This is a genomic window from Saccharibacillus sp. O23, from assembly GCF_002205895.1.
Classification (GTDB): domain Bacteria; phylum Bacillota; class Bacilli; order Paenibacillales; family Paenibacillaceae; genus Saccharibacillus.
The window spans coordinates 1-56,683 of sequence record NZ_NJDE01000032.1; the positions used below are offsets into that span (position 1 = coordinate 1).

Below are 56,683 nucleotides of genomic sequence, written 5' to 3' on the forward strand. Positions count from 1 at the left end.
CTGCTGTTCTGAAATTTGTTTGTTGTGCTGCTCTTCTACCGCGATAGTCACGCCTTTTCTGTTTTTTGAATGCTGCGGTGACCGACGCCCTCCAGACTTCTCGAAGAGAAGTCACTTCGAAAGCATCTGCTTTGGTTGTGAGCTTCCTCGAAAGTCACTTCGATGACGCGAAGAGATCGTTTCGGATCCAGTTTTCAAGGTGCAAACCTTGTATCGGTTTACTTTGTAAACCTTGGTTTGGTAGTGATAGCAGAAGGGTTCCACACGTTCCCATCTCGAACACGACCGTTAAGCCTTCTAACGCCGATGGTACTTGGACCGCAGGGTCCTGGGAGAGTAGGAAGCTGCCAAGCTAAAAAGAAAAAGCCTTTTCCGCGCATAACGGAGAAGGCTTTTTTGTTATTTTCGCTATGATTTAACGATTAAGCGTGCGCATCCCGTTTTCTTCGTATCGATCTCCGGCAGCTGCGCCTTTCGGCGCTGCGGCATCGATTTGTTTCAATTCTTCGGCAGTCAAACGAACATCCGCCGCGCCTACGTTCTCGATCAGATATTTTGCTTTTTTCGTGCCGGGAATCGGAACGATATCTTCGCCTTGAGCGAGCAGCCAAGCGAGAGCAAGCTGCGAAGGCATACAGCCTTTTCCTGCCGCGATTTCGCGAATACGATCGACGAGGTCCAGATTTTTCTGGAAATTCTCGCCTTGGAACCGCGGAGAGAAGCGCCGGAAATCGTCTTCCGCCAAGTCTTCGAACGAACGGATTTGTCCGGTCAAGAATCCTCTTCCCAACGGACTGTACGGTACGAAGCCGATACCGAGCTCTCGGCAGAGCGGCAAAATCTCGTCTTCCACGTCACGGCTCCATAGCGAATATTCCGTTTGCAGCGCCGAGATCGGGAAAACGGCATGAGCGCGGCGAATGGTCTCCGCGGAAGCTTCGGACATCCCGAGATAACGGACTTTGCCTTCGCGAACCAGATCCGCCATCGCGCCTATCGTTTCTTCGATCGGCACATCCGGGTCGACGCGATGCTGGTAATACAAATCGATGACGTCCACGCCTAAGCGTTTCAGGCTTTTTTCGCAGGCTTCGCGCACATATTCCGGTTTCCCGCTGATCCCCAGGTAAGAACCGTCTTCCCCGCGCACGTTTCCGAACTTTGTGGCAATTACGACCTCGTTTCGATGTTTTCGGATAAACGGCGAAATAAATTCTTCGTTTTTGCCGTTTGCGTACATGTCGGCGGTATCGTAAAAACGGATACCGTTTTCGAAAGCCGCATCCAGCGTGCGCAAAGATTCTGCATCATCTTGTCCGCCGTAAAATTCCGACATTCCCATGCAGCCGAGCCCCAATCTGGAAACCTTCAATCCTTGTTGACCAAGCTTTACTTGTTCCATTTGCGAAGCCTCCTCTTTTTACGTACATGATGCGAGAAAGGGAAGAACGATCTGACCTGTAGGCAGTCGTCCTTTATGTCTAAGTATACGTAAGAAGATCACGAGAAAGCAAAATGAAGAAGCCTCGCTCTAGCAAAGAGGACAATATAACGTTATAATGTTTGAAAAACGATTGACAGCAAAGGGGGCGAAAAAGAACGATGAGACGTCGAATACAAGCTTTGTACGGTTCCCGAATCGTTTTTCGGGAAAGATGGAACGTCTTCAAGTCCAAGCTCCTGTTCCGGTATGCCGTTTCTTATATTTTGGCTTTCTTGATTCCGCTGACGGCGTTGACGGTCTTCGTTTATGATAGCGCTGTCAAAAATTTGCGTTCGGAGATCGAACAGTCCAAAGTCAATCAATTGAATCAGGTGAAACTTACGATCGACGGTCGGGTGAGCGAATTGCATGCGCTTGCCAGCCGGATCTCTTACGACGAACACCTGACTCCTTATATGCTCCATCATCCTTTGTCGGCGCAGGAAGCGATTCGGACGTTGGCCAACTATAAAGCGAGCAACAGCATCGTGGAGGATCTGCTGCTGTACATGCACGGCGATTCCTTGATCTATTCGTACCGGGGTTTGGCCGATCTCAGCGTCGTGTTCAATAAAGAATATCGTTTCGAGAATTGGACGGAAGAAGAAGCCAGACGCAATCTGAACGAGATCGATCAGCCGATGATCCGGGCGGCCGAGCCGGTCAATATGTATTCGCGCCAAGAACGGCTGCTGACGCTGATCGTGCCGATCAAGACCAACGATCCTTTTCCGTACGGCGCCGTGGTGTATCTGATGAAAGAATCGAAATTGACCGGCGTGATGGATTCGATCCTGAACGACGTGAACGGCAGCAATTATATTTTTAACGAAAACGGGGAACTGCTTACGACGAACAGCCGCGGAAACGAGATGCCGAACGGAGAATGGAAGACGCTGTCGCAGCTCGAGCCGGGCATTCATAGCATGGAGTTGGCCGGCGAGAAACAATCCGTCGTATCCGTGAAGTCGGACGAGAACGGCTGGACATACGTGATGACGATGCCGAGCCATCAATTTTTCGGACGAGTTGCGCATGTGCAGACGTTGATCTTTATCGTGTTCGTATTGGTCGTGGTGACGGGAAGCATCGCGGCCATGCTGCTCGCCAGAAGACAGTATCATCCGGTCAAAGACCTGATGGAGTTCGTCGGCATTCAGAGCGGAGCCGCGCTCAAAGCTTCGAACGAATGGGATTCGATCCGGCAGACGATCCGCGATTACAACGCCAGAATCGATATGCAGCAGCCGTTCGTCCGCAATCAATATCTGCTGCTTCTGCTCAAACACGGGCGTCCGGAAGATCCGGAAATCAGACGCTCGATCGACGATATCGGACTCGGCTTTCCGTCGGGCAGCGGCGTATACCTGACTGCCGTGCTGTCTTGGAACGACAATCCGGAGCGGCGCAAAGATTCGGCCGAGCGTCATTATATCCGGGAGATGCTGGATTATTTCGTGGTAGAAGATGCGGGGGCGCGCGTGTACGGGGTGGAGTTCTCGGCGGTCGACCAGCTTGCGCTCGTCATCGCGCTGGAAGGCGAAGAAGACGCGAAATCGCTGCAAACGCGGATCGAACATACCATCGAAGCGGTTCAATTGATGGTGGTCGACGGTTTGCAGACGATTCCGCAGATCGGAGTAGGATCGATGTACCGAGAGTTGTATGCGTTGAACCAGTCGTTCGTGGAAGCGATCGCGGCGCTCGAACATCGGAAGATGAGCGGACGCGGTTACGTGACGTATTTCGATCAGTTGGCGGTTCACGATCACAGCGAAGAAGGCAGCTTCTGGATGTCGCGCAAGACGATTCTTAAGCTGGATCAGAGCCTGAAGCAGGGCAATACGATGCTTGCGGTCTGCATCATCTCGGATATCATGAATACGCTCAAAAAAGAAACGCTGTCCGCGCATCTGCTGCGCTGCATCTGCTTCGACGTGCTGAACTCGCTGCTGCGAACGGCTTCGGAACTGCGCATGAACGAAGCTTTTGCGGATATCTCCAAATTGGCTTCGTTCGAGACGTTGGAAGAACTGGAGAGCCGGTTGGTGACGCTCGCTTCGGAGATCTGCGAAGAAGTCGAGCGCCGAACCGAAGAGAAGCAGGACGATCTGATCGACGACATCGTCAAAGACGTCGACGCCCGGTTCGCCGATTATACGCTGAGCTTGGAGCATCTGGCGTTGAAGTTCTCGGTGTCCACGTCTTATCTGAGCCGCAGCTTCAAAGAGAAGACCGGCTTGAATTTCTCCCAGTATATCTGGCGCCGACGCGTCGAAGAAGTCACCCGCCAATTGGAGACGACCAGCGCGCCGCTCAAAGAAATCATCGAACGCGTCGGTTATCTGGATGCGCCGAATTTTATTCGCAAGTTCAAAAAAGAAACGGGATTCACGCCGGGCCAGTACCGGAAGCTGAAGACGTCGAAACGGGCTTGAGCAACTCTAGACGCTTATCGGATATTCGGATTTATTCGGTACCCGAATTCCGCACATGGTCGACCAGTTCGTCCAGCGGGACGGTCGCGAGCGCGATCGCCGTGTCCGTGACGCCGTAGTAGATGTAGAGCAAGCCGTCTTTGACCACGTTGCCGGTCGGGAACACGACATTGGGAATCTGGTAACCGAATCTCTCGTAATACGTTTCCGGCTCCATGATCGGTTCGCGGGTACGGGCAATCACTTTCTCCGGGTTATCGAGATCGAGCAGCAGCGCGCCGACCCGGTAAACGATCTGTTCGTCCACGCCGTGATAAAGGACCAGCCAGCCGTGTTCGGTGCGAATCGGAGGCGTCGACCCGCCGATCTTGCGCGATTCCCAAGAAGGGTTTTCCGCTTTCGCGAGCAGCTTGGGTTCGTCCCAATGAACGAGATCGTCGGAGTAGGTGATCCACATGGCGGCTTTGTCGGTGCCGTACGCTTCGCCGATATACTCTTCGGGGCGGCGCAGCAGCGCGTAACGGCCGTTGATCTTCTCGGGGAACAAAATATTGTCGCGGTCGTTGATCTCCAGCGGCGTCGTGTCGGCCACGAATTCCCAATCGATCAGATTGTCCGACTTGACGATCGAAGAACGGGTCAGCCAATGGCCTTCTTCTTCGCCCCAACCGTCCGGATACTTCGGAATCGACCGTTCCGGCACGCCGGTGTTGGTCGGGTAATAGTTCATCGCGCACGGACGGAGCGCGTAGTTCATGTAGAACGTGCCGTCGATCTTGACGACGCGCGGGTCCTGTACGCTGCCGTAAGGAAAGCCCAACTCGTCGGGCGTGAGAACGGGTTCGTCTTTGACATGCGCGAAATGCACGCCGTCTTCGCTCTCGAGCAGGCCGAGGAAGTTCTTGCACGGCGTCAGAGAACCGGCGGTGCGTTCGATCATATAAAATTTGCCGTTGTCGATAATGACGGCGGGATTGAATACGGTCGCTTTGCGCCAGTCGTACAGGCCGGGAACCACGATCGGGTTTTCGGGATGTCGGGTGATCTTCATGCGAATAACAAACCTCCTGATCCCGGGAGAAACCATTAGGTTTCTCTGCCCGGGTTAATGATGGATGATCCTAGCGGCGGCCCGAACGGTCGGGCCATGAACAGTACGGAAATAGAGCTTGAACAGAACCGGACGTGCGGGTACGCGTCCGGCTTTTTTACGTGGAGCGGACGGCCGCAGGCCGAACGACTTGCAGTTCGGTCGTCAGATAATCGACGGAATTGCGGCCGATCATCAGACGGAACGCGCCCGGTTCCACCTGCCACGACAGATCCCGGCCGACGAATCGAAGCTGCTCGCGTCCGACGGCGAAAGTAACCGAAGCCGTCTCGCCCGGTTCTAGCCGGATCTTGCGGAATCCTTTGAGCATCTTCTCCGGCCGTACCACGGTCGCGGCGAGGTCGGATATATAGAGCTGGACGACTTCGTCGCCCGCCCGGTCGCCGACGTTGCTCACGTCGACCGTGACTCGAACCTGTCCATCCGGCTCGATCTCGGTGCGGTCGAGCCGGATATTCCCGTATCGGAATTCGGTATAGCTCAATCCGAAGCCGAACGGATACTGCGCTTCGAAATCGTCTTCCAGATACCTTTTGCCGCGCGTGCGCCGCTTGTAATGGTAGACCGGCAGTTGGCCGACGTGTTTCGGGAAGCTGATCGTCAGCCGGCCCGAAGGGTTCACGTCGCCGAACAGGACGTCCGCGATCGCGTGCCCGCCTTCTTGGCCCGGATACCAAGCTTCCAGAATCGCCGAAGCCTGCTCCGCGATCCACGGTTCGGCGATGGGGCGGCCGTTGATATAGACGACGATGACGGGCTTGTTCAGCTTGAAGATCTCTTGGGCCAGTTCAAGCTGCACGCCGGCCAGATCGAGCGTGGAGCGGTCGATGCCTTCGCCGCATTCCATATCGTTCCACGCATGCTCCGTGACGACCGAAGCGCCGGTCTGAAGGTCGATCGTTCCTTCGCCGAAGTCCCGGGCGCTCGACCCGCCGAGCACCAGCACGATCGTGTCGGCCTGCGCCGCGCAGTCCAGCGCGGCGGGGAAGCCTTCGCGCGAATCGCCGCGAATCCGGCAGCCGGGCGCATGCAGCACCGGCCCGGAGTCTTCGCCGGGCCGTACCCCGAGCGCGGCGCGAATACCGCCGAGCACCGTGGCGATCGCGCCGGCCGGCTGCGGCGACGTGTAATCGCCGAGCTGGTTGTAAGGGGCATCGGCATTAGGGCCGATGACGGCGATCCTGCCGCCGGTCCGGCCGCGGCCTTCTCGGCTCGGCCCCGAAGCCGAATCGCTGCTGTCTTCGCCGCCGCTGCGGCGCGGTGTCGAAGCGCCGTCGGCGCCGAAAGCCGCCCGATCCAGCGGCAGCAGGCCGCCTTCGTTCTTGAGCAGCACGAGGCTCTCGGCGGCCACGCGGCGGGCCAGCCGCCGGTGCTCGTCGCGGCCGATCATCCGCTGCGCCCGATCGGGATCGGCGAACGGCCGGTCGAACAGGCCGAGATCGAACTTCGCTTCCAGCACCCGGCGCACCGCCCGGTCTAGATCCGCTTCGCTCAGGCGGCCGGCGCGCAGAGCCGAGAGCAGATGCCGGTCGAACATCTCGCCCGACATCTCCATATCCACGCCCGCGAGAATCGCCTGCGCGGAAGCATCTTCGCCGTCTTCGGCCGTATTCTGTCCGGCCGTCAGCAGCCCGAGCGCTCCGCAATCGGTAATGACGAAGCCGTCGAAACCCCATTCGTCCCTGAGAATGTCCTGCAAGAGATACTCGTTCGTCGTGCACGGAATGCCGTCGATCTCGTTATAGGCGGTCATGACCGAACGCGCGCCGGCGTCTACGGCATGACGGAACGGCAGCAGATCGATCTCGTGCAGTTCGCGCGGTCCCATATGGACCGGGGCGGAATTGCGGCCGCCTTCCGAGCTGCCGTAGGCGGCGAAATGCTTCAGCGTCGCCAGAATCGCGTCGTCCGCGCTCAGATCTTCGCCTTGCAGCCCTTCGATCGCGGCCCGGCCCAATACCGAGGTCAGATACGGGTCTTCGCCGTAACATTCTTCCGTGCGACCCCAACGGGGATCGCGCACGATATCGAGTACCGGCGAATAAGTCGCCGCTCCGCCTTGACTGCGCGTCTCGAGCGCTACCGCCCGGCACATCTCGCGGTACAGTTCCGGGTTCCATGTGCTGCCGACCGACAGCGGAACCGGGAAGACCGTCGCGCCGATCGCCATATGGCCGTGCGAACATTCTTCGCCGAACAGGATCGGAATGCCGTGCTTGCCGTGCCGGAGCGCGTATTCCTGAATCTGATTGAACAGCTCCGCGCCTTCGCGGGGAGACAGTCCCGTCGCAAGCGTCACGCCGGTCCACGGATCGGCGCGCAGCGTGCCGTATAGAGAACCGACGCCGCCGGTCGCCACACGGCGCTTGAAAGCTTCCGTCAGTTCGACGGAACCGTCTTCGTTCTTGGTATAACAGGTCCAGCCGAACGGCTGGGCAAGCTGTCCGATCTTCTCTTCCGGCGTCATGACGTCCAGCAGCTCGCGAATCCGAGCTTCGACGTCCGCCGATCGGGAGGTTGGTTTCTGCTTCATTCGAATCCCACGCCTTTCGGGGCTAAAAGTGAAAAGAGCGGACCGTTCGGCAAGAACGAGGAGGCGCCGGCCGTTCCGCCGATGCCCGCCAAGTCCTTGCCCGCTCCGGTCCGCTCGTGGTCATGCCGCGCGGCTGCGCGAACCGCGGAATACCGTTAACGCCTTAGTGAGTTGACCGCATTGAATCTAAGGTTCGAGTCCTTCGGAAACACGCACGGTTCAAGCGGGTTTTGGGAGGGCGAAACCTAACATCTTAAGCGGTCGGCGTACTAGTTCGCTTTCCAGCGGTCGTAAGCGCCTTGATTGATCTCGGCCACGCGCTCCGCGCCCATCTTCTTGAGCGTATCGACGTAAGCGTCCCAGCCGCCGTCGACCGATTCTGCGCCGGTAATGAACTTGGCTTCCATCTGCTTGACGTACGTGCTGAGGTCGGAGTTCAGGCTGTTGATCTCCGATTGTTCTTCGACCGTGAGGAACAAAGCCGGGAACGGCACGCGCGCCCCGTTATCGAGCAGCTTGGTCTGCGTTTCGTTGTTGACCCACTCGTCGAATTCCGTCGTCAGGCCTTTGTTCACTTCGTCCGTCAAGATCGTCGGAGCCGGGATGCCGTAGTTCGGCGTGAGCGTCGAACGGATTTCTTCCGAATCTTTGCCGTCCGGAGCGGGGATCGCTTTTTTGGTATGGTCTTCTTTGTTGGTGTACTCCCACAGCGTGCCTTCCGGTCCTTTGTTGAACAATACGGAGCCTTCGTAGGAATACAGATAATCCGCCCAGCGCATGGATGCCGCCGGATTCGGGTTCGTTTTCGTGATCGCGAAAGCGCCCGTTTTGATCCCGCCGTTTTTGGCGATCGCGGCTTTCTCCACGTTCTCCGCATGGACCGGCAGGAACATCGGATCTTTGTCCGAAGCTTCGGTGCCGAGCAGTTGATACGCGTGCCAAGCCGAGAACAGGCCCAATTGGTTGGATTCGCCTTTGGCCTGCTTCTGTTCGGCCGTCTGCGAGAAGCTCTCGTGGTCGAGCAGATCGTCGGTCCACAGGCGGTTCATGTACTTGAGGTATTCTTTGTAGCCTTCTTCGATCGGGCTGTAGCGCACTACGTCGTTGTCGTCCACGAACAGCGTTTCTTCGTAGATGCCGAACGCGCCCAGCATCCATGTGCGAATATCGCGGATATTGGCGGCCGGCGTCGTCACGGAGCTGATCGGAATTTCGTCCGCTTTGCCGTTGCCGTTCGGATCTTCTTCTTTGACGCGCTTGAGGTAGGTGTACAACTCTTCCGTCGTCTCCGGCAGTTTGTCGATGCCCAGCGCTTCCAGATAGCTGCCGTTATACCAGAGCGGGTTGCGGTACCAGTGTTGGCTGAACTCGATGACCGGCAGCGAGTAGATATGGCCGTCCGGCGCGGTGATCGATTTGCGCACGTCCGGATACTCGTCCATCAAGGCTTTGAAGTTCGGGGCGTATTCGTCGATCAAGTCTTCGAGCGGCAGCAACACGCCTTGTTCGCCGTACTTGAGCTGCTCGGAAGGCGTCAATCCCGCGGCATAAAATACGTCCGGATAGTCTTCGCTGGCGAATACCAGATTCTTTTTCGTTTCGAAGCTGTCTTTCGGCGCGTTTTTATATTCGAACGAGATATTCGTCAATTTCTCCATCTCTTTCAAGACGACCATGTCTTCCCAATTCTGCACGCCGGTATCCGGAGCCATCATGGTCATTTTGAGCGGCGCCTCGACGATCGGGAAACCTTCTTTTTTGACTTCGGCGTTCTTCGCGTCGGGCGACGCCGCTTCTTCTTTCGATCCGCAGCCGGCGAGCAGCGAAGCGCCCAGACCTCCGATCATCAGCAGTTTCCAAGCTTTGCTTCTGACGTTCATCGTAAATCCCCCTCTTTATTGGAATGAATGGAGTACGCAGCAGGTTATCCTTTGACCGAACCGATCATCACCCCCTGTACGAAATAGCGTTGGAGAAACGGATACACGGCGATGATCGGCAGCGTGGATACGACGATTACGCCGTATTTGATCAGCGAAGCGGTCTCGGCTTTGGAACTCATGAGAGCCGCCGTGTCCGCATTCATCGCCGCGCCGGTCGTTTCCGCCGACATTTCCTGAAGCACGAGAATTTGGCGCAGGACCATTTGCAGAGGATATTTCGATTCGCTGTTCAGGTAGATCAGCGAAGAGAAGTAGCTGTTCCAGTGGCCGACTCCGTAGAACAAAGCCATGACCGCGATGATCGGAGCCGAGAGCGGCAGCACGATTTTCCAGAACAATCGAAGATTCGTGCAGCCGTCGATATGCGCCGCTTCCTGAAGTTCTTTGGGAATGGTCGATTGGAAAAAGGTCCGGGCGACCACGATATTCCATACCGAAGCGGCGACCGGAAGGATCAGCGCGCCCATCGTGTTGACGAGGCCGAGATTTTTGACGACCAGATAAGTAGGGACCAACCCGCCGTTGAAGAACATCGTCAGCAGGATAAAGCCCATAAACCAACCCCGCCCGACGAAATCGGAACGGCTGAGCGCGTACGCGGCAGGCAGCGTAACCGCCAGATTGAGCGCCGTGCCGAGCACCGTGTAGATGATCGTGTTGAGGTAGCCGTTCCAGATCGCCGGATTGTTGAATACCAGCTCGTAACCGGCGAACGTGATTTCTTTGGGAAACAGCCACATCTCTCCGGTATTGACGGCCGTCGGATTGCTGATCGAAGCGCTGAGAATGTAGATAAGCGGATACAGCACGACGACCAGAGCGACGCATAAGTAAGCGTAGGTAAAACCGAGAAAGATCTTATCGCCCTTGGATTCTCGAATCGGGTTTGCGATCGCTTTGGCCATGACAAGGCCTCCTTTCGGGATAGTGGGAGATTACCATAGACTGTTCTCGCTGGTGCGGCGCGCGATCCAGTTGACGGCTACCAGCAGAATGACGTTGATGACGGAGTTGAACAGCCCGACCGCGGTCGAGAAACTGTACTGCGCATCGACCAGACCGGCGCGGTAGACGTAAGTGGAGATGACGTCGGACGATTCCAAGTTGAGCGAGTTTTGCAGCAGCAGGATTTTCTCGTAACCGACGCCCAAAATATTGCCCATGTTCAGAATGAGCATGATGGTGATCGTCGGTAGGATCGTCGGCAGATTGATATGCAGCATGCGTTTGAAGCGGCTGGCCCCGTCCATGATCGCCGCTTCGTGCTGCTGCGGATCGACGCCGGACAAAGCGGCCAAGTAGATGATCGTGCCCCAACCGGTGCTCTGCCAGACGCCCGACAGCACGTACATCGTTTTGAACCACGCGGGGTCGGTCAGAAACTGCGGAGCTTCGAAGCCCAGCGCGTTGATCAGCATGATGATAATCCCGCTGCTCGGCGACAGGAAGGTGATGATCATGCCCGCCATGACGACGATGGAGATGAAGTGCGGCGCGTAGGTGACAGTCTGGACCGTCTTCTTGAATTTGCCGTTGCGTACTTCATTAAAGGCGAGAGCCAGAATGATCGGCAGCGGGAATCCGAGCGCCAGCTCGTAGAAGCTGATGCTGAACGTGTTCCAGATCAGATCCCAGAAATAATAAGAATTGAAGAAGCGTTCGAAATGATCGAACCCGACCCAAGGACTTCCGAGAATGCCTTTGGACGGAACGAAGTTCTTGAAGGCGATCTGGATGCCGTACATCGGTGCGTAGTGAAAAATAAGGAAGTATAAAACCGCGGGAAGCATGAACAAGTACAGTTCCCAGTTGCCGAGAATTTGCGCGCGCCTCGAATTCTTTTTGAGATTCGGAAGCGCGGTCGCTGACGCTTTGGACGCCTTCATTGATGTTCCTCCCTTCATGAGCCGAAAAGGTAACGCTTACACCGCAAAGTGTATCGAAGGAAAGTTGACGCCGTAAATATGTCGATTGCGCATTGTCATTTACGAAATGCTCATAAATCCCGTAACGGCGGGCTTCGCAGAGGCGGAAAACGAATCGCGACAGTCTATTCCGAGGCTCGGATTGTGTCAAATATGTGCAGGCGAAACGGCGGAAAAACCCACATATTGCATTCCGAACAGGGGTATGCCAAGATGGGCTACTGTAAAGGAGGGGTTATTCATGACTCGGAAAACGGCCCACATTATCTCCCACACCCACTGGGACCGGGAATGGTATTTGCCTTACGAATCGCATCATCTTCGCCTCACGGCATTGATGAATCAATTGCTGAATACGCTGGAGCAGGATCGTCGCTATCGGTATTTCCACCTCGACGGTCAGACCATCATCCTCGACGATTATTTGCAGGTCTATCCGGACGAACGTCCGCGGCTCGAACGGCTGATTCACGAAGGACGGATCGTGATCGGACCGTGGTACGTGCTGCAGGACGAGTTTCTCACCAGTTCGGAAGCCAATGTCCGCAATCTGCTGATCGGACACCGCGAAGCGGCCCGCTGGGGTCCGGTATCGAAGCTGGGCTACTTCCCGGACTCGTTCGGCAATATGGGTCAGGCGCCGCAGCTCTTGAAGCAGGCGGACATCGAAGCGGCCGTGTTCGGTCGGGGCGTCAAGCCGACGGGCTTCGACAACCAAGTGAGCGACGCGCCGGGCGAATACGAATCGCCGTATTCGGAGATGCATTGGGAGTCGCCGGACGGCTCGAGCGTCGCCGGGATCTTGTTCGCGAACTGGTACAGCAACGGCAACGAGATTCCGGCGGAGCCTGAAGCGGCGAAGATCTATTGGGAGCGCAAACTGGCGGACGCGGAAAAATACGCGTCGACGCCGGAGCTGCTGTTCATGAACGGGTGCGACCATCAGCCGATTCAGACCGATCTCGGGGACGCGCTGGAAACGGCTTCGGCGCTGTATCCCGACGTGGACTTCGTCCATACGACGTTCGAAGATTATCTGACCGCCTTGAACAGGCACGATCATGCCGATTGGGTCACGGTCCGCGGCGAACTGCGCAGCACGCGCACGGACGGTTGGGGCACGCTGGTCAATACCGCTTCGGCCCGCGTTTATCTGAAGCAGATGAACCAAGCCGGCCAGACGCTGCTCGAGAAAGGCGCGGAGCCGCTGGCGGCGATCGCCGCTCTGACCGCCGGCGCGGCTTATCCGCACGAACCGCTGGCTTACGCATGGAAAACGCTGATGCAGAATCATCCGCACGACAGCATCTGCGGCTGCGGCGTCGACGAGATTCACCGGGAGATGGTGCACCGCTTCGACAAGAGCCGCCATATGGCGGAAGCCTTGATCGAAGAAAGCCTGTCGGCGATCGGCTCGAAGATCGGCACGGATTCGGTCGCGGCGTGGCCGGAGTGCGCCCGGCCCGTGGCGCTGTTCAACGCGACGGGCTGGAGACGCGGAGGCGTCGTCAGCGCGGAAGTGCAGGCGATTCGCGTCGATTTCCGCGAAGGGCCTTCGCCGCAGGCGATCGCGGAGCGGCTGGACGCGCTGCCGCTGGGTCTCGGCCGGGTGGTGGATGCGGACGGCCGCGAAGTGCCGGCCCGCATCGAAGACTTGGGCGCCCGGTTCGGTTACGATCTGCCAGGCGACGGCTTCCGCGTGCCGTATATGGCGCGGACTTTCCGCCTGACGTTCGAGGCGGAGGACGTTCCGGCATTGGGGTACAAGCTGTACGCTTGGGTGCCGGAGGAGGAAGCGGATAAGGAAGCAGGCATGGAAGCGGGCGCGAAATCGGCAGCGCACGCGGAATTCGAAGGCGTAGCCGACGTCGACAGGGAAGTCGGCACGATCGGCGAAGCGGCTTTCGGCAGTCGGCTTACAATACTGGAAGAAGCAGGGCGACCTGTCGGCATGGAAAACGAATTTCTCGCCGTCCGCTTCGCGGACGACGGTTCCTACTCCCTCACTGATAAAGTCGCGGGCCGGACTTATGACGGTCTGGGCAGCTATGAAGACTGCGGCGATATCGGCAACGAGTATGTGTTCCGGCAGCCGGAAGGCGATACGGCGCTGACGACTCGCGGGGGGCGGGCGGAGATCTCGCTCGTCGAAGACGAGCCGTACCGCGCGGCTTACGAGATTCTGCATCGCTGGGAAGTTCCGGCTTCGGCCGATGCGCGGTTGAAGGAAGAACGGCGCAAGTTGGTGCCGTTCCGGCAGCGGCAAGCGGGCCGTTCGGCGGATACGGTCGAGCTGATCGTGAAGACCCGCGTTTCGCTGGAACGCGCGGGCCGGGGCGTTCAGGTGTCGGTGTCGCTCGACAACCGGGCGCGCGACCATCGGCTGCGCGTGCTGCTGCCGACGGATCTGCTGACGGCGACCGTCTCGGCCGATTCGATCTTCGAAGTGGCCGAACGGGACATCGTGCCCGCTCCGGAATGGATCAATCCGAGCAACGCGCAGCATCAGCAGGCGTTCGTCGGTTTGTCCGACGGCGTGCACGGCTTGACCGTCGCGAACAAAGGCTTGAACGAATACGAAGTGCTGCGCGATGGACGCGGCACGATCGCGGTCACGCTGCTGCGCGCCGTGGCGGAGATGGGCGATTGGGGCGTATTCGATACGCCGGAAGCGCAATGTCTCGGCGAGCACGTTTTCGAATATGCGGTCTATCCGCATCAAGGCGACGCGGTCCGTTCCGGCGCTTATGCCTCGGCCTACCAATATCAGGCGCCTTGGTTCGCTCGCGCGCTCGAACGTCAGGCCGGATCGCTGCCGGCGGAGTATTCGGCGCTGCCGTGGAGCGGCGAATCGCTGGCGCTGTCCGCGTTCAAGCTGTCCGAAGAGAGCGGCGACGCGATCGCGCGCTGGTACAATCTCGCGCCTGAACCGCGCGAGCTGCGCTTCGCGCCGAACTTCGCCGCCGAAGCCGTCTGCGAGAGCGACATTCTGGAGCGCCGCGGAGCCCGGCTGGATGCCGCCGGAGAGAGCGGCACGCCCGAGGCGACGGTCGAAGTCGGCCCGGCGAAGATCGTGACCTTCGCGTTCTCGCCGAAAATCGGCGGCGAAGGCATATAGATCGGCTTTTATGCCGGCGCGTCGGCCCGCCTAACGCCCTGCGCGAACCGCAGGCGTCGCGGACCGACCTTGTCGGCGTCGCTGCTGCCGCTTCCGAGCCGAGGATCCATTCCGCTGCCGCGCCGCGCAACCGACGATTCTTTTTGCGAATACCGAAGACGTTCATCTGATTCCCGAGTCATTCCCGAGGAGGCCTTTCCATGACCACCACCTACAAACTGCCCGCAGCGGTCGAACGTTATCTCGAACAGACCGATCAGCGTTTGGCGCATCGCCCCAAGCTTCAGAAGATGTTCCGCAACTGCTACCCCAACACGCTGGAGACGACGACCAAGCTGCTGGACGACGGCACGACCTTCGTCTATACCGGCGATATTCCGGCCATGTGGCTGCGCGATTCGGTCGAGCAGGTCCGGCATTATATCCCGTTGGCCGGAGAAGATCCGGACTTGCAGCGGATCATCGAAGGGCTGATCAAACGCCAACTGTTCTATATCAATCTCGATCCTTACACCAACGCGTTCAACGAAACGGCCAACGGCCGGCATTACCGCGATTCCGACGACTGCGAGCTGAGTCCGTGGATGTGGGAGCGCAAATACGAGCTGGATTCGCTGTGTTTCCCGGTGCAATTGTTGGCGCAGTACTGGCAGGCAACCGGCCGGACGGCGATGTTCGACGACGACTGTTACCGCGCGCTGAACAGCATCGTGCGGGTCATCGCGACCGAGCAGCGGCATGACGAGAAATCGCCGTACTTTTTCCGCCGGGATACCCGGCAGGTTACCGAGACGCTGTACAACGACGGACGCGGCATGCCGACCAACTATACCGGCATGAGCTGGTCGGGATTCCGTTCCAGCGACGACGCTTGCGAGTTCGGCTACAATATCCCGGCGAACATGTTCGCCGTCGTGATCCTCGGCCATATCGAGCGCATCGCGTCCGAGATCTATCGGGACGAAGAACTCGCCGGACGCGCCGCGAAACTGATCAAAGAAATCGACTTCGGCATTCAGCGCTACGGGATCGTCGAACATCCCAAGCACGGCCGGATCTACGCGTTCGAGACCGACGGCTACGGCAATTATTCCTTGATGGACGACGCCGGCACGCCGGGATTGCTGTCGATTCCCTATATCGGCTACGTCGGCGCGGACGATCCGGTGTATCAGAACACCCGCCGTTTCGCGCTGAGTTTCGATAATCCGTTCTACTTCGAAGGCAAATACGCCAAAGGCATCGGCAGCCCGCACACGCCCGGCGGCTATGTCTGGCATATGGCGCTGTCCATGCAGGCGCTGACTTCGGGCGACGATGACGAGGTCCGCGGCCTGATCGAGACGCTGCTGGCGACCGACGCCGATACCGGCTATATGCACGAAGGATTCCACCCCGACGACCCGACCGATTTCTCCCGCGAATGGTTCGCTTGGTCGAACAGCCTGTTCGCTGCGTTGATTATGAAAGCGATGGACAAAGGGTTGGTCTAAAAAAGCTCTCTCGTTCAATCGAACACGCTGCATTTGTTTCTGGCTTGTTGTTTTGATAACGGATGATAAAATGTGCGCATCACGTCAACATTCACTAAGACTAAGCGTTACCTTTCCCGCGCGCCCTAAAACGTATCGGAACCGAAAAGACCACGCTTTCCGCCTATCCCGGAAAGCCGTGGTCTCTTTTTTGATCTTGATCTTGATATTAGAGGGAACCTTCCAGGCCGCTAAGTCTTAAAGGCTTGCACGACCTTCCCCCTCCGCCCAGAGCGGGACCGTTTCCGAACCGGAGCGCCTTTGGCTTGCCTCCCCCTACCTCCAGCAAAGTTCTTATTCCAATCAGGGGGGAGGCAAACAACGAAGCGCAGGTCGGAAACGGTCCCGCGGCCCCACAAACGAAACGGTCCCGCGGCCCTCACACCTCGTAATTCACCACATACGGATGCATCCCGTCCCGATAATACCCTTCGCTGCACTCCGCCGCGCGTCCCTGCGCGTCGTAGGCGAAGCGCAGCCGCTTGAGCAGAGGAGCGTCCGCGGCGACCCCGAGCGCCGACGCGATCCGCTCGCCCGGCGATCCGACCGAAAATTCGTCGCGCATCCGCGCGATCTCGATGCCCTGTTCTTCGAGCCAGCCGTAGAGCGACTGCCCTTGAAGACTCCGCGGTTCCGAATCTTCGTCTCCGGTCCGTGACGGCAGGTCGTGCGTATAGTGAATGAACGGCACGTCGTCCAGCAGATAGAGCCGTTCCACGCGGAGGCACGAAGCGCCGAACAGCTCGCGTTGGCGGCTGCCGTCTTCCGTCGCGACGACCTCGGCGCGCAGAATCTTTTTGTCGATCCGCAGGCCTTCTTCGACCAGAATCTCCGTGAATCTTTTCCATGTGGAGAGCTTCGACGTGGAGGTGTTGCGCACGACGCGCGTGCCTTTGCCGCTGCTGGTCTCCAGATAGCCTTCCTGCACCAATAATTTCACGGCATTGCGCACGGTGATCTTGCTAACCGCGAATTCTTCTTCCAGTTTCGGTTCGGGAGGAAGATACGAGTCGAGCGGGTATTGACCGTGCAGAATCCGGTCTTTGAGGATGCTGTGGATCTTGAGATACAGCGATTGTTTGGTGCGGCTTGTCGCCATGTTCGTATGCCTACCTTTCTATATCGCCGAAGCCTTCGGTCATGGCGCGGACGATCTGTGCTTCCGACGAGAACGGCGTATCGCCGGGTACGGTGTGCGCCAGCATCGAAGCGGCCGCGGCGAAGCGCACCGTCCGGTCCGGCGTCCATCCCGACAGCTCGCCGTGCAGGATGCCGCTCGTATACGCGTCGCCCGCGCCGATGCGGTCATAGACGGGGAAGGTCAGCGGTTCGGCCCAGTAGAATCGCCGGTCCGGCTCGCCCCGGTACAGAAACGCCGCCAGCGAGTGCCGCCCGTCCGCTTCGATCCCGCGATGCGTGCCGGCAATGGTCCCGATCGCGTAATGCCCGGCTGTTTCCGGGATCAGCTCCGCGAGACGCTCCGCTCGGCTTTCGGCCGACGCGGGCATGCCGAGAACATGCATCGCGTCGTTTTCGTTCATCATAACAAGATCCGCGAGCGAGAGCATTCTTTTATACCACGGACGCGCTTTGTCGTAGCCGCCTTCGCCCCAGAGAGCCGGACGGTAGTTGCAGTCGAAGACGACCGTTTTGCCCGCCGCCTTCAGCGCTTCCGCGAACGCGACGGCGCTGCGCCGAACGGTATCGTTCATGGCGAGCGAGATGCCGCAGAAGTGGACGGCGTCGACCGACTGCGCGATCTGTGCAAAAGGATACGCGCCTTCGCCGGCCGTATTGAAGCTGCTCTGCGCCCGGTTCGCGTACGTCACCCGGCTCGGCCGCGCGCCGAAGCCCGTTTCGAGAAAATACATGCCCAGATTCGCGCCTTCGCGGCGGATATGGTCGGGCAGCAGTCCCAGCTTGCGCAGATTGGCTTCCGCCGCGTCGCCGATCGGGTTATCCGGCAGCGTCGTCACGGGCAAGGCCGAATAACCGAAACGCGACAACCCCGACAATACGTTCACGCCGCTGCCGGAGTAGGAGACTTGCAGCGTATCCGTCTGCGACAGCAGCCGCACGCCCGGCGTTTCCAGCCGCATCATCACCTCGCCGAACGCGGCGATTCGCGGAGCCGCGGCCGGCCGTCGCGGCGCGGATTCGGCAGCCTCAGGCATAACGGTCGACCGACTTGCGCAAGACTTCCAACAGTTCGCCGACGTCGGAGACGATCGTGTCGCCGCTCTTTTCGTCGACGATCGACGAATACACGTGCGGAATGACCTGCGGCACGCCGGCCGCGAGCGCGATCTCCAGAATTGGTCCGAAGTTGGCTTTGTCGATGCCGCCTGTCGGTTCCAGCGCGAAACCTTCTTCGCCGCAGGCCTGCGCGACCGCGCGGTATTCTTCTTCCAGCGAGAGACCTTTCATCGGGAAATATTTGAGCGCGTCGCCGCCCATGTCCCGAACGAGCGCGATCGCCGCTTTGACCGGCACGATCGCCGATTCCGCCGCCGCGGCGCTGAACGGGCCGGTGGACAGATTCACGTAACCCGGCCGCCCGGTCGGAGAGACGAGCGCGTTGATCCAGCCCGGCGTTCCGGCCAGATTGGCGCGCGTCGCGCCGACCGACGGAAACACCTGATTGATATGGCTGCCCGCGTACTGCCGCGCGATTTCGGCCACGACCTGCGCTTGGCGGTTATCGCCCGCGCCGAGCCCGATCGAGACGGCGTCGTCGATAGCCTGTCCGTATTCGCGCATCGCGGCAACGGCCGCGTCGACCGTCGGATACGCTTTGGACAGCACGCCGACCAGCACATGGCCTTCCGCCGCTTCGAAGACGTCCCGCGCGTTGCTTACGCTGCCGGCCAGCACGTTCAACGCCGCGCGCCCTTTGTACAATCGTTTGGCGATTCCGCTTTCCGTTTTCACGTTTACCGCTCCTTTTTCGCTCATTTGCTTAATGTCCTCCTTCGAATAATTCGTTCAGGCGCTCCGCGATCACCTGCATATCGTCGCCGAGCAGCGGCCGCGGATCGATATCGAAATAGCCCTGCCGCGCGCCGTAATCCCGGGTATAGATCGCGATCTCGCCGCTTTGCAGCGCTTCGACCGCCCGCACCGCGTCGATGCCGGCACGCTGCGGGTCGATCTTGATCCGAGCGCGGTAGATCGCCCGGCCCGCTTCGTCCTGCACGATGCTCGCCGATACGCCGTTCAGTTCGTTCAACGGCAGCAGCGTCTCCAGCGCCCGGCGTTCCTGCTCGCTGTTGTCGGGCTTGTCGAGGTATTCGTCGAGCGCTTGCAGCAGGCCGAACGTCGTTTCTTTGCCGACTTTCATGCTGCGGCCGATGCCGTGAAGCTGCGTTTTGACCCATTCGACGTATTCGCGTTTGCCGGCCACGATGCCGGAAGTCGGACCTTCGATGGCTTTGGAGCCGCTAAAAATGACCAAGTCGGAGCACGCCGCGTAACGCCGCAGATCTTCTTCGGCCGCCGCGTCGATGATCAGAGGGAGGCCGATCCGCTGCGCCAGCGCCCACGTTTCTTCGACGGAGGCCATATTTTTCTGCACGGCATGATGCGATTTGACGTAGAGGATCGCCGCCGTGCGCTCGGTGACGCATTCTTCCAACTGCGCGGTCGTGCCTTCGTTGGCGTAGCCCGCTTCGACGACGCGACCGCCGCCCAAATAGATCATCGTTTCGACCGGCGCGCCGTACTGCACGTTATGGCCTTTGAGCATGACGATCTCGCTGCGTTCGATCGGCTTCTGATGCAGGCGGAGGCTGCGTCCGCGGTCGCCGCGCGTGACCAGCCCGGCCACGGACAGCGCGATGCCGCTCGACGCGGAATTGACGACGACGGCCGCTTCGAATCCGTACTGACTTGCGATCCGGTCGCCCGCTTTGTTCACGAGATCGGATATCTCGACATAACTCTGGCCGCCGATCCGCATCGCGTCCATCACGGTATCGGTCGGCGCGGATACGCCGAGAATGCTCATCCGGCCGCTGGCGTTGATCACGCGTTTAAGCCCGTACTCGGCATGCAAGGTATTGTCCATTTACGACCACTCCTTCGGCTTGTAAAGTTTGTTTCGCGGTGCGGGAGATTCCTTCGGAATCGGTGAGCGCGGAAGATTTGTTTTCCAACGAAAAGACGGTCAGATTCGCCGGGTCGCCGATCTGAATGCGGCCCAGCTCGGGACGTTTCAGCCAAGCGGCCGGACGCGCGGTCACCGCGCCGATCACTTCGGGCAGCGAGTAGCCGAGCGACAGGAATTTCGTCAGAACGTTCGCCATGCCGTAGACGGGTCCGTCCAAGCGGTTGCCGCGGTAGATATCGGTGCTGATCGTGTCGAAAAAAACGCCGGACTGCCGCGCCTGCTCCGCCGTCTCGAACGAGAAGCTGGCCGTGCCGTGCCCGACGTCGAGCTGCACGCCGCGCGCGATCGCGTCGGTCAGCACCGGCAGAGGGCGGCCGTCGCCGTCGAACAGATTATTCGCTTTGCCGTTGAGATAATGCGTGACGACGTCGCCGGAACGCAGCAGCGGCAGCACTTCGTCGATCGAAGGAGGGGCCGAGCCGATATGCGTCATGATCGGCAGTCCCAACTCCTCCGCCAGAGATACCGCGAGGCGCAGCGGCTCCGTGCCGTTATCGCCGACCACGCTGCCGCTGATTCTCGCTTTGAGTCCGATCACGAAATCCGGGTGCCGCCGCGCGGCGGCCAGCGCCACTTCGCGGTCGATCCATTCCAGCCGCGACAGCTCGTCCGTACGCCGAAGTCCGATCCGCGATACGTTCAAGAACGCGAGCAGCCGGGTATGCGCTCCGTCGCGGCTGGCGGCCAGATCGTCGATCCGGTCCGCGCCGCAGCTGCCCGCGTCGACGACCGCGGTGCAGCCGCAGCCGACGCCGATCTCGTCGAGCGAATCGCCGTACGGCTCCCATTCGGGAAACGCGTGCACATGCAGATCGATCCAGCCGCTCGACACGTAGAGCCGGCCTTCGCCTTCCAGCGTACGGCCGCCGCTCGGCGCGGTGCCCGCGGCATGGATCCCGGCGATAAGGCCCTGCTTGATCGTCAGGTCGACGGCAGTTCCGTCCGGCAGCCGGAACTGCCGAAGTACCAGATCTTGCTTCATAACGCACCTGCTTTCTTCTATATAAATATAAAGGGGAGAGCGGGTCTTGCGCGGTTTACGGTAAATCACTCTTTCAAGATAACACCGCTTTCGCAGAAAAACAATATAACGTTATAATGTTTAAGGATAAAGAAATAGAGAAAGGCTTGATCCGTGCAAACTTACGTCGAAGGTCAGAATCATGTTACGCTGGGAACACCCGTGTGCGCGACAGAAGGACAAATTTTCTTCGAAACGAAACGAACGGAAATAGCGGGGCCGCTCACTTTTTTTCACCTTGACAGCCCATACCCCCTTTGCTAAGATTGCAATAATATATTTTCAGAAAAGCCCTTTCAGCTTTCCATATAAGGAAAAAACGGCGGTTAGGACAAGATAAAAAAGGAGGCAAAATCGCGTGTGGAATAGCAAGTTTGACAAAGAAGGTCTGACCTTCGACGACGTATTGCTCGTACCGAGAAAGTCGGAGGTTCTGCCGAAGGAAGTCAGCGTGTCCACGAAACTGAGCGACAAGGTCAAGCTGAACATTCCGCTGATCAGCGCGGGCATGGATACCGTTACCGAGGCGGTTCTGGCGATCGCGATCGCTCGCGAAGGCGGCATCGGCGTGATCCATAAAAATATGCCGGTCGAGAAGCAGGCGGACGAAGTCAACCGCGTCAAGCGCTCCGAGAACGGCGTCATCACGAATCCGTTCTTCCTGAGTCCGGATCATCTCGTTTCCGATGCAGAGGTCCTTATGGGCAAGTATCGGATTTCCGGCGTGCCGATCGTCGACGAGAACGAGAAACTGGTCGGCATCCTGACGAACCGCGACCTGCGTTTCGTGCACGATTACAATATCGCGATCAAAGAAGTCATGACGCAAGAGAACCTCGTTACGGCTCCGGTCGGCACGACGTTGAGCGAAGCGGAAGGCCTGCTGCAGCAGCACAAGATCGAGAAGCTGCCGCTGGTCGACGAGAACAACGTGCTCAAAGGCCTGATCACCATCAAGGATATCGAAAAAGCGATCCAATTCCCGAACGCGGCCAAAGACGCTCAGGGACGCCTGCTCGTCGGCGCCGCCGTCGGCGTGTCGAGCGACGCGATCGAACGGATCGACGCGCTGGTCGAAGCCGGCGTCGACATGATCGTCGTCGATTCCGCGCACGGCCACCATATCAACATCATCGACGCGGTCCGCAATATCCGCGCCCGTTATCCGGAACTGACGATCGTCGCGGGCAACGTGGCAACCGGCGAAGCGACTCGCGATCTGATCGAAGCCGGCGCTTCGGTCGTCAAAGTCGGCATCGGTCCGGGTTCCATCTGTACGACCCGCGTTATCGCCGGTATCGGCGTGCCGCAGATCACGGCGATCTACGACTGCGCGACCGTTGCTCGCGAGTATGGAGTACCGATCATCGCCGACGGCGGGATCAAATACTCCGGCGAGATCACCAAAGCGATCGCGGCCGGCGCTCACGCCGTCATGCTGGGCAGCATGTTCGCGGGCACGGAAGAAAGCCCGGGCGAATCGGAGATCTACCAAGGCCGCCGCTTCAAGGTATACCGCGGCATGGGCTCCATCGCGGCGATGAAACAAGGCAGCAAAGACCGTTATTTCCAAGACGACGACAAGAAACTCGTACCGGAAGGCATCGAAGGCCGCGTGGCTTACAAAGGCGCTTTGTCCGATACGATCAACCAACTCGTCGGCGGCCTGCGTTCGGGTATGGGCTACTGCGGCGCCGAGGACCTCGACGTGCTTCGCAACGATACCCAATTCGTCCGCATCACCGGAGCCGGATTGCGCGAGAGCCATCCGCACGACGTTCAGATCACCAAAGAAGCCCCGAACTATTCGGTCTAAGCTTTGAGAAGCGTCTGAACGTCCCGCTTGAATGTTTCGATTCACATCATTTTTATATCGCTTCATCCGATACGAGGGACCGGCCAACAGCCCGGTTCCTTTTTCTTTTTTCTATGTAAAAAAGCAAGAAAGCCCGATCTTTTAGAAGGCTAATGGGTGAAGGGGAAATTTCAGTGTAGGAGCGATAGCGACCGCCTTTGTAATTGGGAGGCTTCCTTGTTGATTCCAATCAGAGCTTCCCAATTACAACACGCGGCCGAAACGAAGTTTCCCCGGAGCCCTCCAGCCTTTTAAACGCACAGGACTTTCCCGCGCCCCGGGAAGACACGCCGCCCAACCCTGTGTTAGACTAATAAGGTATGCCAAGACACTCAGCACGAGGGGAGTACTTATCCATTGAAACGCACAACCTTTACTTATAAGACCAAAGTCGAGAAGAACCGTTTTGCTCAGCCCAAATTCCTGAAAAGAAGCGCCGCTTCGGTTCTGCTTATCCATATGCTCTGCCTATCCGTCGTCCCGGCCAATCTGGCCAGCGCCGCAGCGGACACGACCCAAACGCAAAAAGCCGACACGACGGCGGCCAAACCGGCGGCAACCGCGCAAAAAGCGATCCCGAGCGTCGAAAGTCTGGGGCTTGCCGTCAAATCGGCGGTACTGCTCGAACCGACGACCGGCGAAGTCATTCTATCCGTGGACGCGGGTACCGCGCTTCCGCCGGCCAGCATGACCAAGATGATGACCGAATACATCGTCGCCGAACAAGTCAAACAAGGCAAGATGAAATGGGAAGATACCGTAACCGTGAGCAAAAACGCCGCAGCGCAGGTCGGCTCGCGCGTCTTCTTGGCCGAAGGCGACCAGCATACCGTCAAAGAACTGTATATCGCGATGGCGATCGGTTCCGCGAACGACGCGACGGTCGCGCTGGCGGAGACCGTTGCGCCGACCGAGCAGGAATTCGTGAAGCTGATGAACAGCGAAGCCAAGCGCATGGGCATGAAAACGGCGCATTTTGCCAACTCGACAGGTCTGGATATTGCCGATATGCCGGACGGCACACGTCCGTCCGACGGCAAAGAGACCGTGATGTCGGCGCTCGACGCGGCGACTTTGGCGAAATATATCGTGACGGATCACCCGGATTTCAGCGATTTCACGAAGCTTCCGTCGTACCAGTTCCGCCCGGGTTCGAACGGCAAGATCGACAATCTGGACTGGATGCTGGAATCCAACGCGAGCGTTCCGAACTTGAAAGCTTACGCGTACAAAGGCCTCGACGGATTGAAGACCGGACACACCAATGCGGCGGGCAATAACTTCACGGGTACGGCCGTTCGCGACGGAATGCGTCTGATCAGCGTCGTCATGGGCACGGACGTCAAGAATCAAGGTTCGCGTTTCGTGGAGACCCGCAAAGTGCTCGATTACGGCTTCAACAACTTCGAGATCAAGCAAATGGTCGCGGCGAATCAAGCGCTCGAAGGCGAAGAGCCGATCGCGGTAACCAAAGGCAAAGAAGAAACCGTATCGTACGAAACGTCCAAAGCGATCAGCTTCGTCGTGCCCAAAGGCGCGGACGCCAGCGGTCTGAAGGTTCAAACGAGCCTCGAGTCCGGTCTGGAAGCGCCGGTCGCCAAAGGCGACAAAGTCGGTACGGCAACCTATACGTATCAAGCGGCCGGAATGGCGCAGCCGCAGACCAAGACCGTCGATCTCGTCGCTTCGGCGGACGTCGAGAAAGCCGGATGGTTCAAGCAGCTGATGAGAGCGATCGGCGGCTTCTTCTCCGACCTGTTCGAAGGCATCAAAAACCTGTTCTAATGGGCACATACCGATTGTATCTGGTTAGTCCCTGCTGTAAAATTAAATGAATGGCGACTACCGGCTGTACGAATACGATACTGGCATGGTGCGCAAAACCAGGTCCGGACAAGCGAAAGGATGAAGATCCCGTGTTGGATGTAAAAATATTGAGAAACGATTATGACCGCGTGAAGCAGGCTTTGGCGAACCGCGGCAAATCCGAAGATCTGATCGCGAATTTCCCTCGTCTCGACGGCGAACGCCGCGAGAAGCTGCAGGAAGTGGAGACGCTGAAGAACCGTCGGAACACCGTTTCGGCGGAAGTGGCCCAGTTGAAAAAGAACCGCGAGAACGCGGACGACCTGATCGCGGAGATGCGTCAGGTATCCGACCGGATCAAGCAGCTGGACGAAGAGGTTCGCGGATTGGAAACCGAGATCGACGCGATCACGATGGCGATTCCGAACATTCCGAACGAAGCGGTGCCGATCGGCGCGTCCGAAGACGATAACGTGGAGATTCGCCGCGTAGGCGAACCGCGCGAGTTCGATTTTACGCCGAAAGCCCATTGGGAAACGGCGCAGAACCTCGGCATTCTCGATTTCGAAGCGGCTGCCAAAGTAACGGGTTCGCGCTTTACCTTCTATAAAGGGCTCGGAGCCCGTCTGGAACGCGCGCTGATCAACTTTATGATGGATCTGCACAGCGAAGAACACGGCTACGAAGAGATGCTGCCTCCGTACATCGTCAATCAGGACAGCCTGTACGGAACCGGCCAACTGCCGAAGTTCGAAGAAGATCTGTTCAAGCTCAAAGACACCGAATATTATCTGATCCCGACGGCCGAGGTTCCGGTGACCAACTACCACCGCGACGAGATTCTCGAAGCCGAAGATCTGCCGAAAAAATATATCGCCTACAGCGCCTGCTTCCGTTCCGAAGCCGGTTCGGCGGGACGCGATACGCGCGGCCTGATCCGTCAGCACCAATTCAACAAAGTCGAAATGATCAAGATCGTGCATCCGGATCATTCCTACGACGAATTGGAACAAATGACGGCGAACGCCGAGCGCGTGCTGCAATTGCTCGGCCTGCCTTACCGCGTCATCGTGCTCTGCACGGCGGATATGGGCTTCACGGCCGCGAAAACGTACGACCTCGAAGTCTGGCTGCCGGAGAGCGGCATGTACCGCGAGATCTCGTCGTGCTCGAACGTCGAAGATTTCCAAGCGCGCCGCGCCAGCATCCGTTTCCGCCGCGAACCGAAAGGCAAGCCGGAATTCGTGCACACGCTGAACGGCTCGGGACTGGCCGTAGGCCGTACGGTCGCCGCCATTCTGGAGAACTATCAGCAGGAAGACGGCAGCGTCCTGATTCCGGAAGTGCTTCAGCCGTACATGCGCGGCGTCAAAGTCATCGCTCCGCAAGCGTAAATCGCAAAGCGAATAGGCAAGACAGCCGGCTGTACAGTCGATTTCTTGCCTTGCGCGTGCCCTGCGGATAAGGTAGAATGATAGGTGTTGCGCCGCTTTTTGGAGTGGCTCGACGCCTATCATTTCTTTTGCATGGAGAGGTACCGAAGCGGTCATAACGGGGCGGTCTTGAAAACCGTTAGGGTGCAAGCCCACATGGGTTCGAATCCCATCCTCTCCGCCAGTTTAATAATATCCTTGTTATATAAGGCTTTATAGCAAGGTTGGCTGAAACGCACTTTACCGTTGGATAGCGGTGTGGTGCGTTTTTTTGTGTTCGTGACCGTTGGATAAACATCTGACGGAGGTAGAGAAATATGAGTACAAACATGGGTGACAAACCGCGTAAACGCGGGCAGCGGAAGAATAATTTGGACATTCCCCAGCAGTTCTTAGACCGCCTGAGTCCATCGGTTTTGGAAACGTCTCGGTTGGAGCAGCAGAACGCACCTTGGAGGACTATCGCAAGCACATGCGTTGGTTCCGGCAATTCTTGTCTTCGGAGTATAGCGGTCTGGATAACTTTGTACCGAACCGCGATGTGATTTGAGCTTGGATTTCGCATATGCTGACTGTACGGAAACTGATGCCGTCTACGATTAACATCAGACTGAGAACAGTGAAGGCGATCTTCGAGAGCAGTATAAGAAATTTCATAGATAGAGAATATAAGTGATTTTGAAATATGAGGCAGAAAAAGAATAAAGCCGCCCCTAAGGGCGGCTATTTTAATAACATCTATACTATAGAAGTGTGATATAATAAAAGAAGAACATTCGTTCCGCGTGTGAGACGTTCTAAAATCGCTTCTAAGCGATTCTTGTAGATTTTAAGAGTATATAATTTGATTGTTCACAGAAACGAATAGAGGGCCATTTCTGAGCGTCTGAAGCCATTTTAAAAACATGTGATTGACAAACAGAAATAGACCATGATATATTAATATCAGGGTCGAGGAAAGTGTTTACAATTGGACAAACTTAATCTTGTGTTATGGTGCGCCAACACCATAAAGTAGTAATTTCTTTAAGCTACGCTACAAATAGTATCAGAAATTTTCGTCTTTATCAAGAGTTTCAACGATTTTAGGCGTAATTTATTTGATATTGTTACATAAGAACTTAAGTATTGCTCCCTTCAAATAGAGGAGGAAATTATTTATTCGGAAGTGTGAATAAATTCCTCTGACCCAAACAATATGAAGGAGCTAAATTATAATGAGAAGAGCGGAATTAGTAGAGAGTTTGATGTATTTTCAGCAATATCTTGGAAAAGAGAAGATCAAGAAGCAGCTTAATGCTACTGGCTGTATGGGTGAAAAAAAGTTTGAGAACTTTGAGGAGACTTATCAAGAAGTTAAGGCTAGCTTGCTTGAGTCTAAACAAAGTGATTCCAAACTGGTAACTTGTGAAACCTTGGCTTTTGGTGTTGAGAAAGGTCTCATAACAGAAACTGAACTTGATGAGGTTTTATTTAGAGTTTTGGAAGATAGCTTGATGAATGCGTATCTTTTCAAAATTGATAGTCACAGTATCGCATTGAATGATACTGATGCTGTGTTGGCTGTTCTACAATCTTGGGGCGTTTCTCAGGATAAGAAAATCTTGAGCAATATTTCTAAGGATGCTAAAGGATTGGATTTTGTTGCGTGTTCTTATAGAGTTTATGAAACTGACGGTAGTATTGAATCCCTTAGAATCTTGCTTTTAGATAGAGAATTGGTTACTCTAGGTGGAAAAAATAGAGATCAAGTTCTGGTGACTTATCCAACTTTAATTGAATTTGATTTTCTTAATGGCTTAGGTCACATTCGTGTAAAAGATGTCGATAATCTTGAAACTGATAAAGAAGAAGTTGGACAAATGAGTAAGAGAATTAAAAGAACTCTCGACCACATACACTCATTTACACCCAATGTAAACTTGAAAGAAATTAGAGGGTTCAATAAAACTCTATATTTGCTGGAAGAAGATATATTGGGCAAAAAGAGAGCAGCGGCTGAAGAAAGATTGAAGGATTTTAACGAGTCAATAGATAGATTCGTTTTAGAAATTGAGAGTAACCTTGGTGTAGGATCAGAGGGTATGTTTGATACCAGGGAGTATATTTCTTACGCTGTATTATCGAAAATTGCGTCAACGATGCAACAAAATGAGCAAGGTGAAATAGTTGGAATCAAGTTTAGAAACCTTAGAGAAACAGATACAAAAGAATATGCATCAGTTCATATTTCTGATAGAGGATTCAAATGTATTTCTACAGATGATGTATATTGGTTTAATTTGCCTATCTTGAAGACTCATGAAAAAGTAGAAGAATTAAAGCTTACCCGAGAATTTTCAAGTGGCGGCTATCGCGTAGTTAGGTTAGAAATGGCTTTAGACACTGCTAATGTACGAATGCTTCAAAGGAACGATCACCCAGATAAAGACTATCACCGCCAGCCTACAGATGAAGACTACTTGGAAATGATCCAGTATTTGAATAGCTTCATGAGACCCAAAGAATAAGATTTGCGTAAGCTAGAGAGAATTTATTGACTGAACAAAGTAAGAGGATTAGAATTAGTTTGTTCAACGGTCATATATCATAACACATGTTCATTTTAAACCGCTGTAGTAAATCGACAATCAAGTATTGTTATCTCAGTTATATCAAGGGTTGGCGGGCTTTCTATATAAGGGGCGGTCTTGAAAACCGTTAGGGTGCAAGCCCACATGGGTTCGAATCCCATCCTCTCCGCCAGTTTGCATAGACACCCGCGCGGCAAGCGATTGCGGCGGGTTTAAACGAAACGCACTTTACCGTTGGATAGCGGCAAAGTGCGTTTTTTGTCGTTCCTGACCGCTTACGCTCCCCCGAAGATCTCCCGCAAATAATCGTCCATGATCCGAAGCGGTTCTTGCAGCCCTTGGTTCGGGAACTTATGCGTGACTTTATAGCAGACTCTCGGAGGCAGCGAGATCGAGAGCTTCTGAAGAACGAAATCGCCGAGCCGCAGCATATGCGCGCCGATCGAAGCCGGGACGATCGCCCATTGTACGGGATCGCGCAAGAACGTCGTAATCAGTCCGGCCGTATCCAGATGCACGCGCGACGGGCAGAGCGGGTCCCACCACTGGTCGTGCCGGAATTGAAATTCTTTGTTCCAATTGATAAAGACTTCGTGTTCGGCCGCCAGTTCTTCCGTCTCGACCGTATCTCCGCTATGCCTTCCTTCCGCAGCCAGCCGCAGCAGCACCATCTCTTCCGCATGAAAAGGCTTAACGGTGACGCTGGGCGATACGATCTCCCGCACCACGAACGCCACGTCCATTTCGCGCCGCTCGATGCTGTCGAACGCTTCCTGCGTATGCTGCGTACGAATTTGCAGTCGGATCGACGGGTCATGCCCACTAAGCTTTTCGTACAAAGGAGGCAGAACGAAATGACTGATGCTCTCGGCGGCGCCGATCGCCAGACTGAGCGGCGAACCGCCGGCCTGCAAGATCTGCGTTTCTCTCGATAACGCCTCCCATCGTTCCGCGATACTGAAAAAGTTTTCTCCTTTCGGCGTCAATCCGATCTTGGACGCGCCTTTTTTGCGTTCGACCAGAATGCCGCCCATCTCTTGTTCCAACGTCTTCAGCCGATAGCTTACCGTAGTTTGCGACAGATGCAGCCATTCCGCCGCTTTGCTGATACTTTGCGTGCGCACGATCGCCAGAAAAGCTTCGATCCCCGGAAAATACATCGGATTTCCTCCTGACTTATCGAAAATGTTCATATTCTTTGCCGAATATTTAAGTTTTACATCATGATTCGCTAGGTTTAAAATTACTGCGAGATCAGGTCCGGAGTCAAATCGAGCTTTATTATAGAAGAAAGGGGAACCGATCATGAAAATTTTACTCGTCGGCCATTTCAACGAAATCGCCAAATCCAAGATTTCCGCCTGTTTTCCCGCAGACTGGGAGGTGGCCATCGTCCCGCCCGGGCCGGATATGCAGCGCCATCTCGGAGATTGTCAGGTACTCATTCCGGAACATGTCCAAGTCGATCATGATCTGTTGGCTTCGGCCCCGAAGCTGCGATTGGTGCAGACCGGCGCGGGCTTCGATAACGTGGATATTTCGGCCTGCACGCGGCTCGGCATCTGGGCGGCCAACGCTTCGGGCGTGAACGCACAGGCGGTAGCCGAACATGTCATGGCGCTGATGCTGGCCTACTATAAGAACATCCCGTTTCTGGACGGCTTCATGAAAAAGCGCATAAGCGAGGACGAATTGGACTATACGGGAAGCGAATTAAGCGGCAAAACGATCGGAATCGTCGGGTGGGGCGCGATCGGGCAGAAAGTCGCGGCGCTGTGCGGCGCTTTCGATATGCGGGTATTGGCACATTCGAGGCATGCCGAGCAGTCCGGCGGGCAAGCCGAAATGACGGATCTGGATACGCTGCTGCGTACATCGGATATCGTCAGCATACATGCGGCATTGAATCCGCAGACGCAGCGTTCGATCGACAAAGCCGTTTTCGAGAAAATGAAAAACGCGGCGCTGCTCATCAATACGTCGCGCGGGAAAATCGTGAACGAAAGCGATCTGATCGACGCGTTGAAAAAAGGAGAACTTGCAGGCGCGTGTCTGGACGTGTTCGATACCGAACCGCTTCCGCCGGACAGCGAACTTCGGGATCTGGATCACGTGATTCTGACCCCGCATACGGCCGGCATGCCGGACGGACGCAAATTTCATCAGAAAAGATACGATTTCTTTATTCGGAATATCAAGCGGGTAGAAAACGGCGAAGAGCCGGAAAGCAAGCTGAATCAACTGTAATCCTCCGTTTCCGAACGTTTTCGGCCTATTCGCAGGTCCGCGGTCGCTCTTTCTTCGGGAAGAGCGACCTTTTGCCGGAAAACGAAGGATAATCGAGACAAAGCTTAAAAAAGTGTGGCATAATTGGAGTACACGTCTATGTATGCGCTCGTATACGATTGTCTGCTTGTTCATACGATCCGTCAAAGGAGAGACTTCTATCGAATGATCAATCTATATTTATATGGAAGGAACGTGAACGATGACCGAATCCGTTGTGCCGTCTTCAAACACCCTCCCAAATCGGAAGCCCAGAAACGCGCAGCCGCGCAAACACGGTAAACGCACCTTCAAGCAAATTTTCGTCAGATCCTTTTTTATCGTGCTCGGAGCCATTCTTGTCGCGGTCGCGTTAGAGCTGTTCCTCGTCCCCAATAAGATTACCGACGGAGGGATTACCGGAGTCTCGGTCATGACCTCGTTTTTGACCGAATGGAAACTGGGGATTTTCCTGTTTGTTTTCAACCTTCCTTTTCTCATCATCGGATACAAACAAATCGGCAAGACGTTCGCGTTATCCACATTGCTCGGCATTACCGTTCTGTCGATCGGCACCGTTCTGCTTCATCCGGTTCAAGCCTTCGTTCAAGATACGCTGCTGGCCTTCGTATTCGGCGGCATCTTTCTCGGCGTCGGCACCGGCCTCGTGATTCGCAACGGCGGATCGCTGGACGGAACCGAGATCGTCGCCATCCTGATCTCCCGCAAAACCGCCTTTTCCGTAGGCGAGATCGTCATGTTCTTCAACCTGTTCATCTTATCGGCGGCCGGCTTCGTCTATGACTGGAACAGCGCGCTGTTCTCGATGCTCGCTTATTACATCGCCTACAAGATGATCGACGTCACGATTGAAGGCATGAACGAATCCAAATCGGTCTGGATCATCAGCGACCAGATCGACGATATCGGCAACGCGATCCTGGATCGTTTGGGACGCGGCGTGACGTATCTGGCCGGCGAAGGCGGTTTTACGGGCGATCCGAAAAAAGTCATTTTCTGCGTAATCACAAGGCTCGAAGAAGCCAAACTCAAAGAGATCGTGAACCAATTCGACGACAAAGCTTTTCTGGCGATCGGCAACATCCATGACGTCAAAGGCGGCCGTTTCAAGAAAAAAGATATTCACTAACACCTTGTCAACACTAAAGGTAGGCATACGCTTCCCTGAATCGTACTAGAAGCACGTGCGTTTCAGGAAAACGTAAGCCTGTGATTAAAAGTTGAAAGGTTACTAACATTAAGAATGTGAATAAAAGGAGAATAAGGCAGGACCTAAGAACTTGTGTAGCTCTTGGGTCCTGTTTTTTTTGTAAGTCTTAGTGTCCATTTTTGATATTTTGAAACTTTTCGAAAAATATTCACGTATACTTAGACGAGTCCGGAACACTTGATCTCTTATCGGGGTTTAGGATTCGGAAGGTCGGGTTATAGGGTATAAGGACGTTTTGAAAACACATACAGATACGATAGGGGAGAACAAAAATTATGAAAAAGAAATTGTTCGGAAGCATGGGCGCCGTCATGATGGCGGGAACGTTGGTATTGTCGGGCTGCGGAAACAACGCCGCGAATCCGGCCGCGAAAGTGGACGACTCGCCGAAAGCGCTGCTTAAGCAATCGGTAACGAGCACGATGGCCGCAACGGCTTATGAAGCGAACAGCAACTTCACGATCAACGAATTGACCGTGAAAATGCCTGCCGAAAGCATGGATTCCGCCAGCGTGGATCAAGTCGTAAGCATGCTCAAAGGCGCGGAGTTCAACGTGAAAACGACTTACCAAGCCGATCCGATGCAAACGGAAATGAACCTTGAAGTGAAGCTGAAAGGCGATATGGAAATGACGATCAAACTGCCGATCGTGATGACCAAAGAAAAAATGTACGTCAAAGTTCCGAACATCGCGCTGCTGCCGCTGCCTGAAAACTTGGTCGGCAAATTCATCGAGATCGATATGAAAGAACTGGCCGCGGAACAAGGCACGGAGTTCAACGAAGCCATGCTGGATCCGAAAAACACGCAAAAACTGAGCGCGGACATGAGCTCGGCCGTACTGGACAGCTTCGACGAAGGCAAATACTTCAAGAAGATCGCGGCCGGCGACGCCGGACTGCCTGAAGGCGTCAAAGCCGAAGACGTCGTACGCTTCGAAGTGACGAACGATAACGTCAAAGACGCGATCACGACATTGGTGAACGTAGCGCTGCCGAAAGTCATCGAAACGCTCGACACGCCGGAATATCGCGAGATGCTCGGCTTGACCGAACAAGATCTCAAAGACGCGAAGACCGAGCTGAGCACGAAAGACAACGAAGAAATGAACAAAAACCTGGACGAACTGAAAAATTATCTGACCGTCAACACGTTCCAAATGGATACGGCGCTGAACAAAGATAAATTCCCGGTTTACCAAAAAGCGACGATCGACGTGAACTTCCAAGATCCGGAATCCGATACGTCGGGTAAAGTATCGCTGGTCGGTTCGTCGACGTACAGCAAAGTGAACGAAAAACAAACGTTCGAAGTCGGTATCCCGACAGACACGATCACGCTGGACGAACTGGAAAACATGAACTACTAAGTTGACCGCATTGAATTTAAGGTTTGAGCCTTTCGGAAACACGCACGGTTCAAGCGGTTTTTGAAGGGCGAAACCTAACCTCTTAAGCGGTCAGCGTACGACTAATCTTGTCGACCAGATATTGAATTCGGTCTGAAGCTTCGGCTTGAACCGGACAAAAAAAGAAGCGGCCCTCTCGCGGGAGCCGCTTCTTTTGCGTTCGGATTTACCGTTCTTCGCCCGGCGAGAGTCGAAGCGTCGGGATCGGCCTTATTCCGAGCCCGGCAGTTCCGGATCTTCTGCTTTTTTGTCGGATGCGACGGACTCGGACGCTTTGAGCAGCATCTTGCGTTCTTTGAGGCGTTGTCGCAGTCCGCGGAAGAAATCCGACAGCAGCGCGGAACATTCTTCTTGCAGCACGCCTTCGATCGACTCGGTACGATGATTGAACCGCGGTTCTTGAAGCAGATTCATGAGCGTGCCGGCGCAGCCGGCTTTGGGATCGGGCGTTCCGTATACGACCAGCGGCACGCGGCCTTGCACGATCGCGCCGGCGCACATCGGGCAAGGTTCCAAAGTGACGTATAACGTGCAATCCAGCAGCCGCCAAGCCCCGATTCGTTCGCTGGCTTCGCGGATCGCGATCATTTCGGCATGGGCGGTAGCGTCATGCGTCGTCTCGCGCAGATTATAGCCGCGTCCGACGATCTCGCCGCCGCGCACGATGACGGCGCCGATCGGAACTTCGCCGATCGCTTCCGCTTTGCGAGCTTCCTCGATCGCGAAGCGCATCCAATATTCGTGGATCAGCGGATCAGATTCTAAGGTGGAAACGTCCAAAAAATAAAGCCCCTTCCGTAGGTTTGTTCAGCCTCTATTCATCGAACAAACATTCGTTTGTTAACAGAGTGTGCACAAAATTGTGGATAACTAAGCGGTAGTCCACAGTGTTATGCACATATTCTACATTTCGTTTGTGGATTTGTGAATCACCTGTGGATAATTTTTTTCATCGAAAATATGCGGAAATAACGAAGAAAACCTCTTTCCGAAGAAAGAGGTTTTCGGTCGGCCGATCAAGGCGAAGTCGGATTCGTGGTGCTGATCGTGTTGGTTCCGTCTTGGTAATTCCGAATGATCGAGACTTCGACGCGACGATTCTGCGCGCGTCCCGCTTCCGTCGCGTTCGAGGCTACCGGATGGTATTCGCCTGCCGCGATCGAAGTAAAGCGTACCGGATCGAGATTCGGGTTCTTCAGCAGAACCTGCATGAAGTTGTTGGCCCGCGAAGAACTCAGATCCCAGTTGGATTTGAATTGGCTGTTCAAGATCGGCACGTTATCCGTATGGCCGATGACCTGAATGTTATAACCCGGGAAGTTCTTGAGAATGTTCGCGATCGATGCGGCCAGCGTCCGGGAACTCGGTTTGACGACCGCATCGCCGGAAGCGAACAAAGCTTTGTCGCTGATCGTGATCAGAAGCTGCGACTGATTCAGATTCGTATCCAACTGACTGTTGAGACCGTTTTTGGCGATATAGCTATCGAGCTGCTTTTGGAGTTTGGTCAGATCTTCTTGCTCTTTTTGTTTCAACTTAGCCAGCGATTCGTTGGCCGAATCTTTCTTTCTGGCTTCCGCCTGCTGGGCCATTTGTTGAATGGACTGCTTCTGCTGCGACTCTGTTTTGGTGCCGTCCTGCTTTTTGCTGGCATCGGTCGTAGAGGTATGGTCCATTACGCTTTTGCCTCCGTGGAACACGGAGTCGAACGCTTCGGCCATCGCTTCGAATTTGCTGACGTTGGCGGAACTCATCGCGTACAATACGATGAACAGGGCAAGCAGAAGCGTCATCAAGTCGGAATAGGGAAGAAGCCAACTCTCGTCGGCATGCTCTTCGTGGTGTTCGGCTCTAGCTTTCTTGGCCACCCGAGTCGCCTCCCTTTTCTTCTAATTTCTTGCGCTCGGTAGGCGTCAAGAACACGGACAGCTTCTGATTGATGGCGATCGTCGATACCCCGGATTGAATCGACAACAGTCCTTCGACCATCATCATGCGGACTTCGACTTCTTTTTTGGAGACGCGTTTCAGTTTGTTCGAGATCGGGTGGGATACGACATAACCGACGAAGATCCCGAGCAGCGTCGCGATGAACGCGGCCGCGATGGCGTGGGCCAGTTTGTTCATGTCGGACAATTCGCCGAGCGCGGCGATCAGGCCGACCACGGCTCCGAGTACGCCCAGCGTCGGCGCGTACATCCCGGCTTGCGCAAAGATCTGCGCGCCGGTCCGGTGACGTTCTTCCATCGCGTGAATATCTTCCATCAAGACGTCGCTGACGAATTCCTGATCGTTACCGTCGATGATCATCCGCATTCCGTTGCGGAGGAAATCGTCGTCGATCTCGTCCACTTTGGATTCGAGTGCAAGCAAGCCTTCGCGACGGGTAATGGAGGCCCATTCCATGAACATGCCGACCAACTCGGTCTTGTCAATCGTTTTGGGCTTAAAAAAGACGATCTTGAAGAGCTTCGGCACGCTTTTCAGGTCGCTCATCGGGAAACCGATGAAGACCGTCGATACCGTACCCCCGATGATAATCAGATAGGCCGCCGGTACCATCAAAGAGCCGAGCGGAGCCCCTTTGAGAATCATACCGACGAAGATCGAGATTATTGCGAGTACAAAACCAATAATAGACGATAATTCCATGCAAGCACCTCATCCATGAGAATATAAACTTTCCTAACGCGCTTCGGCCATCCCTGGCCTGTGCGAACGGCAATCGGCAAACTTGCGACCTTAAAAGCGGCCTTGTCGACTGCTGCTATAGTAGCGACGATGTTTCCGGACGATACCGGCTTGAAAACAGTTTGCAACTCGATATGTTTTTTATCGACGGGGGGAGCTTTTTTTTTAAGACTTAAAGTGCTGTATAATGAAAATAAGACAATAAGGTTTATATAATGGACAAATAAAGGAGCGGCACACATGGGCGTGAAGCATGGCAGAGATTACGGGGAAATTTTGCAGGATCTGACGAAAGCGGTCTCATTGATTCCGGACAGCTATCTCTTCTTCGAGATGGATTCGGAAGATTGGGAACGGCTCGGCGGGGAAGAACGCTTAGAAGTGCACGAAGCGTTAGCCGAAGATCTGTTCTACGCGCTCGGCACGCAGCCGTCGATCGACGTAGGCAGCGCGGTAGTGATTCACGATTCGATCTTGCATCGCATCAATATCCTGATCGGCGAGAAGCAGATGACCTTCGTGCCTCTGATCTAGAGGAAGAAGGAAGAACGGAGGTCCCGAACGATGGAGGAAAAGAAACGAAAACAAGCTGGGCGCAAAGAACATGATAAGGCAGCGCCGACGATCGTAGTCGTCGGCAGCTTGAACATGGATATCGTCATGGAAAGCGCTCGTGCGCCGGAACAGGGCGAGACGCTGCTTGGCAGCGGCATGCATCTGCTTCCCGGCGGCAAAGGCGCGAACCAAGCGCTGTGCGCCGCGCGGCTCGGCGCGACGGTCTCGATGATCGGAGCGGTCGGAGACGACGGCTTCGGCGCGGAGATGACGGACGCGCTGGAGCGGGAGGGCGTCGACGTATCGCGCGTGCTGCGCCGCGCGGAGACGCCGAGCGGCGCGGCGTCGATCTGGCTGGCCGGCGGCGATAACCGGATTCTGGTGTATCCGGGCGCCAACGGCACGCTCGGCGCGGAGGATATCGCCGCGCCGGAGAATGTCCGCCTGCTGCAAGAGGCGGACGCGGTGCTCATCCAGCTGGAGATTCCGCTGGATGCCGCGGTCAGAGCCGCGACGATCGCGCGCGAAGCCGGCGCGATCGTCGTGCTCAATCCCGCTCCGGCGGCGGAGCTGCCGGAGGCGCTGCTGCGCGGCGCGAGCGTGCTCACCCCGAACCGGGGCGAGCTTGCCGCGCTGGCGGGCGCGCCTACGGACGGCGACGCGCAGCTCGCGGCCGCCGCGCGCAAGCTGGCCGCCGCGAGCGGCGGCGCCGTCGTCACGACGCTCGGCGAAGCCGGAGCGCTCGTGCTTGAACGGCAGGGCGGGACCCCCGAAGCGGTCCCGGCAGCCCAAGCCGGCCCGGTCGTCGATACGACGGGGGCCGGAGACTGCTTCAGCGCCGCCTTGGCGGTGGCGCTGGCGCGCGGGAGCGCGCTGCCCGAGGCCGCGCGTTATGCCGCCTGTGCGGCCGCTCTCGCCGTCACGCGCCTCGGAGCGCAGGGCGGCATGCCCGCCGAGGCGGAAGTCGACCGGCTTTATTCGGCCGGCCTTTCCGGTTCCGCAAGCCCCGCCGACGAGTCCGGCGCCTGATACACCATGCAGTAGAACGGCTTCATGCCTTCCGGCGTCATCCGTTCGTACAGATCGGTAATGGCGAAGCCGGCCTTGCGGTAAGCCGAGATCGCCCGCTGATTCCAAGTCAGCACCTCCAGATCGATCTCTTGGCCCGGAACGCGGCGCAGCGCTTCGTCGGCGACCGCGCGTACGAGCCGCGCGCCCATTCCGCGGCCGCAGAGATCCGGACGCATGCCGATCCCCAGCCGGGTCGTGCCGCCGAGCGGAAAGAGTTGGGCGAAACCGCAAAATACGCCGCCCCGGTGCGCCGTCACGTATTGTTGAACACGCAGCTCGGGATCGCCGAATTCGATCCCGAGCTTTTGCATGTCCGGCCACGGCATCCAGCCGTAAATATCGTACGGAGGCTCGTACGCCCAGCCGCAGACCTCTTCGGCCTCTTGTTCCGTCATCGTATGAATCTCGAAGGATAAGGTATCCATAAGAACTTCTCTCCTTGTTCGAAAAATTCCCTTTAAATAGGAAAAAGCCCGTTTAAGCCTTGTACAGAAGGGTAATCATAATTACGTTGAAAAATTTCATGGAGGTTTGAAACCTTTTCAGCCTTTCGTTCGTTTAACAGGTAGTTCACACTTTTACCCCAAAGAAAAAGACATGAAAAAACCGCACCAGATGATAGCGTTCATCTAATGCGGCCGATGCCTCGAAAGGCGTCTTATTTCAAACCTTTAAGGAAATGATCCATTTCGAATACCGAGCGTAATCCGGACCTGCTGTTAAGAGGTAAAGATTTCGGCTTAGTTGGAGAAGCGGGCAGCGCCCACGTAACGTTCTGCATAATAACTCGAGCTCAGGTTGTCGTAACGAACTCCGTTCGAAGACGACGAATGGGCGAATTTGCCGTTGCCTACATAAATGCCGACATGCGAGATTCCGCGGCCGTTCGTATTGAAGAATACGAGATCGCCTGCACGCAGTTCGTCTTTGCTTACTTTGCTTCCCGCGCTGTATTGAGCGGAAGATTGACGCGGCAGATCGATACCGATCTTGTCAAACACATAGCTGGTGAATCCCGAGCAGTCAAAACCGTTCGGCGTGGTTCCGGCAGTGCGATAAGGTGTTCCGAGAACAGAGTCGATTACATCGTCCATTTTGGAATCTGCGTGAGCGTTTCCTGTGGTCACAACGCTGAACGCGATGGCGAGACCCATTACTGCGGCTGTCAGCTTCTTCTTCAAAGACATTGTACCCCTTCCATTTTGCCTGCGAGGTTAGCTTAAGGATTCGGTTGAGAAGGTCCCCCTATGACTCCTCCGTTGCGAAGTCAATTCACCCATAACTGGTTCCCCCGCTTCCCGGTGCCGGAATTTGGCTTAGATCTTGGTTTGCACCGAAAAAGCTCCAGTTGTTATCGTCTTGTTGTCCTTAATTGCATCGTGTATATATGGCTTCAATCAAAGTTTACAAAGTTGTTACTACTCACAAAACACATTGTAGCAAAGGACTTAGCCGTTGGCAAACCTTTATTTGCCGGTTCTTGATGCATGTTTGACATGGACCTTCCATCAAGGACGAAGAAACCGCACGGTTAAGCGTTTTACCGGAGTTTAAAAAAGATGATGTTCACATAAATTTACGAATCCTTACGGACGGGCGATACGCGGACGGCCGCTTTTGAAGCGGAAATCCGTATAAAAGCCTGGTTTTTTTGTTTTGCTTTCGTCTTTTTATCGGATAGAATAGAAAAAGATGAAGTGTTTTATGAAAAAAGGTTAAGTTTTTGCAAGAATTTGGAACGTATTTCGCGGAGAAAGGGGCTGGCAAAGCCGTTATGGAAGAAAAGCAAACAGGCAAAAAACAGCTGGGTCTGAACATCATCAGCAGCAGCCAGAAGAGCAGCAAACATAAGGGCTTCGGCACCGGAGCCATCAATTTAAATAACGTATCCCCGATCATCGTGGACGAAGGCGAGGCGAAGATCGACGTCGGCGCCATGCATGCCAAAAGCAAAGTGGAGCGCGGCATCAAATTCACGGCCGAACGACTGGATGCCGAAGGCGGACGCCGGGTATGGCTGGTCTGGGTAGCCGTCGACAAAACGGAAGAAGGCGGCAGTTACGCGGGCGCGACCGCGTGCGAGATGTGGATCAACAGCGAGACCAAGCGCGGATTCAAGATTCTCGCCGATCACGTCAACAAACTGGATTACGCGATCAAACGGAAGATCATCTTGAACGAGATGGACGACGAATCCAAAGCGGCCTTGAAGACGCTGCTGACGACCCACAACGAAGAGTGGTGGAACAACTCGCCGGACGAGTTGAAGGAAGCGTTGGACGTGTAAGAAGCGTCGTCAAGCGATCGGGGCGCGGACCGCTCGCGGAAAAGCGGACGAACAAGCGGACGCTGCGGCGGCGGGCGAGTTTTGCGCATTTCCCGCACGCCGGGTTCGCGTCCGGCCGTCGTGCCGCGCTAACAGAAAAAGCGTCGCGCCCCGAGAGGGACGGACGCTTTTTCTTTGTCCGGCGAACAGGATAGGTTTCGGCGCCGGAGTCTTCCGCAAGGCGAACTTGGCGCGCTACAAATAAAAAGGCTTCGGCGGATTGGCTTTATCGTTGACCGATACGTAAGGATGATTCTTGACGAAGAACCGCCACGGCTTCGCCGCGTATTCTTCGGCATAGTCGATATTGATCCGCGGTCCGCAGACGATATCGAGCGCGGAGACGTCGTCTCCGGCTTCCAGATACAGCGGGCTGGTCGGCACGGTCAATCGGCAGCCGTTCAGCGACTTGTCGATGTCGAGCGCCCGGCACAGCTTGCCGGGACCGCCCGACAAATCGGCGGCCTTTTTCGATCGGATCTTGCGGAAAAAGCGCATGCGGCGCTCGTCTTCCTCGGTCAGCGGCTCCACGGCGCGGATCAGCACGGCCTGAGGATTATCGGCTTCGCCCGTCACCACGTTGAGGCAGTGGTACATGCCGTAAATGAGGTAAATATAAGCCGGGCCGCCGGGACCGAACATAATCTCCGTGCGGTTAGTGCGCCGGTTGCCGTAAGCGTGGCTGCCTTTGTCTTCGATGCCGCCGTAGCTCTCCGTTTCGATGATCCGGCTGCGGATCTCGCCGATCTCGGTTCGGCGCACGAGCGTCTGCCCGAGCAGGCGGGGCGAAGCGTCCAGCGCCGTCGAAGCGAACAAAGCCGCCGGCAGCGGTCGGAAGCCGCTGTCGGACTCGCTGCGGGAATAAGTCTGCATAGGGGTTCCTCCTTCGGTCGGGTTTCGCCGCTTTCTCCCATCGTAATAAACGCCGAGAGTTCCCGCAAATCGGAATCCGGGAGAAAAGCGGCCGAAAAGTCGCGTCTCCGGCCCTTTTTTTCCGCAAGACTTGCTTGAAGAAGGACCGCCGGACGCTACAATATGCTATAGTATGATGGAAGAAATCTTCATTAGAGTGATTGGAGCGAAAGCCTTATGTCGGGCATGCACCGCGTCTTGATCCGGATCGTCAGCCGCCAAGACGAAGAAACGGTCGAGCAGACGCTCGCCGGACAGCTTTTCGAGAAAGACAAATCGCTGTTTGTCCGTTACGCCGAACCCGGCGCGGACGGAAGCGGCGAAGGCGTGCGCACGCTGCTTAAAGTCACGCCGGAAGAACTCAAAGTCATCCGTCACGGCGAGGTGGAATCGGAGCAGTCTTTCCGCAAGGGGAGCCGTCTGCCCGGTTTTTACCGATCGCCTTACGCGCGTTTCGCGCTGGTTACCCATACCCGGGAACTGCGCGTTCGCATGCAGGGCCCTTCGGGGGAGATCCGCTGGGAATACGAGCTGGAAGTTCAAGACGTAATCTCGGGCCGCTTTTCCATTAGCTTAACCATACAGGAGGAAGTCAATCCACATGACGATTAACCCGCTCGAACAGCTTGAGAACACCGTAAGAACGGCCGTCGCCCAAGCGATCGCCAAAGCCGGCCTCGTGGCCGAAACCGACATTCCGGAGATCGGTCTGGAAGTGCCGAAAGACAAATCGCACGGCGATCTGTCCACCAACGCGGCGATGCAGCTCACCCGGATCGCCAAGAAGAATCCGCGCATGATCGCCGAAGCGATCCTCGAGAACTTGGACCGCGAAGCCGCGGGCATCGAACGGGCGGAGATCGCGGGACCCGGCTTCATCAACTTTACGCTGAACAAGAGCTACCTCTATCCGGTCGTCGCCGCCGTGCACGCGCAGGGCGAGCATTACGGACGGATCGAAGACGGCAAAGGCAAGCGCGTGCAGCTCGAATTCGTCAGCGCGAACCCGACCGGCAGCCTGCACCTGGGCCATGCCCGCGGCGCCGCCGTCGGCGACGCGCTCTGCAACCTGTTGGACTTCGCCGGGTACGAAGTGACGCGCGAATACTATATCAACGACGCGGGCAATCAAGTCACGAACCTCTGTTTGTCGCTTGAAGCGCGTTATCTGCAAGAACTGGGCCGCGAAGCCGAAATGCCGGAAGACGGTTACTACGGCGAAGACATCAAAGGATTCGCGAAAGAATTGGTCGAGCTCGAAGGCGAGCGCTTGATCTCCATGAGCCAAGGCGAGCGGATGGAGTATCTGCGCACGTTCGGACTGGAGAAAGAAATGCAGAAGATCCGCCGCGACCTCGATCGTTTCCGCGTTCATTTCGACGTCTTCTTCAGCGAGACTTCGCTCTACGAAAACGGCCAAGTGCTCGACGCGCTCGACGAGCTGCGTTCGCGCGGCGAAGTCTTCGAAGAAGGCGGCGCGACTTGGCTGAGAACGACCAAGTACGGCGACGACAAAGACCGCGTATTGATCAAGAACGACGGCACCTACACGTATCTGACGCCGGATATCGCTTATCACCGCGACAAATACGCGCGCGGTTTCGATAAAGTGATGAACATCTGGGGCGCCGATCACCACGGCTATATCCCGCGGATGAAAGCGGCCATGCAGGCGCTCGGCAACGATCCGGACAAGCTGATCGTCCTGATCGCGCAGATGGTCAGCCTGTTCCAAGGCGGCGAGAAGGTCAAGATGTCCAAACGTACGGGCAAAGCCGTCACGATGGAAGACCTGATGGACGAAGTGGGCGTCGATCCGATGCGTTACTTCTTCACGATGCGCAGCATGGATTCGCATCTCGACTTCGACATGGACCTTGCCGTTTCGACGTCGAACGAAAATCCGGCGTTCTACGTGCAGTATGCGCACGCGCGCATTTGCAGCATTTTCCGCCAAGCGGAAGAACAGAACGTCGTGGTGCTTCCGCTCGATCAAGTCGATCTGAGCAAATTGACGGCCGCGCACGAATACGACCTGCTGCGCAAAATCGGCGAACTGCCGGAAGAAATCCGCATCGCCGCCGAAGGATACGCGCCGCACCGCCTCACGCGCTACGTGTACGAAGTATCGGCGATGCTGCACAGCTACTACAAAGCGGAACGCTTCATTACCGAAGACGCCGCGCTGACTCAGGCCCGTCTTGCGCTTCTGGGCGCGGTACGCGTCGTGATCGCCAACGTGCTGCGTTTGATCGGCGTATCGGCTCCCGAACGAATGTAACGATCGAGGCGCGCGGTTCGGTCCGCCGGTTCGCGCGCTTTCGTTTTCGACCTGCGCCGCGGCAAAAATGCTCGGGCTCCTTGCATTTTGCACGCGGATGCGTTTTACTTATCTTGACTTTTTTCTTGACTACGAATTGCATTAAGTTTTGAGAGGAAGTGTCCATTTGACACCTGCACCGATTGAATTGTCGATCGACAACGAGAAAATCCGCGAAATGCCGATGGTCGATCTGGCTTTCATGATTTTGAAAAAAGCCAACGAACCTTACTACTATCCGGATCTGATGAAAGAAGTGGCGCGTCAGCGCAGCCTGACCGACGAAGAAGCGGCGGACATGATCGCGCAGCTCTATACCGAGATCAACATCGACGGCCGCTTTGCTTGCGTGGGAACGAATCTTTGGGGCCTGAAACGTTGGTACCCGCTGGAGAAATCCGAAGATCCGGTCGTAAGCTCGAAACGTCCGCGCATCATCAACGACGAGGACGACGACGATCTGGACGAAGATACGACGTTCAACGCCGACGACGAATCGTTCGACGACGCGAGCGAAGAAGAGGATGACGATCTGTTCGACAACGACGAAGACGACGTGGACGAAGACGTGATCGTCGACGACGAGATCGAGGACGAAGAAGAGATCGAAGGCGAAGAGCTGGACGAAGACCTCGAAGAAGAGGAAGAAGAGGAAGAAGAAGAGTACGGGGACGATAACGAAGACGAAGCTTAATCGGTCTTTCGGCTTTTGTTTTTCCCAAAAGCGGAGCGGAAGAAAGCGGGCCGAAAATGCCTGCTTTCCCTGCTTGACAGCCCCCGAGTCAACAGGTAAACTATTGCTTGGGCTTTTGATTTAAGTACGGAATATAATGCAAGAGACGATAAAAAGTGCCCCGTGGACACGGGTGTCACTTTTTTTGTTTTTTATAGGGTGTTTTTCCATACGCACAGCCATCCGATCTGCTTCACTTGATGCGCCGGAATGTTTTGCTACATCTAAAGGCATGACCGCGAACCGACCAATCGCCTACGCTGGAATGGACGGTTTTCGGGCATGCACATAATGACCGTACAGGGGGTTTTTTACAGTGACTAAGTATATCTTCGTAACGGGCGGGGTCGTGTCTTCGCTCGGCAAAGGCATCACGGCCGCTTCGCTCGGCAGACTTCTGAAGAACAGAGGCCTGAAAGTGACCATTCAGAAATTCGATCCGTACATCAACGTCGACCCGGGAACCATGAGCCCGTATCAGCACGGCGAAGTATTCGTGACCGACGACGGCGCGGAGACCGACCTCGACCTCGGGCACTACGAGCGTTTCATCGATATCAACCTGTCGAAGAACAGCAACGTGACGACCGGCAAAGTGTACTCTTCGGTCATCAGCAAAGAACGCCGCGGTGAATACCTGGGCGGTACGGTACAGGTCATTCCGCACATCACGAACGAGATCAAGGAGCGCATCATGCGCGCCGGACGCGAATCCGGTTCCGACGTCGTCATCACCGAGATCGGTGGTACGGTAGGCGACATCGAGAGCTTGCCGTTCCTCGAGTCGATCCGCCAACTGCGCAGCGACGTGGGCCGCGACAACGTAATGTACATCCACGTGACGTTGATTCCTTACATCAAGGCTGCCGGCGAGATCAAGACCAAGCCGACGCAGCACAGCGTAAAAGAACTTCGCAGCATCGGCATTCAGCCGAACGTGATCGTGTGCCGGACGGAGCACGAGCTGTCCGAAGACACCAAAGCGAAGATCGGACTGTTCTGCGACCTCGACAAAGACGCCGTCGTGGAATGCCGCGATGCTTCGACCCTGTACGAAGTGCCGCTGAACCTGCGCAACGAAGGTCTGGACGAGATCGTCGTCAAGCATCTGAAGCTCGACACGCCGCAGCCGGACATGACGGAGTGGGAAGCGCTCGTCGATCGGATCGGCAAGCTGGAGAAAACGGTCGAGATCGCGATCGTCGGCAAATACGTCGCGCTGCACGACGCGTACCTCAGCGTCGTCGAGTCGCTCTCGCACGCGGGGTTCGACGCCAACGCGGACGTGAAGATCCGTTGGGTCGACGCGGAAGAAGTAACGGACGAGAACGTCGAAGAAATGCTCGGCGGGCTGGGCGGCATTCTGGTACCGGGCGGCTTCGGCGACCGCGGCATCGAAGGCAAGATCACGGCGATCCGTTACGCGCGCGAGAACAACGTGCCGTTCTTCGGCATCTGCCTCGGCATGCAGGTATCGGTGATCGAATATGCGCGCGCTCTGGCCAACATGGAAGGCGCGAACAGTTCCGAGATCGATCCGACTACGGCTTACCCGGTTATCGATCTGCTGCCGGAACAGAAGGATATCGAAGATCTGGGCGGCACGATGCGTCTGGGCCTGTATCCGTGCAAACTGGTCGAAGGTTCGCTCGCGATGCAGTGCTACGACGACGAATTGGTCTACGAGAGACACCGTCACCGGTACGAGTTCAACAACGCTTACCGCGAGCAGATCGAAGCGGCCGGCTTGGTGATCTCCGGCACGTCGCCGGACGGACGTCTGGTCGAGATCGTCGAGCTGCCGAACCACCCGTGGTTCCTGGCCGTTCAATTCCACCCGGAATTCACGTCCAGACCGAACCGTCCGCAGCCGCTGTTCCGCGAATTCGTCAAAGCGGCGATCACGTATTCCGTTTAATCTCTGATTTTCGAGAAGTCCGGGCCGCGGCCCGGGCTTCTTTTTTATGCTGATCGCGCACGGAAAACCGTCGACCGCGCCGCGATTTCGGCCGTTTTTTGCCGGACAGGCCGCTTGAAGCTTCCGTTCGCCGCCGTTAATGGGAAATATTCGGACTTGTTTGCTGGAATTAGCAGGAGTAAGATTCAGGGAGTCGAATTAGTTTCTAGATCAAAAAAAGGCGATGACGCGAGAGGCGCGCCCGGGGGCGCGAAGGTTCGACGGCATGCGCAAGGGCCGGCGGACAGCGGAAAAATCGGGGAGGATCAGCAAAATGAGCGAACACAAAATATTGATCGTCGATGACCAGAACGGCATTCGCATGCTACTGAACGAAGTATTCGGCAGCGAAGGCTATAAGACCTATCAGGCGGCTAACGGCAAGGAAGCGTTGAATCTTTTGCAAAAAGACCGACCCGATCTGGTGCTGCTGGATATGAAAATCCCGGGCATGGACGGGCTGGAGATCCTTCGCCATATCAAAGCGTTCGATCCGAGCATCAAAGTGATCATGATGACGGCATACGGCGAATTGGACATGATCAAGGAAGCCAAAGATCAGGGAGCGCTGATGCATTTTACCAAACCTTTCGACATCGACGAGATGCGATTGGCCGTAGGTCGTTACCTGCGCGGCGAATGAACGTCCCGACATCGTTTTGTTCATGTAAATTCCTTGTAACTTTACAACCAGACTGTTTAGTATTTCACGAGACAGTGCTATAATAGGCAAGTATGGATGTCGGCTCAAGATAGAAATCCAACATTTAATTTAGGAGGAACAACCATGCCATTAGTTTCGATGACAGACATGTTGAACAAAGCTCTCGAAGGAAAATACGCGGTGGGTCAATTCAACATCAACAACCTCGAGTGGACGCAAGCCATTCTCATGGCTGCCGAAGAAGAAAAATCTCCGGTAATCCTCGGTGTATCCGAAGGCGCTGCGCGTCACATGAGCGGTTTCTATACAGTCGTTAAAATGGTGGAAGGTCTGATTCACGACCTGAAAATCACGGTTCCGGTCGCGATTCACCTCGACCACGGTTCGAGCTTCGACAAATGTAAAGAAGCTCTGGACGCAGGCTTCACTTCCGTCATGATCGACGGTTCGCACCACCCGATCGACGAAAACATCGAAATGACGAAAAAAGTCGTGGAATACGCGCACGCTAAAGGCGCTTCCGTAGAAGCCGAAGTCGGTACGGTCGGCGGACAAGAAGACGACGTTATCGGCGGCATTCAATACGCGGACCTGAACGAATGCGTACGCATCGTGAAAGAAACCGGCATCGACACCCTGGCTCCGGCACTGGGTTCCGTACACGGTCCTTACCACGGCGAGCCTAACCTGGGCTTCAAAGAGATGGAAGAAATCCGCGACGCGGTTAACCTTCCGCTCGTTCTGCACGGCGGTACGGGTATCCCGACTCATGACATTCAAAAGTCGATCTCCCTGGGTACGTCGAAAATCAACGTAAACACGGAAAACCAAATCGCGTTCGCGAAAGTCGTTCGCGAAGTACTGGCTGCTAAGCCGGACGCTTACGATCCGCGTACGTTCATTCAACCGGGCCGCGAAGCAATCAAGCAAACGGTTATCGGCAAAATCAAAGAATTCGGTTCCAGCAACAAAGCCTAAGCTTTTCGCTAATTCTTGTTGCAAAATCCGAAGCACTCATTCATTATGGAAAGGTCACCGTTTAATCGGTGTCTTTCCATTTTGTTTTAAATTCGACTTTGTTTTAAATTCGACCACATTATCATCAGTCTTCTTTGAATGGCTGCACATCAAGTAGGGGGACCTTTGAACTTATGGAGAAATTAATGATCACCGGCGGACGTCCGCTCCAGGGAACGGTTACGATCAGCGGTGCGAAAAACAGTGCGATCGCGCTTATTCCCGCAGCGCTGCTTGCGGATTCCGAAGTGATATTGGATAATCTCCCGCTGCTCAGCGATGTAGCGGTTTATGCCGAGATCCTGGAAGGGCTCGGTGCGCGCGTATCCTGGGAAGGCAGTCAAATGCGAATCGATCCCTCGAACGTGAAGTCGATTCCGATGCCTAACGGACCGGTCAAGAAACTGCGTGCTTCCTATTATATGATGGGAGCGCTGCTCGGCAAGTTCGGCGAAGCGCTTATCGGGCTTCCCGGGGGCTGCAACTTCGAACCTCGCCCGATCGATCAGCATATCAAGGGCTTCGAAGCTCTGGGCGCGACCGCGGTGAACGAGCACGGCTCGATCCATCTGCATGCCGAACAACTTCGCGGAACGAAGATTTATCTGGATGTCGCAAGCGTAGGCGCGACGATTAATATCATGCTGGCGGCCGCAAAAGCCAAAGGCTCCACCATCATCGAAAATGCGGCTAAAGAGCCTGAAATCATAGACGTTGCGACTCTGCTCAACTCCATGGGAGCGAGCATCAAAGGAGCCGGCACGGAGACCATTCGCATCGAAGGCGTACAGAAGCTGCACGGCTGCCGCCATTCGATCATTCCCGATCGTATTCAAGCGGGAACGTACATGATTGCCGCTGCCGCGACGCGCGGCAACGTGCTGATCGACAGCGTCATTCCCAAACACTTGGAGGCGTTGACCGCCAAGCTTCAGGAAATGGGCGTAACCGTCGAGGAAATGGACGAAAGCATTCGCATCATCGGCGGCCCCGATTATCAGCACGTCGATGTCAAAGCGCTGGTATATCCGGGCTTCCCGACGGATCTTCAATCTCCGATGACCAGCCTGCTGACGCAGGCGACCGGCGCCAGCGTGCTCAGCGATTTTGTGTACAGCAATCGCTTCAAGCACGTTCCGGAATTGGTTCGCATGGGCGCGAAGATCCGCGTCGAAGGCCGTTCGGCGGTGATCGAAGGCGGCAAGTTGAATGCGGCCAAAGTTCAAGCTGCGGATTTGCGGGCCGGAGCGGCTCTTGTGATCGCCGGCCTGACCGTCGAAGGCGGCGTGACCGAAATCGAAGGCGTCGAGTATATCGATCGCGGTTACGACAACTTGGTTGCCAACCTTCGCAATCTGGGCGCCGACGTATGGCGTCAGACGATCTGATTTTTAAGCAGGCGCGGTCCTTCGGACCGCGTCCGCACTTTTTTCGGAATTTCCGAATCATCTTTTCGACAATTGGGTAATGCTTATCGTAAATGGACGCTTTATTCTCCGTTTTTTTCATCCAGCCGTTTTTTTCTCCTATTCGTTCGGGAATTGCCCGAACCCTAACTCATGCGACAGCGCATACGACTCGTTCTCCCGATCGCGCGACCCATATAAGAAGCATCTCGTTTGCGGCCTGAATGCAAGCCGCATTTTTAACGTCAAGCGTAATGCGAGGCTCGCTGCGTCTGTCTTGAAACGTTTATATCCGACATCGCCAATAATCGGTATTCGTGCGGCCGTTCCTGTAGAGGAGCCGACGAAGCCTTCCAATATAAAATTGAATAGGTGGTTACTTACATGGATTTGCAAATTTCCGATCTGGAAGAAATGAAACTGACCGATCTGTATAAATTAGCGAAGAAATATCAGATTCCGTATTACGGTCAAATGAAAAAGAAAGAATTGATCTTCGCCATTCTTCGCGCCCAAGCCGAACAAAGCGGATTGATGTTCATGCAGGGCGTGCTCGAAGTACTCTCCGAAGGCTACGGATTTTTGCGTCCGATCAACTACCTGCCGAGCGCGGAAGACATTTATATTTCGGCTTCGCAAATTCGCAAGTTCGATCTGCGAAGCGGCGATCTGGTATCCGGAAAATGTCGCGCCCCGAAAGAGAACGAACGTTACTTCGGATTGCTTCAAGTCAATGCCGTGAACGGCGAAGACCCGGCTACCGCGTCGGAACGTTTGCATTTTCCTGCGCTCACTCCGCTGTACCCCGAGAAAAAGCTGTCGCTCGAGACCACGCAGAATCGTCTGTCGGCGCGGATCATGGATCTGCTCGCTCCGGTCGGACTCGGCCAGCGCGGTCTTATCGTCGCGCCTCCGAAAGCCGGCAAGACGCAGCTGCTCAAAGAAGTCGCCAACAGCATCTCGGAGAACAATCCGGAGATCGAATTATTCGTGCTCCTGATCGACGAACGCCCGGAAGAAGTTACGGATATGCAGCGTTCCGTCAAAGGCGAAGTCGTCGCTTCGACTTTCGACGAGCTGCCCGAAAACCATATTAAAGTCGCCGAATTGGTGCTCGAACGCGCTCTTCGCATGGTCGAACACAAAAAAGACGTCGTGATCCTGCTGGATAGCATTACCCGTTTGGCGCGGGCGTATAACTTGGTTATTCCGCCGTCCGGCCGCACGCTCAGCGGCGGTATCGATCCGGCCGCGTTCCACCGTCCCAAGCGCTTCTTCGGTTCCGCGCGCAACGTCGAAGAAGGCGGCAGCTTGACGATTCTGGCGACGGCTTTGATTGACACGGGTTCGCGCATGGATGATATTATTTATGAAGAATTTAAAGGAACCGGAAACATGGAGCTGCATCTGGACCGCAAATTGGCGGAACGCCGGATCTTCCCGGCGATCGATATTCGCCGTTCGGGCACTCGCCGCGAAGAGATGCTGTTGTCCAAAGAAGAGCTGGATACCGTTTGGCATATCCGCAAGAACATGAACGATTCGTTCGACTTTATCGAAGGTTTCCTCAAGAAACTTCGCAACAGCAAAGACAACGCCGGATTTCTGGCTTCTTTCGATACGTCGGCCGATAATAATACCAAGGGCAGCGGCACCAAATCGACCGCGTCTTCTTCCAAAGGAAGCGGAGGTTCCTCTTCCGGTTCCGGCGTGACGAGACGCCCGACGCGGACGGCTTCCGCACCTGTCACGACCAACTAAAATTCTGATCGGACCGCTATAAGCAAGCCCGCAAAAAGGAGACCTTACCCATGCATTTGGTTTACGCCGACGAGAACGGCAACGTATACGATCACCCCGAGTTGTTTGCTCTGGCGCGCAGCGCCGATATGATTATCGAGATTATGGACGACGAACTGATTCCGCTGCCGGACGGCGCGACGCTGGTCGGGCTTCCGAGCACCAAGCCCGTCGCGCTCGACCCGGAGAGCGGAGAGATGGTCGCTCTCGAAGGGATGCAAGCCGTCGGCGCTCTGCTGCCGCAAGGCTTTACCCGTTTGGCGCTTCCCGGCTACGTGAAGACGGACAAAGAATACAAGCTGCCTCTGTTCGGCTATTCCGCCGTCGTCTGGAAAGACGGGGCATTCTTCGTTACGGCCGAGAAATGCGACGATCCGGAGAAATGGAATCCGGATAACTGCGACCGCAAAGAAGTGAAACGCAAAGTGCACGACTTTACCGAGAAATATCCGGAAAACCGTCTGTACGAGCATTTGTCGAACTGCGCGCTCGGCTACGAATGCCTGACGTCGTCGAATACGTTCCTCGGCCGTTGGGAAGGCGGCGTGCCGGTATCTTATTCCTGCAATGCGGGCTGCTTCGGCTGCATTTCGGAACAACCGGACGACAGCGGCTTTGTCGCTCCGCAGACCCGCATGAATTTCCGTCCGCGTACGGACGAGATCGTGCAGATCATGATGGAACATCTGACGACGCCGGAATCGATCATCAGTTTCGGACAAGGCTGCGAAGGCGAGCCGTCCACGCAGGCCAAGATCATCATCGAAGCAATGCGCGAAGTTCGTTCGCGCACCGATATGGGCTACATCAACATCAATACCAACGCCGGTCTGACCGACCATATCCGCGGCATCGTGGACGCCGGTCTCGATCTGATGCGCGTCAGCACGATCAGCGCGCTCGACGATCATTACAACGCGTATTACAAGCCGCGCGCTTATACGCTGAAGAACGTTGAGAAATCGATGATCTATGCCGCGCAGCAGGGCGTCTATACCTCCATCAACTATCTGATCTTCCCGGGCGTCACCGACCGCGAAGAAGAGATCGAAGCCATGATCGAGTTCGCGCGCCGCACGGATCTGAAGCTGATCCAGATGCGCAACCTGAACATCGACCCGGAAAGCTACATGGAGCTGATTCCTCCTGCCCGCGGCGAGCTGCTGGGCATGAAGCAGATGCTGGAGATCTTCCGCGAAGAACTGCCGAACGTCGTGATCGGCTCGTATACCCATGTACCTCCGGTAGACCAACGTCGGGCGAAACCTCGGGTAGGCGGGCTCGCTTGATTCTGATCGGCCGCTCCGCTCGTTTTGCTTCGCTGGATCGAGACAAGGCGTCTCGATCTTAGGCGAAGCAAAGCCGAAGTCGCTCTCGATCAGAATCAAGCTCGCCGGGGGTTAGAATAGAATCCTATTCGTCTCTGTAAGCTGTGCCGTTCCGTTCCCTCCTCACAGAGAGGGGAACGGAAAGAACGGGGCGAGCCGGTTTCAAATCGAAGCGACTTTTGGATTTCCCTTTACTCGGAGACTCTTTGTCTACGGGCAGGAAACCAAGCCGAGCGCAGATCGAAATCGGCTCGCGCCGGGGCCGGCACAAACATTGCCGGCCTGTTTGCGTTTTCTCTTTCTATCCCGTATAATAAAGAGTGCCGTGCTAGATGGGGAGGTAGCGGTGCCCTGTAACTCGCAATCCGCTATAGCGAGGTTGAATTCCCGCTCGAGGTTTTGTTATGTAAGGTTTGGTCTTTACACATAATGTTGACGGTTTGGTCCTCCGCAATGAGCACCTGTGAACCTGGTCAGGTCCGGAAGGAAGCAGCCATAAGCAGACCCGCTTTTGTGCCGGAGGGTGGCCTGGCCCGAGTTGTTGTGTAAAGGTGCCGCTTGGATGACAATCTATCGAAGGCGGGTGCACGGTTTTACTTTTTCAAACGACCAACATCTTTGCCGAGGGCAAAGGTGTTTTTCTTTTTTTTCGGGCCGCAAATATAGTATAATTAAGGGAAGACGACAGTCCAAAAAAGGAGCCGCTGATGGAACATATTGCGCTTTACCGGGCTTGGCGGCCTCAGTCGTTCCAAGACATGGTGGGACAACAGCATATTATCCGAACGCTGCAGAACGCGATCCGCGAACAGCGGGTATCCCATGCCTATTTGTTCAGCGGGCCGCGGGGAACGGGCAAGACGAGCGCCGCGAAGATTCTGGCCAAAGCCGTCAACTGCGAAAAAGGACCCGCTCCGGAACCGTGCAACGAATGCGAGACGTGCAAACGCATCGCGGCCGGCGCGGTCATGGACGTGCTGGAGATCGACGCCGCCTCCAACCGGGGCGTGGAAGAAATCCGGGATCTGCGCGAAAAGATCAAATACGCTCCGACCGAAGTTCGGCGTAAAGTCTATATTATCGACGAAGTCCACATGTTGACGACGGAAGCGTTTAACGCTCTGCTCAAAACGCTGGAAGAACCGCCGGAGCATGCCATGTTCATCTTGGCCACGACGGAGCCGCATAAGCTTCCGGCTACCATTATCTCGCGCTGCCAGCGTTTCGATTTCCGGCGCGTGTCGTTGGAAGAACAGACCGCAAGGCTTGCGGAGATCTGCCGCGAAGAGAAGATCGAAGCCGAAGAGAATGCTTTGCAGTATATCGCCCGTTTATCGGACGGAGGGATGCGGGACGCGCTGAGCGTGCTCGATCAGATCTCCGCTTTTACCGACGGCAAAGTCACGTACGAACAAGTCCTCGGCATGACCGGGGGAATCGCGTCCGAACAATTCTCCGCTCTGGCCGATTCGCTGACCGCGAAAGACGCGGGCGGCGTGCTTCAGACCGTGGAGAGCTGGATGCAAGAAGGCAAGAGCGCGGACAAGTGCATGGAGAACCTTCTCTATTACTTCCGCGACCTGCTGATGATCAAAATGGTGCCCAATGCGGAGCATATGACCGAGCGAGTGCTCGATGCTTCGTCTTTTCATGCGGTCGCGGAGCGTTTTTCCAAAGAAAATCTGTTCCGTACGATCGATACGCTCAGCCGGTACCAGAACGAAATGAAATACGCGGCCAACCCGCAGATGCTGTTCGAAGTGGCGCTGCTGAATCTCGTGGGTCTCGACGAACGAGCCGAAGTTTCGCCGCAGACCGCTCACGCGTCCGCGCCGGCTGCCGATTCCCAAGCGGTTCGCAAGCTGGAGATCCGGATCGCCGATCTGGAGAAGAAGCTGGAGCAGGCGATGCGCGCCGGCATAGCGGCTTCGGGCGGCGCGGGAGAACCGGGAGGCGGCCGTCCGGCCGCGCGTCCGAGCGCTCCCCGCGTTTCCCGAATGGCCAAGCTTCCGCCGCATATGGATCGTTATCTCGCGCATCGGGACGATTCGTCGTTCAAGGACATTCGCGGGAAGTGGAACCAGGTGCTTCAACGGGTAAAAGAAGAGAAGGTAACGGTACATGCCTGGTTTACCAACGGCGAGCCGGTATCGGCTTCGGACGACTCCGTGCTGGTCGCGTTCAAGAACGATATTCACCGGGAAACGATCGAGAAACCGGCTAACCGTCAGGTGGTGGAGCAGGTGCTCGCCCAAGTGCTCGGCGGAACATGGAACTTGGTGACGATCATGCAAAAAGATTGGAACGAAGCGGCCGAGTCGGCCTCCGCGCCGGCGACGGAAGTGTTGGAGTTGGAACATGAAGAAGAGGAAGGCGGCAGCAAAGAACCCTGGGTAGACGAAGCCTTGAACCTGTTCGGGGAGAATCTGGTTGTCATTAAAGAATAAATGCTGCCCGGCGTGCCGCGCTGCGGAGACTGCCGAGGCCCACTTCGAAGGAGAGATTACGATGAACAACATGAACCAAATGATGAAGCAGGTCAAGAAAATGCAGGAGCAAATGATGAAGGCTCAAGAAGAGCTCGGTACGAAAAAAGTCGAAGGCACTTCCGGCGGCGGCGTAGTCAGCGTGGAAGTCAGCGGACATAAAAAAGTGACCGCGATCAACATCAAACCCGAAGCGGTAGATCCGGACGACGTGGAAATGCTGCAAGACCTCATCATGACGGCCGTCAACGACGCGCTGGGCAAAGCCGAAGAATTGGCGAACCAAGACATGGGTAAATTCACGAACGGTATGAAGATCCCGGGTCTGTTCTAAACTATTTACTAAAAGGGAAGTGTGGCCTTGTATTATCCGGAGCCGATTGCCAAACTGATCGACGCGTTCTCCCATCTGCCCGGAATCGGGCCGAAGACGGCTGCGAGACTGGCGTTTCATGTATTAAGCATGAAAGAAGACGACGTGATCGACTTCGCCAAGGCCCTCGTCAGCGTCAAACGCAATCTGCACTACTGTTCCGTCTGCGGCAATATCACGGATACCGATCCGTGCAGGATCTGTCAGGATAAATCTCGCGACGCTTCGGTGATCTGCGTGGTTCAAGATCCGAGAGACTTGGTCGCGATGGAACGGACCAGAGAGTTCGACGGATATTATCACGTGCTGCACGGCGCGATCTCTCCTATGGAGGGAATCGGGCCGGACGATATCCGTTTGAAAGAACTCTTGACCCGTTTGAGCGACGAACGCGTTCAGGAGTTGATCTTGGCGACGAATCCGAATATCGAGGGAGAGGCGACGGCGATGTATATTTCCCGCCTCGTTCGTCCGTTCGAGATCAAAGTAACGCGTATCGCGCACGGTCTGCCTGTAGGCGGAGATTTGGAATATGCGGACGAAGTAACGCTCTCCAAAGCATTGGAAGGGCGCAGAGAGCTGTAGAGCATACGTTGGATCGCAAAAGCAATAGGAGCAAGAGGCGGCGCCGTGCTGAACGGGGCCGCCTTTTTTATAGGATTTTGTAAAATCCGGCTGACAGAAAAACGGTTTCATTGTATAATCCATTTATTGTACCCGGAACGCGAGAAAGGCAGGATTATCGCTTTTTAAAAAGATGATTAAAAAGACGAAAATAATGTTGACTTGCTCGCTGTCTGTATGATACATTATTAAACGTTGCTTCGAGAGAAGACAACAAACACCTTCAAACAGCGAGTTGCACTGAAAAAGAAATTAAAAAAAAGTGCTTGACGAACTGCTTGCGAGTGTGATAGGATATAAAAGTCGCCGCTGAGACATCAACGACGACGAGAAATACACGGTTTGCTCCTTGAAAACTGAACAGTAAGTGAGTCGCGATGATGAAGATCATCGTGAGAATATAGAGAATGAAAATTCTCGCCACGTTTTAAACGAGCACATGGTGCTTTCTTGATAAGCCGACCTTCGGGTCGCAACTTTAATGGAGAGTTTGATCCTGGCTCAGGACGAACGCTGGCGGCATGCCTAATACATGCAAGTCGAGCGGAGTTGACGAGAAGCTTGCTTCTTTGATGC

General features: G+C 55.7%; 42 protein-coding genes, 1 tRNA gene, 2 rRNA genes, 1 other RNA gene, 1 pseudogene and 1 riboswitch. Of the genes and pseudogenes, 29 read left to right on the forward strand and 18 right to left on the reverse strand.

Features of this window, described 5'->3' with window-relative positions; all coding sequences use genetic code 11:
• The first annotated feature begins 236 nt into the window (after positions 1 to 236).
• Positions 237 to 353 (forward strand): 5S ribosomal RNA (gene rrf / locus CDO73_RS25275).
• Positions 354 to 415: 62 nt separating this feature from the next.
• On the opposite strand, the gene CDO73_RS25280 is transcribed toward rrf, so the two are convergent.
• Complete coding sequence (locus CDO73_RS25280; RefSeq protein ID WP_088491276.1) at positions 416 to 1,402, reverse strand: aldo/keto reductase; 987 nt, start codon at positions 1,400 to 1,402, stop codon at positions 416 to 418.
• A 200-nt stretch (positions 1,403 to 1,602) separates the two neighbouring features.
• On the opposite strand from CDO73_RS25280, the gene CDO73_RS25285 reads away from it, so the two are divergent.
• Positions 1,603 to 3,921: a helix-turn-helix domain-containing protein gene (locus tag CDO73_RS25285; RefSeq protein ID WP_088491277.1), complete on the forward strand. Its 2,319-nt coding sequence runs from the start codon at positions 1,603 to 1,605 to the stop codon at positions 3,919 to 3,921.
• Positions 3,922 to 3,952: 31 nt separating this feature from the next.
• Here the strand turns inward: CDO73_RS25285 and CDO73_RS25290 are convergent, their stop codons facing one another.
• The 5 genes from CDO73_RS25290 to CDO73_RS25310 form a co-directional block, all read right to left on the reverse strand.
• Positions 3,953 to 4,972 (reverse strand): glycoside hydrolase family 130 protein, encoded by a 1,020-nt coding sequence (locus tag CDO73_RS25290; protein WP_088491278.1) that lies wholly within the window; start codon positions 4,970 to 4,972, stop codon positions 3,953 to 3,955.
• Positions 4,973 to 5,129: 157 nt separating this feature from the next.
• Entirely contained in the window at positions 5,130 to 7,565 is a 2,436-nt protein-coding gene (locus CDO73_RS25295; protein WP_088491279.1) for a glycoside hydrolase family 3 N-terminal domain-containing protein, read from the reverse strand.
• Between the two features lie 269 nt (positions 7,566 to 7,834).
• Positions 7,835 to 9,445: an extracellular solute-binding protein gene (locus CDO73_RS25300; RefSeq protein ID WP_088491280.1), complete on the reverse strand. Its 1,611-nt coding sequence runs from the start codon at positions 9,443 to 9,445 to the stop codon at positions 7,835 to 7,837.
• 44 nt (positions 9,446 to 9,489) lie between these two features.
• Positions 9,490 to 10,413, reverse strand: coding sequence for a carbohydrate ABC transporter permease (locus tag CDO73_RS25305; RefSeq protein ID WP_373447122.1), 924 nt, complete (start codon positions 10,411 to 10,413; stop codon positions 9,490 to 9,492).
• 30 nt (positions 10,414 to 10,443) lie between these two features.
• The gene (locus CDO73_RS25310; RefSeq protein ID WP_088491281.1) at positions 10,444 to 11,394 is read right to left on the reverse strand and encodes an ABC transporter permease; all 951 of its coding nucleotides are present in this window, start codon (positions 11,392 to 11,394) and stop codon (positions 10,444 to 10,446) included.
• A 280-nt stretch (positions 11,395 to 11,674) separates the two neighbouring features.
• Here CDO73_RS25310 and CDO73_RS25315 point away from each other — a divergent pair, with 280 nt between their 5' ends.
• Together CDO73_RS25315 and CDO73_RS25320 are read left to right on the forward strand one after the other, a co-directional pair.
• A complete protein-coding gene (locus CDO73_RS25315; RefSeq protein ID WP_088491282.1) occupies positions 11,675 to 14,551 on the forward strand; it encodes an alpha-mannosidase in 2,877 nt (958 codons plus the stop codon).
• A gap of 200 nt (positions 14,552 to 14,751) precedes the next feature.
• On the forward strand, positions 14,752 to 16,044 hold the full coding sequence (locus tag CDO73_RS25320) for a glycoside hydrolase family 125 protein (RefSeq protein ID WP_088491283.1): 1,293 nt from the start codon (positions 14,752 to 14,754) through the stop codon (positions 16,042 to 16,044).
• Positions 16,045 to 16,462: 418 nt separating this feature from the next.
• On the opposite strand, the gene CDO73_RS25325 is transcribed toward CDO73_RS25320, so the two are convergent.
• The 5 genes from CDO73_RS25325 to CDO73_RS25345 are packed head-to-tail and all read right to left on the reverse strand — an operon-like array spanning position 16,463 to position 21,233.
• Complete coding sequence (locus CDO73_RS25325) at positions 16,463 to 17,182, reverse strand: GntR family transcriptional regulator (protein ID WP_088491284.1); 720 nt, start codon at positions 17,180 to 17,182, stop codon at positions 16,463 to 16,465.
• A gap of 10 nt (positions 17,183 to 17,192) precedes the next feature.
• Complete coding sequence (locus CDO73_RS25330; protein ID WP_088491285.1) at positions 17,193 to 18,257, reverse strand: sugar kinase; 1,065 nt, start codon at positions 18,255 to 18,257, stop codon at positions 17,193 to 17,195.
• A complete protein-coding gene (gene dagF, locus CDO73_RS25335; RefSeq protein ID WP_088491286.1) occupies positions 18,250 to 19,038 on the reverse strand; it encodes a 2-dehydro-3-deoxy-phosphogluconate aldolase in 789 nt (262 codons plus the stop codon). The genes CDO73_RS25330 and dagF overlap by 8 nt, the downstream gene beginning before the upstream one ends.
• 4 nt (positions 19,039 to 19,042) lie before the next feature.
• Entirely contained in the window at positions 19,043 to 20,149 is a 1,107-nt protein-coding gene (locus CDO73_RS25340; protein ID WP_088491287.1) for a DgaE family pyridoxal phosphate-dependent ammonia lyase, read from the reverse strand.
• Positions 20,115 to 21,233, reverse strand: coding sequence for an amidohydrolase/deacetylase family metallohydrolase (locus CDO73_RS25345; RefSeq protein ID WP_088491288.1), 1,119 nt, complete (start codon positions 21,231 to 21,233; stop codon positions 20,115 to 20,117). The genes CDO73_RS25340 and CDO73_RS25345 overlap by 35 nt, the downstream gene beginning before the upstream one ends.
• Positions 21,234 to 21,630: 397 nt before the next feature.
• Here CDO73_RS25345 and guaB point away from each other — a divergent pair, with 397 nt between their 5' ends.
• The 5 genes from guaB (at position 21,631) to CDO73_RS25370 (ending at position 28,876) form a co-directional block, all read left to right on the forward strand.
• The gene (guaB, locus tag CDO73_RS25350) at positions 21,631 to 23,088 is read left to right on the forward strand and encodes an IMP dehydrogenase (protein ID WP_088491289.1); all 1,458 of its coding nucleotides are present in this window, start codon (positions 21,631 to 21,633) and stop codon (positions 23,086 to 23,088) included.
• 396 nt (positions 23,089 to 23,484) lie between these two features.
• Complete coding sequence (locus tag CDO73_RS25355; RefSeq protein WP_088491290.1) at positions 23,485 to 24,912, forward strand: D-alanyl-D-alanine carboxypeptidase family protein; 1,428 nt, start codon at positions 23,485 to 23,487, stop codon at positions 24,910 to 24,912.
• Between the two features lie 131 nt (positions 24,913 to 25,043).
• Entirely contained in the window at positions 25,044 to 26,327 is a 1,284-nt protein-coding gene (serS, locus tag CDO73_RS25360; RefSeq protein ID WP_088491291.1) for a serine--tRNA ligase, read from the forward strand.
• 134 nt (positions 26,328 to 26,461) lie between these two features.
• Positions 26,462 to 26,550: transfer RNA gene (locus CDO73_RS25365), tRNA-Ser, on the forward strand.
• A gap of 1,033 nt (positions 26,551 to 27,583) precedes the next feature.
• Positions 27,584 to 28,876, forward strand: a complete 1,293-nt coding sequence (locus tag CDO73_RS25370) for a hypothetical protein (protein WP_088491292.1) — start codon at positions 27,584 to 27,586, stop codon at positions 28,874 to 28,876.
• A 338-nt stretch (positions 28,877 to 29,214) separates the two neighbouring features.
• On the opposite strand, the gene CDO73_RS25375 is transcribed toward CDO73_RS25370, so the two are convergent.
• Positions 29,215 to 30,099, reverse strand: a complete 885-nt coding sequence (locus CDO73_RS25375; RefSeq protein ID WP_088491293.1) for a LysR family transcriptional regulator — start codon at positions 30,097 to 30,099, stop codon at positions 29,215 to 29,217.
• A 145-nt stretch (positions 30,100 to 30,244) separates the two neighbouring features.
• Here CDO73_RS25375 and CDO73_RS25380 point away from each other — a divergent pair, with 145 nt between their 5' ends.
• From CDO73_RS25380 to CDO73_RS25390, 3 genes are all read left to right on the forward strand, one after another.
• Positions 30,245 to 31,186: an NAD(P)-dependent oxidoreductase gene (locus tag CDO73_RS25380; protein ID WP_088491294.1), complete on the forward strand. Its 942-nt coding sequence runs from the start codon at positions 30,245 to 30,247 to the stop codon at positions 31,184 to 31,186.
• A gap of 241 nt (positions 31,187 to 31,427) precedes the next feature.
• A complete protein-coding gene (locus CDO73_RS25385; RefSeq protein ID WP_088491295.1) occupies positions 31,428 to 32,354 on the forward strand; it encodes a YitT family protein in 927 nt (308 codons plus the stop codon).
• A 356-nt stretch (positions 32,355 to 32,710) separates the two neighbouring features.
• A complete protein-coding gene (locus CDO73_RS25390; protein WP_088491296.1) occupies positions 32,711 to 33,805 on the forward strand; it encodes a hypothetical protein in 1,095 nt (364 codons plus the stop codon).
• A gap of 318 nt (positions 33,806 to 34,123) precedes the next feature.
• On the opposite strand, the pseudogene tadA reads toward CDO73_RS25390, so the two are convergent.
• The 3 genes and pseudogenes from tadA to motA form a co-directional block, all read right to left on the reverse strand.
• A pseudogene (tadA, locus tag CDO73_RS25395) lies at positions 34,124 to 34,624 on the reverse strand (tRNA adenosine(34) deaminase TadA); the annotation flags it as partial.
• 236 nt (positions 34,625 to 34,860) lie between these two features.
• Positions 34,861 to 35,712, reverse strand: coding sequence for a flagellar motor protein MotB (locus CDO73_RS25400; protein ID WP_088491298.1), 852 nt, complete (start codon positions 35,710 to 35,712; stop codon positions 34,861 to 34,863).
• Positions 35,696 to 36,496 (reverse strand): flagellar motor stator protein MotA, encoded by an 801-nt coding sequence (gene motA / locus CDO73_RS25405; protein WP_088491299.1) that lies wholly within the window; start codon positions 36,494 to 36,496, stop codon positions 35,696 to 35,698. Before motA ends, CDO73_RS25400 begins: the two co-directional genes overlap by 17 nt.
• A gap of 279 nt (positions 36,497 to 36,775) precedes the next feature.
• Here motA and CDO73_RS25410 point away from each other — a divergent pair, with 279 nt between their 5' ends.
• Both CDO73_RS25410 and rbsK read left to right on the forward strand, forming a co-directional pair.
• Positions 36,776 to 37,069 (forward strand): hypothetical protein, encoded by a 294-nt coding sequence (locus tag CDO73_RS25410; RefSeq protein ID WP_088491300.1) that lies wholly within the window; start codon positions 36,776 to 36,778, stop codon positions 37,067 to 37,069.
• Positions 37,070 to 37,099: 30 nt separating this feature from the next.
• Positions 37,100 to 38,119 (forward strand): ribokinase, encoded by a 1,020-nt coding sequence (gene rbsK, locus CDO73_RS25415; RefSeq protein ID WP_088491301.1) that lies wholly within the window; start codon positions 37,100 to 37,102, stop codon positions 38,117 to 38,119.
• Here the strand turns inward: rbsK and CDO73_RS25420 are convergent.
• Complete coding sequence (locus CDO73_RS25420; RefSeq protein WP_088491302.1) at positions 38,065 to 38,586, reverse strand: GNAT family N-acetyltransferase; 522 nt, start codon at positions 38,584 to 38,586, stop codon at positions 38,065 to 38,067. The genes rbsK and CDO73_RS25420 overlap by 55 nt on opposite strands.
• Positions 38,587 to 38,901: 315 nt before the next feature.
• Positions 38,902 to 39,342, reverse strand: coding sequence for a C40 family peptidase (locus CDO73_RS25425; RefSeq protein ID WP_088491317.1), 441 nt, complete (start codon positions 39,340 to 39,342; stop codon positions 38,902 to 38,904).
• A 7-nt stretch (positions 39,343 to 39,349) separates the two neighbouring features.
• Positions 39,350 to 39,488: riboswitch (cyclic di-AMP (ydaO/yuaA leader) on the reverse strand.
• A 447-nt stretch (positions 39,489 to 39,935) separates the two neighbouring features.
• Here CDO73_RS25425 and CDO73_RS25430 point away from each other — a divergent pair.
• Entirely contained in the window at positions 39,936 to 40,448 is a 513-nt protein-coding gene (locus CDO73_RS25430) for a YwhD family protein (RefSeq protein ID WP_088491303.1), read from the forward strand.
• 234 nt (positions 40,449 to 40,682) lie between these two features.
• Here CDO73_RS25430 and CDO73_RS25435 read toward each other — a convergent pair whose 3' ends face one another.
• The gene (locus CDO73_RS25435; protein ID WP_088491304.1) at positions 40,683 to 41,360 is read right to left on the reverse strand and encodes a DNA-3-methyladenine glycosylase; all 678 of its coding nucleotides are present in this window, start codon (positions 41,358 to 41,360) and stop codon (positions 40,683 to 40,685) included.
• Between the two features lie 216 nt (positions 41,361 to 41,576).
• On the opposite strand from CDO73_RS25435, the gene CDO73_RS25440 reads away from it, so the two are divergent.
• From CDO73_RS25440 to CDO73_RS25505, 14 genes are all read left to right on the forward strand, one after another.
• Positions 41,577 to 42,011: a YwiB family protein gene (locus CDO73_RS25440; RefSeq protein ID WP_088491305.1), complete on the forward strand. Its 435-nt coding sequence runs from the start codon at positions 41,577 to 41,579 to the stop codon at positions 42,009 to 42,011.
• Positions 42,001 to 43,680: an arginine--tRNA ligase gene (gene argS, locus CDO73_RS25445; protein WP_088491306.1), complete on the forward strand. Its 1,680-nt coding sequence runs from the start codon at positions 42,001 to 42,003 to the stop codon at positions 43,678 to 43,680. The genes CDO73_RS25440 and argS overlap by 11 nt, the downstream gene beginning before the upstream one ends.
• Before the next feature lie 217 nt (positions 43,681 to 43,897).
• Positions 43,898 to 44,413, forward strand: coding sequence for a DNA-directed RNA polymerase subunit delta (rpoE, locus tag CDO73_RS25450; protein WP_218821645.1), 516 nt, complete (start codon positions 43,898 to 43,900; stop codon positions 44,411 to 44,413).
• A gap of 355 nt (positions 44,414 to 44,768) precedes the next feature.
• A complete protein-coding gene (locus CDO73_RS25455) occupies positions 44,769 to 46,370 on the forward strand; it encodes a CTP synthase (protein ID WP_088491308.1) in 1,602 nt (533 codons plus the stop codon).
• Positions 46,371 to 46,683: 313 nt separating this feature from the next.
• Positions 46,684 to 47,052: a response regulator gene (locus tag CDO73_RS25460; RefSeq protein WP_088491309.1), complete on the forward strand. Its 369-nt coding sequence runs from the start codon at positions 46,684 to 46,686 to the stop codon at positions 47,050 to 47,052.
• A gap of 144 nt (positions 47,053 to 47,196) precedes the next feature.
• A complete protein-coding gene (gene fba / locus CDO73_RS25465; protein WP_087801862.1) occupies positions 47,197 to 48,051 on the forward strand; it encodes a class II fructose-1,6-bisphosphate aldolase in 855 nt (284 codons plus the stop codon).
• Positions 48,052 to 48,224: 173 nt separating this feature from the next.
• Entirely contained in the window at positions 48,225 to 49,478 is a 1,254-nt protein-coding gene (locus CDO73_RS25470) for a UDP-N-acetylglucosamine 1-carboxyvinyltransferase (protein WP_088491310.1), read from the forward strand.
• A 402-nt stretch (positions 49,479 to 49,880) separates the two neighbouring features.
• Positions 49,881 to 51,257 carry a transcription termination factor Rho gene (gene rho, locus CDO73_RS25475; RefSeq protein WP_088491311.1) on the forward strand — a complete coding sequence of 459 codons (1,377 nt, stop codon included), beginning with the start codon at positions 49,881 to 49,883 and terminating at the stop codon, positions 51,255 to 51,257.
• A gap of 50 nt (positions 51,258 to 51,307) precedes the next feature.
• Complete coding sequence (locus CDO73_RS25480; protein ID WP_088491312.1) at positions 51,308 to 52,585, forward strand: radical SAM family protein; 1,278 nt, start codon at positions 51,308 to 51,310, stop codon at positions 52,583 to 52,585.
• 362 nt (positions 52,586 to 52,947) lie between these two features.
• Positions 52,948 to 53,215: signal recognition particle sRNA large type (gene ffs, locus CDO73_RS25485), an RNA gene on the forward strand.
• Positions 53,216 to 53,331: 116 nt separating this feature from the next.
• The gene (gene dnaX, locus CDO73_RS25490) at positions 53,332 to 55,071 is read left to right on the forward strand and encodes a DNA polymerase III subunit gamma/tau (RefSeq protein ID WP_088491313.1); all 1,740 of its coding nucleotides are present in this window, start codon (positions 53,332 to 53,334) and stop codon (positions 55,069 to 55,071) included.
• A 61-nt stretch (positions 55,072 to 55,132) separates the two neighbouring features.
• The gene (locus CDO73_RS25495) at positions 55,133 to 55,444 is read left to right on the forward strand and encodes a YbaB/EbfC family nucleoid-associated protein (RefSeq protein WP_088491314.1); all 312 of its coding nucleotides are present in this window, start codon (positions 55,133 to 55,135) and stop codon (positions 55,442 to 55,444) included.
• A 27-nt stretch (positions 55,445 to 55,471) separates the two neighbouring features.
• On the forward strand, positions 55,472 to 56,068 hold the full coding sequence (recR, locus tag CDO73_RS25500) for a recombination mediator RecR (protein ID WP_088491315.1): 597 nt from the start codon (positions 55,472 to 55,474) through the stop codon (positions 56,066 to 56,068).
• Between the two features lie 517 nt (positions 56,069 to 56,585).
• Positions 56,586 to 56,683 (forward strand): 16S ribosomal RNA (locus tag CDO73_RS25505); the annotation flags it as partial.

Excerpts from the sequence above, each read along its gene's own strand:
- CDO73_RS25280 (WP_088491276.1), bottom strand. The coding sequence starts at position 1,402 with ATGGAACAAGTAAAGCTTGGTCAACAAGGATTGAAGGTTTCCAGATTG.
- CDO73_RS25285 (WP_088491277.1), top strand. The coding sequence starts at position 1,603 with ATGAGACGTCGAATACAAGCTTTGTACGGTTCCCGAATCGTTTTTCGG.
- CDO73_RS25290 (WP_088491278.1), bottom strand. The coding sequence starts at position 4,972 with ATGAAGATCACCCGACATCCCGAAAACCCGATCGTGGTTCCCGGCCTG.
- CDO73_RS25295 (WP_088491279.1), bottom strand. The coding sequence starts at position 7,565 with ATGAAGCAGAAACCAACCTCCCGATCGGCGGACGTCGAAGCTCGGATT.
- CDO73_RS25300 (WP_088491280.1), bottom strand. The coding sequence starts at position 9,445 with ATGAACGTCAGAAGCAAAGCTTGGAAACTGCTGATGATCGGAGGTCTG.
- CDO73_RS25305 (WP_373447122.1), bottom strand. The coding sequence starts at position 10,413 with ATGGCCAAAGCGATCGCAAACCCGATTCGAGAATCCAAGGGCGATAAG.
- CDO73_RS25310 (WP_088491281.1), bottom strand. The coding sequence starts at position 11,394 with ATGAAGGCGTCCAAAGCGTCAGCGACCGCGCTTCCGAATCTCAAAAAG.
- CDO73_RS25315 (WP_088491282.1), top strand. The coding sequence starts at position 11,675 with ATGACTCGGAAAACGGCCCACATTATCTCCCACACCCACTGGGACCGG.
- CDO73_RS25320 (WP_088491283.1), top strand. The coding sequence starts at position 14,752 with ATGACCACCACCTACAAACTGCCCGCAGCGGTCGAACGTTATCTCGAA.
- CDO73_RS25325 (WP_088491284.1), bottom strand. The coding sequence starts at position 17,182 with ATGGCGACAAGCCGCACCAAACAATCGCTGTATCTCAAGATCCACAGC.
- CDO73_RS25330 (WP_088491285.1), bottom strand. The coding sequence starts at position 18,257 with ATGCCTGAGGCTGCCGAATCCGCGCCGCGACGGCCGGCCGCGGCTCCG.
- dagF (WP_088491286.1), bottom strand. The coding sequence starts at position 19,038 with ATGAGCGAAAAAGGAGCGGTAAACGTGAAAACGGAAAGCGGAATCGCC.
- CDO73_RS25340 (WP_088491287.1), bottom strand. The coding sequence starts at position 20,149 with ATGGACAATACCTTGCATGCCGAGTACGGGCTTAAACGCGTGATCAAC.
- CDO73_RS25345 (WP_088491288.1), bottom strand. The coding sequence starts at position 21,233 with ATGAAGCAAGATCTGGTACTTCGGCAGTTCCGGCTGCCGGACGGAACT.
- CDO73_RS25370 (WP_088491292.1), top strand. The coding sequence starts at position 27,584 with ATGAGAAGAGCGGAATTAGTAGAGAGTTTGATGTATTTTCAGCAATAT.
- CDO73_RS25375 (WP_088491293.1), bottom strand. The coding sequence starts at position 30,099 with ATGTATTTTCCGGGGATCGAAGCTTTTCTGGCGATCGTGCGCACGCAA.
- CDO73_RS25380 (WP_088491294.1), top strand. The coding sequence starts at position 30,245 with ATGAAAATTTTACTCGTCGGCCATTTCAACGAAATCGCCAAATCCAAG.
- CDO73_RS25385 (WP_088491295.1), top strand. The coding sequence starts at position 31,428 with ATGACCGAATCCGTTGTGCCGTCTTCAAACACCCTCCCAAATCGGAAG.
- CDO73_RS25390 (WP_088491296.1), top strand. The coding sequence starts at position 32,711 with ATGAAAAAGAAATTGTTCGGAAGCATGGGCGCCGTCATGATGGCGGGA.
- motA (WP_088491299.1), bottom strand. The coding sequence starts at position 36,496 with ATGGAATTATCGTCTATTATTGGTTTTGTACTCGCAATAATCTCGATC.
- CDO73_RS25410 (WP_088491300.1), top strand. The coding sequence starts at position 36,776 with ATGGGCGTGAAGCATGGCAGAGATTACGGGGAAATTTTGCAGGATCTG.
- rbsK (WP_088491301.1), top strand. The coding sequence starts at position 37,100 with ATGGAGGAAAAGAAACGAAAACAAGCTGGGCGCAAAGAACATGATAAG.
- CDO73_RS25420 (WP_088491302.1), bottom strand. The coding sequence starts at position 38,586 with ATGGATACCTTATCCTTCGAGATTCATACGATGACGGAACAAGAGGCC.
- CDO73_RS25430 (WP_088491303.1), top strand. The coding sequence starts at position 39,936 with ATGGAAGAAAAGCAAACAGGCAAAAAACAGCTGGGTCTGAACATCATC.
- CDO73_RS25435 (WP_088491304.1), bottom strand. The coding sequence starts at position 41,360 with ATGCAGACTTATTCCCGCAGCGAGTCCGACAGCGGCTTCCGACCGCTG.
- CDO73_RS25440 (WP_088491305.1), top strand. The coding sequence starts at position 41,577 with ATGTCGGGCATGCACCGCGTCTTGATCCGGATCGTCAGCCGCCAAGAC.
- argS (WP_088491306.1), top strand. The coding sequence starts at position 42,001 with ATGACGATTAACCCGCTCGAACAGCTTGAGAACACCGTAAGAACGGCC.
- rpoE (WP_218821645.1), top strand. The coding sequence starts at position 43,898 with ATGCCGATGGTCGATCTGGCTTTCATGATTTTGAAAAAAGCCAACGAA.
- CDO73_RS25460 (WP_088491309.1), top strand. The coding sequence starts at position 46,684 with ATGAGCGAACACAAAATATTGATCGTCGATGACCAGAACGGCATTCGC.
- fba (WP_087801862.1), top strand. The coding sequence starts at position 47,197 with ATGCCATTAGTTTCGATGACAGACATGTTGAACAAAGCTCTCGAAGGA.
- CDO73_RS25470 (WP_088491310.1), top strand. The coding sequence starts at position 48,225 with ATGGAGAAATTAATGATCACCGGCGGACGTCCGCTCCAGGGAACGGTT.
- rho (WP_088491311.1), top strand. The coding sequence starts at position 49,881 with ATGGATTTGCAAATTTCCGATCTGGAAGAAATGAAACTGACCGATCTG.
- CDO73_RS25480 (WP_088491312.1), top strand. The coding sequence starts at position 51,308 with ATGCATTTGGTTTACGCCGACGAGAACGGCAACGTATACGATCACCCC.
- dnaX (WP_088491313.1), top strand. The coding sequence starts at position 53,332 with ATGGAACATATTGCGCTTTACCGGGCTTGGCGGCCTCAGTCGTTCCAA.
- CDO73_RS25495 (WP_088491314.1), top strand. The coding sequence starts at position 55,133 with ATGAACAACATGAACCAAATGATGAAGCAGGTCAAGAAAATGCAGGAG.